30 protein-coding genes are annotated in these 45,429 nt (G+C 71.8%); 12 read left to right on the forward strand and 18 right to left on the reverse strand.

Annotated elements, in window-relative coordinates:
- The 6 genes from ABD371_RS34205 to ABD371_RS34230 form a co-directional block, all read right to left on the reverse strand.
- A partial coding sequence (locus ABD371_RS34205) for a type I polyketide synthase (protein WP_344486113.1) occupies positions 1 to 1,594 on the reverse strand: 1,594 nt, incomplete at its 3' end.
- 201 nt (positions 1,595 to 1,795) lie between these two features.
- Positions 1,796 to 2,902 carry an NAD(P)-dependent alcohol dehydrogenase gene (locus ABD371_RS34210; protein ID WP_344486116.1) on the reverse strand — a complete coding sequence of 369 codons (1,107 nt, stop codon included), beginning with the start codon at positions 2,900 to 2,902 and terminating at the stop codon, positions 1,796 to 1,798.
- A gap of 99 nt (positions 2,903 to 3,001) precedes the next feature.
- Positions 3,002 to 3,805, reverse strand: a complete 804-nt coding sequence (locus ABD371_RS34215; protein WP_344486119.1) for an SDR family NAD(P)-dependent oxidoreductase — start codon at positions 3,803 to 3,805, stop codon at positions 3,002 to 3,004.
- Positions 3,802 to 5,382: an FAD-binding oxidoreductase gene (locus ABD371_RS34220; protein WP_344486123.1), complete on the reverse strand. Its 1,581-nt coding sequence runs from the start codon at positions 5,380 to 5,382 to the stop codon at positions 3,802 to 3,804. Before ABD371_RS34220 ends, ABD371_RS34215 begins: the two co-directional genes overlap by 4 nt.
- Positions 5,383 to 5,549: 167 nt before the next feature.
- The gene (locus ABD371_RS34225) at positions 5,550 to 7,031 is read right to left on the reverse strand and encodes an MFS transporter (protein ID WP_344486126.1); all 1,482 of its coding nucleotides are present in this window, start codon (positions 7,029 to 7,031) and stop codon (positions 5,550 to 5,552) included.
- Between the two features lie 77 nt (positions 7,032 to 7,108).
- Positions 7,109 to 9,460: a LuxR C-terminal-related transcriptional regulator gene (locus ABD371_RS34230; protein WP_344486129.1), complete on the reverse strand. Its 2,352-nt coding sequence runs from the start codon at positions 9,458 to 9,460 to the stop codon at positions 7,109 to 7,111.
- A 388-nt stretch (positions 9,461 to 9,848) separates the two neighbouring features.
- On the opposite strand from ABD371_RS34230, the gene ABD371_RS34235 reads away from it, so the two are divergent.
- The 3 genes from ABD371_RS34235 to ABD371_RS34245 all read left to right on the forward strand — a co-directional run bounded on the left by ABD371_RS34235 (position 9,849) and on the right by ABD371_RS34245 (position 12,514).
- Entirely contained in the window at positions 9,849 to 10,946 is a 1,098-nt protein-coding gene (locus tag ABD371_RS34235) for a LuxR C-terminal-related transcriptional regulator (RefSeq protein WP_344486131.1), read from the forward strand.
- Between the two features lie 124 nt (positions 10,947 to 11,070).
- A complete protein-coding gene (locus ABD371_RS34240) occupies positions 11,071 to 11,718 on the forward strand; it encodes an NAD(P)-dependent oxidoreductase (RefSeq protein ID WP_344486133.1) in 648 nt (215 codons plus the stop codon).
- A 73-nt stretch (positions 11,719 to 11,791) separates the two neighbouring features.
- The gene (locus ABD371_RS34245; protein ID WP_344486136.1) at positions 11,792 to 12,514 is read left to right on the forward strand and encodes a hypothetical protein; all 723 of its coding nucleotides are present in this window, start codon (positions 11,792 to 11,794) and stop codon (positions 12,512 to 12,514) included.
- Positions 12,515 to 12,530: 16 nt separating this feature from the next.
- Here ABD371_RS34245 and ABD371_RS34250 read toward each other — a convergent pair whose 3' ends face one another.
- The 7 genes from ABD371_RS34250 to ABD371_RS34280 are packed head-to-tail and all read right to left on the reverse strand — an operon-like array spanning position 12,531 to position 19,739.
- Positions 12,531 to 13,634 (reverse strand): DUF4037 domain-containing protein, encoded by a 1,104-nt coding sequence (locus ABD371_RS34250; RefSeq protein ID WP_344486139.1) that lies wholly within the window; start codon positions 13,632 to 13,634, stop codon positions 12,531 to 12,533.
- On the reverse strand, positions 13,631 to 14,602 hold the full coding sequence (locus ABD371_RS34255) for an NAD-dependent epimerase/dehydratase family protein (protein ID WP_344486141.1): 972 nt from the start codon (positions 14,600 to 14,602) through the stop codon (positions 13,631 to 13,633). Before ABD371_RS34255 ends, ABD371_RS34250 begins: the two co-directional genes overlap by 4 nt.
- The gene (locus ABD371_RS34260) at positions 14,599 to 15,723 is read right to left on the reverse strand and encodes a cytochrome P450 family protein (RefSeq protein ID WP_344486143.1); all 1,125 of its coding nucleotides are present in this window, start codon (positions 15,721 to 15,723) and stop codon (positions 14,599 to 14,601) included. Before ABD371_RS34260 ends, ABD371_RS34255 begins: the two co-directional genes overlap by 4 nt.
- Positions 15,720 to 16,475 carry a glycosyltransferase gene (locus ABD371_RS34265; protein WP_344486144.1) on the reverse strand — a complete coding sequence of 252 codons (756 nt, stop codon included), beginning with the start codon at positions 16,473 to 16,475 and terminating at the stop codon, positions 15,720 to 15,722. Before ABD371_RS34265 ends, ABD371_RS34260 begins: the two co-directional genes overlap by 4 nt.
- Complete coding sequence (locus ABD371_RS34270; RefSeq protein ID WP_344486146.1) at positions 16,472 to 17,947, reverse strand: class I adenylate-forming enzyme family protein; 1,476 nt, start codon at positions 17,945 to 17,947, stop codon at positions 16,472 to 16,474. The genes ABD371_RS34265 and ABD371_RS34270 overlap by 4 nt, the downstream gene beginning before the upstream one ends.
- Complete coding sequence (locus ABD371_RS34275; RefSeq protein WP_344486149.1) at positions 17,947 to 18,687, reverse strand: glycosyltransferase family A protein; 741 nt, start codon at positions 18,685 to 18,687, stop codon at positions 17,947 to 17,949. The genes ABD371_RS34270 and ABD371_RS34275 overlap by 1 nt, the downstream gene beginning before the upstream one ends.
- Positions 18,684 to 19,739 carry a 3-oxoacyl-ACP synthase III family protein gene (locus ABD371_RS34280; RefSeq protein WP_344486152.1) on the reverse strand — a complete coding sequence of 352 codons (1,056 nt, stop codon included), beginning with the start codon at positions 19,737 to 19,739 and terminating at the stop codon, positions 18,684 to 18,686. Before ABD371_RS34280 ends, ABD371_RS34275 begins: the two co-directional genes overlap by 4 nt.
- 228 nt (positions 19,740 to 19,967) lie before the next feature.
- Here ABD371_RS34280 and ABD371_RS34285 point away from each other — a divergent pair, with 228 nt between their 5' ends.
- The 5 genes from ABD371_RS34285 to ABD371_RS34305 are packed head-to-tail and all read left to right on the forward strand — an operon-like array spanning position 19,968 to position 27,340.
- Positions 19,968 to 20,483, forward strand: coding sequence for a hypothetical protein (locus ABD371_RS34285; protein ID WP_344486155.1), 516 nt, complete (start codon positions 19,968 to 19,970; stop codon positions 20,481 to 20,483).
- Entirely contained in the window at positions 20,483 to 21,868 is a 1,386-nt protein-coding gene (locus tag ABD371_RS34290) for a hypothetical protein (RefSeq protein WP_344486158.1), read from the forward strand. The genes ABD371_RS34285 and ABD371_RS34290 overlap by 1 nt, the downstream gene beginning before the upstream one ends.
- Complete coding sequence (locus ABD371_RS34295; protein ID WP_381735497.1) at positions 21,865 to 23,379, forward strand: vWA domain-containing protein; 1,515 nt, start codon at positions 21,865 to 21,867, stop codon at positions 23,377 to 23,379. The genes ABD371_RS34290 and ABD371_RS34295 overlap by 4 nt, the downstream gene beginning before the upstream one ends.
- Before the next feature lie 14 nt (positions 23,380 to 23,393).
- Positions 23,394 to 24,506 (forward strand): ATP-binding protein, encoded by a 1,113-nt coding sequence (locus ABD371_RS34300; RefSeq protein WP_344486164.1) that lies wholly within the window; start codon positions 23,394 to 23,396, stop codon positions 24,504 to 24,506.
- Positions 24,503 to 27,340: a hypothetical protein gene (locus ABD371_RS34305; RefSeq protein ID WP_344486167.1), complete on the forward strand. Its 2,838-nt coding sequence runs from the start codon at positions 24,503 to 24,505 to the stop codon at positions 27,338 to 27,340. The genes ABD371_RS34300 and ABD371_RS34305 overlap by 4 nt, the downstream gene beginning before the upstream one ends.
- A 50-nt stretch (positions 27,341 to 27,390) precedes the next feature.
- On the opposite strand, the gene ABD371_RS34310 is transcribed toward ABD371_RS34305, so the two are convergent.
- Entirely contained in the window at positions 27,391 to 31,116 is a 3,726-nt protein-coding gene (locus ABD371_RS34310; protein WP_344486170.1) for a phage tail protein, read from the reverse strand.
- A 241-nt stretch (positions 31,117 to 31,357) separates the two neighbouring features.
- Here ABD371_RS34310 and ABD371_RS34315 point away from each other — a divergent pair, with 241 nt between their 5' ends.
- From ABD371_RS34315 to dpgD, 4 genes are all read left to right on the forward strand, one after another.
- Positions 31,358 to 31,768 (forward strand): hypothetical protein, encoded by a 411-nt coding sequence (locus ABD371_RS34315; RefSeq protein WP_344486173.1) that lies wholly within the window; start codon positions 31,358 to 31,360, stop codon positions 31,766 to 31,768.
- 435 nt (positions 31,769 to 32,203) lie between these two features.
- Complete coding sequence (locus tag ABD371_RS34320) at positions 32,204 to 34,414, forward strand: hypothetical protein (RefSeq protein WP_344486176.1); 2,211 nt, start codon at positions 32,204 to 32,206, stop codon at positions 34,412 to 34,414.
- A gap of 102 nt (positions 34,415 to 34,516) precedes the next feature.
- Positions 34,517 to 40,366 (forward strand): hypothetical protein, encoded by a 5,850-nt coding sequence (locus ABD371_RS34325; protein ID WP_344486179.1) that lies wholly within the window; start codon positions 34,517 to 34,519, stop codon positions 40,364 to 40,366.
- Positions 40,367 to 40,390: 24 nt separating this feature from the next.
- On the forward strand, positions 40,391 to 41,194 hold the full coding sequence (dpgD, locus tag ABD371_RS34330; protein ID WP_344486182.1) for an enoyl-CoA-hydratase DpgD: 804 nt from the start codon (positions 40,391 to 40,393) through the stop codon (positions 41,192 to 41,194).
- A 58-nt stretch (positions 41,195 to 41,252) separates the two neighbouring features.
- Here the strand turns inward: dpgD and dpgC are convergent, their stop codons facing one another.
- The 4 genes from dpgC to ABD371_RS34350 all read right to left on the reverse strand — a co-directional run.
- Positions 41,253 to 42,590 (reverse strand): (3,5-dihydroxyphenyl)acetyl-CoA 1,2-dioxygenase DpgC, encoded by a 1,338-nt coding sequence (gene dpgC, locus ABD371_RS34335; protein ID WP_344486185.1) that lies wholly within the window; start codon positions 42,588 to 42,590, stop codon positions 41,253 to 41,255.
- Positions 42,574 to 43,275: an enoyl-CoA-hydratase DpgB gene (gene dpgB / locus ABD371_RS34340; RefSeq protein WP_344486188.1), complete on the reverse strand. Its 702-nt coding sequence runs from the start codon at positions 43,273 to 43,275 to the stop codon at positions 42,574 to 42,576. The genes dpgC and dpgB overlap by 17 nt, the downstream gene beginning before the upstream one ends.
- A gap of 28 nt (positions 43,276 to 43,303) precedes the next feature.
- Positions 43,304 to 44,425, reverse strand: a complete 1,122-nt coding sequence (gene dpgA, locus ABD371_RS34345; protein WP_344486191.1) for a 3,5-dihydroxyphenylacetyl-CoA synthase DpgA — start codon at positions 44,423 to 44,425, stop codon at positions 43,304 to 43,306.
- Between the two features lie 54 nt (positions 44,426 to 44,479).
- On the reverse strand, positions 44,480 to 45,429 hold a 950-nt coding region (locus tag ABD371_RS34350; protein ID WP_344486194.1), incomplete at its 5' end, for an alpha/beta fold hydrolase.

Here is a 45,429-nt window from a genome sequence, read left to right on the forward strand (position 1 = left end):
AGAGTTCCTGGCCCATGCCGGCTCGTTGTGAGCCCTGGCCGGTGAACATGACGGCGACCCGTCCGGCTCCTGCCGTGCCTTCGACGGTCTGGTCGCCGATGATCACGGCCCGGTGTTCGAACAGCGACCGCGTGGAGACGAGGGACGCGCCGATGTCGACCGGGCGTGCGTCGGAGTCGTCGGCGAAGGTGCGCAGGCGCTCGATCTGGTCCCGGAGGGCTTCGGGTGTACGGCCGGACACGATCCACGGCACCACCGCCGGAACCACACCCTCGACGGAGACTTCCTCCACCTCCGGTGCCTGCTCCAGCACCACATGCGCATTCGTCCCGCCCATGCCGAAGGAGCTGACGCCCGCGAGGAGCGGTCGGTCGGCGCGCGGCCAGGGCGTGAGTTCCTGCTGCACCCGGAGGTTCAGCAGGTCGAGGGGGATCTCGGGGTTCGGGGTCTCGAAGTTCAGGCTCGCGGGGATCTCGCGGCGCTTGATGGCGAGGGCGGCCTTGATGAACCCGGCGATGCCCGCAGCGCCCTCCAGATGGCCGATGTTGGTCTTGACCGAGCCGACCAGCAGGGGGTCTTCGGCCGCACGTCGCTCGCCGCCCAGCACCGCGCCCAGCGCGGCGGCCTCGATGGGGTCGCCGATCTTGGTGCCGGTGCCGTGGAGTTCCACGTACTGCACATCGCCGGGGGAGACGCCGGCGCGCTCGTAGGCACGGCGCAGCACATCCTCCTGGGCGGACCGGCTCGGGGTGGTCAGCGTGCTGTCGCTGCCGTTGTTGACCGCGCTGCCGCGGATTACGCAGTAGATGTCGTCGCCGTCGGCGAGGGCGCGCGCCAGGGGCTTGAGGAGTACGGCTCCGCCGCCCTCGCCGCGTACGTACCCGTTGGCCCGGCTGTCGAAGGCGTAGCAGCGGCCGTCGGGCGACAGACCGCCCCAGCGGGCGGAGAGTTCGGTGGTCTCGGCGAGGATGCTGAGGTTGACGCCGCCGGCGATCGCGGTGTCGGCCTCGCCGGAGCGCAGGCTCTCGCAGGCGAGGTGGATGGCGACGAGTGAGGAGGACTGGCCGGAGTCGACGATCAGGCTGGGGCCGCTGGTACCCAGGAAGTACGAGATCCGGTTGGCGATGATGCTGCGGTGGATGCCCGTCGTGGTGTGCTGGGTGGTGCTGTCGACGCCGTCACGGTAGATCAGCTTGGCGTAGTCGTCCCAGATGGTGCCGATGAAGACGCCGAGGCGGCTGCCCCTGAGATCGGCAGGTACCGTGCCGGCGTTCTCCAGGGCCTCCCAGGCGAGTTCGAGCATCAGTCGCTGCTGAGGGTCCATGAAGGCGGCCTCGCGCGGGGAGATGTCGAAGAAACCGGGGTCGAACTGGTCGATCCGGTCCAGGAACGCGCCCTGGCTGTCGCCGGTCCAGCGATCCTCGGGAACCGTGGTGATCGCGTGTGAACCGCTGCTCAGAAGTTCCCAGAGTGATCCCGGCGTCGGGGCCTGTGGGAAGCGGCAGGCGATCCCGACCACCGCAATCGCGTCATTCTGATCGACGTCGCCCGAGTCGCCCGAGTCGTCATTCACGACGGATGCGGCGTCACTCATCACTAAACCTCATTACTAAGTAGTAAACGGCAATCGGAATGTGTGCCCATTACTGCTTCCCTGCGTTCACCGTAACCCGCCATCACTTTCCTGTGAGCCCCTAAGAATCCCCTAATGCATGCTCTGTGCAACGGGTATGAGAAAGGCGCGGCACCGTCAACGGTGCCGCGCCGGATGTGAAATTTTTTTGATGCGAAATATTCAGTACAGCAGGACCGGTTTGACGGTGCGTCCGCTCTTGCAGTCCTCTGCCGCCTTGTTGATGTCTTCGAAGGGGTAGGTTCGGATCAGCCGGTCGAAGGGGAAAAGGCCGGCCCGATGGAAGTCGATCAGCTGGGGGATGAACAGTGCCGGTACGGTGTCGCCCTCGACGACGCCCTTTATGGTGCGGCCGAAGAGCAGGGAAATGCCGACGGACATGTTCTGTCCGGCCCCGCCCGAGCCCACGATCGCCGCGGTGCCGCCGGTGTTGAGGACTTCGACGGCGGTGTGCACGGTCTGTGGGACCCCGACAGCGTCCACGGAGAAGTCGGCGCCCGTGCCGGTGAGGTTGACGATGTCGCGGACCAGGGTGTCCGATCCGGCGTGCAGTGCGTGGGTCGCGCCCAGGTCTTGCGCGAGTTCCAGCCGGTGGCGGTGGAGATCGGTCACCACGATCCGGTCGCATCCCGCGATCCGGGCGGCCATGACGGCGGCGAGCCCCACCGCCCCCGCGCCGATGACGACGATGCTGCTGCCGGGGGGTGCCTTGAGCGAGTTGAGCACGGTGCCCGCGCCGGTCTGGAGTCCGCAGCCCATGGGGCCGAGGAGTTCCCGGGGCACGTCGTCGAGATCGCTGTCGACCTTGACGACACCGCGTTCGTTGACCACGACCTCGTTGCTGAAGGAGGACTGGCCGAAGAAGTGTCCGGACAGTTCGGCACCGTCGGTGCCGCGATAGGCGGTGGAGCCGTCCGGCCGCCGGCCCTTCAGGTTCATGGCGAGGAACTTGGCGCAGTGCATGGGGTGGCCGGTGCGGCAGTTGCGGCACCGGCCGCAGCTCATGGGGGCGAGGACGACCCAGTCGCCCACGGCGACCGATCCGACGCCCGCCCCGACAGCGGTCACCACTCCGCAGCCCTCGTGGCCGAGGACGGCCGGCACACCGGGCGGCATGATCTGGTCCCGGGTCAGCAGGTCGGTGTGGCAGAGCCCGGTGGCGGCGACGCGTACCGCGACTTCGTCGACGCGGGGTTCCTCCACCCGCACGTCCTCGACCCGGAACGGCCCCCCTTTCTCCCTGACGATCGCCGCCTTGGTGACAGACATCGGAGTTCCTTCCTCGTGGTTGCCGTGTGGTGCTGTGTGGTGCTGTGTGGTGCCTGGTGAGGGCTGACCGGGCACCCCGCCCGGTCAGCCGGTGGGCCGTCAGTCGACCCGGTGCACCGCTCTGACCCCTCCGTTCTCGAAGGCGAGGTTCTTCTCGTGCGGCACGGGTAGATCCGCGAAGGCGAACGGGGCGAGCTCGCGGTCCGCCATCACCAGCCACGCCTGGCCGGTGCGCGGGTCGGCGAGCACGGTCTCCAGGGCGTCGACGACCTCGGCGGAGGTGGAGATGGGCAGGCCTGCCCGGACGAGCTCGCCCATCCGCTCGGCGATGAGCGGGGTGTCGACGAGCCCGGGGCACAGGGCGTTGATCGATATGCCGTCCGCCTCGAGTACCGGGCCCAGCGACCGCACGAGTCCGACGACCGCGTGCTTGCTGGCCGCGTAGAAGACCTCGTACGAGGGGCGCATGCCGGTGGCGCTGGCGGTGACGACGATGGAACCGCCGCCGGCCGCCTTGAGCGGCTCGTACGCCGCCTGGACGCCGAAGACCACCGAGTCCAGGTTGACGCCCATCAGCCGGCGGTAGCGCTCGGGCGCGAACGACGCGCCGATCGTTGTGCCGCTGATGGTCCCCGCGTTGAGGTGGACGATGTCCAGCCGGCCGTGGGCCGCCACGGCGGCCGCGACCGCCGCCTCGTTGTCGGCCTGCTCCCGGACGTCGGCACGGACGAAGAGCGAGCCCGTCTCCGAGGCCAGGGCCTCTCCTCGCGGTACGTCCACGTCGGCGATGACGACCTTGCCGCCATGGCCGGCGAACCGGCGGACGGCGGCGGCCCCGATGCCGCTCGCGCCGCCGGTCACCAGGATGACCGCGTTCTTGAAGCGGTGCGTCTCCCCGCTCACGGCAGCTGCACCGAGAGCTTGTGGCGGAAGATGTTGCGCGGGTCCCACACGGCCTTCGCCTGCCGCAACCGGGTGTAATTGCCCTTGTGGTAGAGGGCCGGCCACTGTACGGGGGAGGTGTTCCAGGTCGGGTCGAGCACATCGGTGTCGGGCCAGTTCAGGAACAGCCCGTCGTAGCGGGCGTTCGGGGTGGGATAGCCGCCGGTGTCGGCGTGCAGAGCCTGGTAGAACTCCCGGTTCCAGGTGAGATGGCGGGAGTCGTCCGCCGCCACGTCCCAGCAGCTGAAGACCGAGGCCAGCATGACCGCGCTGCGGTGCGCCGCGGCGATGGCCGAACCCGAGGCGGCGTTGATCTGGCCGCCGTAGGAGCTGATGCTGAAGCTGGAGGCGGAGTGGCTGTACGTCGTCGACGTCAGGTACTGGTGGATCGTGGCCGCCTGGTCGTCCGTGTACCGCTTGATCAGCAGAGCGCCCTTGGTGCGGGACCTCGGCGGACCCTGGACGCCCATCGCGACGGCCGTGTCGGTGGCGTTGACCGTGGTGTACTGCCAGGGCTGCCTGCCGGTGTTGATCAGGTTGGCATGCGGGGTGACATTGGTGGTGAGGGTGGTGAGGAAGTTGTTGAGCAGCTGTTCATTGCCCTGGACGGTCGGGTCGACCTGGGCGGAGACGATGACACGCCCGGCTTCCTTGCGGGGGGCGATGAGCGAGGCGTACAGCTGGTTCCCGGCCTGGCCGGGGGCGCTGTTCGCCTCGTGCCAGACGCCGTAGTTCTTCAGCAGCTGGATGAAGGAGACCTGGTCCATCGCGGACCAGTTCCAGATGGCACGGCCGGTCATGAGCGCGCCGGGGCGCTTGGGCAGCGCGGTGGCCGCGCTGGTGGGGACGGGGCCGGGCGAGCGCATCCAGAAGCGGGTGACGACGCCGAAGTTGCCACCGCCCCCGCCGGCGTGGGCCCACCACAGCTCGCGGTTGGGGTCGTTGGTCTCGCGGGTGGCGATGGTGGTGACCACGGCGCCGGCGGCGTTGACGGTGACCACCTCCACCGCGTAGAGGTGGTCGGAGACCAGGCCGTGCTGGCGGGAGAGCGCCCCCGCGCCGCCGCCGATGATGTGGCCGCCCGCGCCCACGGCGGGGCAGAGGCCGGCCGGAAGCGTGACCTCCCAGCCCAGGTCGAGGGAGCGGTAGATCTGCCCCAGCGTGGCGCCGGGCTCGATGCAGAACGCGTTGCGGGCCGTGTCGTACGTAATGGCCCGCATCTCGGAGAAGTCGATGATGATCTGCATGGCCGTGTCTTCGACGAGGCCGTCCAGTCCATGGCCTCCGGAACGGATCGCGATGCGCTTGTTGGCGCTGACCGCGTCGGCGACCGCCTGTGCCACCTGGGCGGCGTTCCGGACGATACGGAACGACTCGGGAGTCGCCTTGTAGAGCTTGTTCCAGTTCCTGAGCTGAAGATCGGCGTAACGCGGATCGGTGGGACCGATGGTGACGGCCGGCGGGACGGTTGTCGTGGAGTTCGCGGGCGTCCCGCCCGTGGCGAACGCCGGATTGGCGACGGCGAGACCGGAGGCCACCGCACCGGCCCCCACTATTACTTTTCGTCTGGAGTAAGCAGACATGGAAAAGCCCCCCTGTGTATGGACGAGAAAAGCGTGGATGGTTTCAAGGGGGAGATTAATCGGCCCCTGGCTGAAACTCATCCCCTAAAAAACCCCAGTGAATTGGCCCGCGCGGCGGTTCGCTACTTCTGTTCCGCGCCCGCCCCGGCCGTCTTCCCGGGCCGGATGTTGATCAGCAGGCCGGTGGCAACGGCTCCGGCCAGTGCCACGACGGCGGCGACACCGCACGCCACCGCGAGGCCGTGGACCGAGGCCTCCTGGGTCGCCTCGGCGGAGACGGCGCTGGAGCCGAGGTGGGCCGCCGCCGCGCTGGTCGAGATCGTGTTGAGCAGAGCGGCGCCGATCGAACCGCCCACCTGCTGTGAGGTGTTGACGACCGCCGAGACGATGCCCGCGTCGCGCGCCTCGGTCGCGGACATGGCCGTCTGGAAGATGGGCACGGCCAGATTGCCGACGCCGATGCCGAAGAGGAACAGGGCCGGGAACACACCGGTCAGATAGTCGCTCTCCGGAGTGAGGCGGGTCAGCAACAGCAGCCCGAGCGCCGAGACGACCAGCCCTGCCGTGATCATCACATGGGGCCGCATGCGCAGCAGCAGCCTGCTGGCGACCTGTGTCGAGTAGACGGCGGCGGTGACGATGTAGGCGAGGAAGGCCAGACCGGTCTTCAAGGGCGAGTAGTTCATGACGGTCTGGAGCTGATAGGTCATGCCCAGGAACATGCCGAGCATGCAGAACGCGGAGATCGCCATGGCGAGGAACGCGCCGCCGCTGTTGCGGTTGGTGATGACCCGTAGCGGCAGCAGCGGCCGTTCCGCCTTCGTCTGGACGACGACGAACGCGGTGAGCAGGACCACCGCGGCGATCAACGAGCCGACGATCGAGGGCGACCCCCAGCCCAGGATGCCGCCCTCACCCAGCCCGTAGATGAGACCGAGGATGCCGCCGGTGGCGAGAACGGCGCCCGGAATGTCGAGCTTGGCGTCCGTGCCGCTGGTCGGGGCGGGCAGCGCCAGCAGGCCGCCGATGACGATGACCGCCGCGAACAGGATGTTGATGTAGAAGCACCAGCGCCAGTCGAGATAGTCGGTGAGCACGCCGCCGAGGATCAGCCCCACGGCACCGCCGGACATCGATATCGCGGCGAAGACGCCGAACGCCTTGGTGCGTTCGGCCGCGTCGGTGAAGGTGCTGCTGATCAGCGACAGCGTCGAGGGGGCGATGAGCGCGGCGAAGACGCCCTGTCCGGCTCGGGAGCCGATGAGCATCCCGGGCGTGGTCGCGGCACCGCCGACGGCGGAGGCGATGGCGAAGCCGATGACACCGATCATCAGGGCGCGCTTGACGCCGATGATGTCACCGATGCGCCCCCCGAGCAGCAGCAGTCCGCCGAAGGTGATGGCGTAGGCGCTGACGGTCCACTGGCGGGACACGTCGGTGAGGCCGACGGCCTCCTGCGCGGAGGGCAGGGCCACGGCGACGATGGTGGCGTCGAGGAACACCATGAGCTGGGCGAGTGAGACGACGACCAGGCCCCACCAGCGGTTTCCCCGTTTCGTGGTGCCGGTGGCACCCACACTGCCGCTTGTGGTCTTCGTCGTCATGTCTGTCTCGCTCGTCTCGATGTAGGCGGTGATGGTGCGGCAGGGGTGCGGGCAGGAGGCCTCGTGCCCGCACCGGATCAGCCGAGCCGGGAGCGGAGCTCTCGGCGGTCGGTCAGCTGCAACTTGCGGTAGGTACGGGTCAGATGCTGCTCCACGGTGCTCACGGTCACCGACAGCTCGCGCGCGATCATCTGGTTGGAGATGCCCTTCGCGGCGAGCACGGCGACGCGCCGCTCCGAGGGGCTCAGCTGCTGGAGGCAGATGGCGTTGCGGTCGTAGATCTTGTACCGGGGAACATCGGTGTGCTCCCGGTTCTGAAGCGGTTCGCCGTTGCGCAGTCCGGCGACGACCGTGGGCAGTTCCGGGGCGCCGATGGCCTCCCGCAGCCGCTCGAAGATCTCCTCGCGCAGGTCGAAGCGGCTCTCGTCCCCACCGGTTTCGCGGGCGGGAGGCCGGGGCCGGTCCAGCGCCTGGACGATGTACTCGACGGATTTGCTGTAGTCGCCCATGGCCATGTGGGTCGCGGCGGCGGACAGCCGCCACGGAATCCGCCAGCCGTGGTCCAGGCCCCAGTTGTCGAGGACGCGCCCGCAGCGCAGGAAGTCGGCGAGTGCCGGGAGGTGTTCACCGGAGGCCAGATGGTGGTGGCCGCGGGCGTAGAGGTAGCAGAGACCGTAGCGGGTCTCGTACAGGGAGGCGGGCACACGGCGGCGCAGCAGGGCGGTCGCGTCCGCCGGGGTGCCGGCCAGGGTGTGGGCGAGCAGGAGTGTGGCGAGGGGACCCCCGACGCGTACACCCCACTGGTGCGGGGGCAGTTGGCTGAGCGCTTGTTCCGCGTCGGCGACGGCCGCCGCGTGGTCGCCGACGGCGAGGGCCGTCTCGGCGCGCACCGCGGTGAGCTGGGCCCGCCAGGGGGTGGTGTCGCGGTTCTGGTCGTCGGCGAGGAACCGGTCGCACCAGCCGCGGGCCTGCTGGGGCGAGCCGCTGTGGATCTGGGCCCGGAGCGCGGCGAGCACGGCCGGCGCGGCCTCGTCGGTGAAGATGCCGCGCTCCAGCGCCTGGTTGGCGAGGCTCATGGTCCGCCGGGCGTCGGTGCGGCCGGTGAGGGTGCCTGCGAGGGCCCAGGCGGCGGCGTAGCGGGCGCCCCGCACGGAGGCGGTATCGATTCTGGCGAGGGGGTCCCGGTCGCCGACGGCCTGCCGCAGCAGGCCCGGGAAGTCGGCGGCGACCAGAAGTTTTCCGGCCTCCAGCTCCATCACCCGCTGGTTCTCGCGGGAGGCGAGGTCGCGGATGCCCTGCTCGATGGTGCCGACGATGTCGCGGGCCTCCAGCAGGGTTTCCAGTCTGCGGCCGGAGAGGTGGAACTCCTCGCCGGAGTGACACTCGGTCAGCGGCGCGGGCACGAGGCCGTTCTCGAAGGAGTCCAGCCACCGGGCGGCGTCCTCGGCGGACGCGCCGTCGGCGTTGAGTGCCTCGGCGGCCTGGCGGCCGAGGAGGGCCCGCCGCTTGCGCGGGATGTAACGGAGGATCGCCTCGCGGGCGGCGGGATGGCGGAATCCGCCGTCGGAGAGCAGTCCGGCGGCGACCATCGCACGCGTGGCCTCCTCCACGGCCTCGGGTTCGCTGTCGGCGAGTTCGGCGATCAGCCGTGGTGAGCTGCTGCCGCCCGCCACCGCGATCGCCTCGGCGGTCTCCCGCGTCTCGGGGTCGAGCCGGTGGAGACAGTCCAGGACCGCCTGGGCGTAGGAGGGGCCTACCACGACGTGGTCACCGGCGGCATCGCGCAGCAGCGCGGTGGTGATGAGCAGATTGCCGTTGGAGATCCTGAGTATGTGCGAGGCGGCATCGAGGGTGAGCGGAAGGCCGAAGTCCGCGGCGGCCAGGCTCTGTACCTGCTCGGCGGTGAGCGAGGCGAGCGAGATCCTGCGGAAGGCGGACCGGCCGGCGAGCTCGGCCGACAACCAGTGGGTGGCGTGCGGGGTGTTCGTCCGCACGGCGGCGGCGAGGAGTACGGGCCGGTCGGCGATCTCGCCCGACAGCCGGGTAAGCAGCCGTCCTGTGGCCCGATCCGCGTGCTGGAGGTCGTCGACGAGGACGAGGACGGTGGTGGATCGGGCCAGGCGGGTGATGCCAAGGACCGTCGCGGATCCGTCCGGATCCACCGCCGGGGCGTGCTCGCCGAGCAACTGCCGACTGATGCCGGGTGCCCCTGTGTTTCCAAAAGGTGAACAGTTCGCCTTGAGAACCCGGATCCCTTGTCGGGTCGCGTACTCTGCGAAATCATTGAGCAGAGCTGTCTTTCCGGCCGCCATCGGGCCGGTCACCAGCGCGGTCCTTCCGTAACCCGCACCGGCGTCGGCCAGTACGTCGTGGAGGACTTTCCACCCGAATGTGGATTGCGTTGAAGCCATCGTGGCCGCATCTCCCATATCGCAATTACCGGGTGTGAGCCCGGCGCGGCGATGCGTAATGGCTTCGCGTTGCCGGGCGGGTGATTATCCCCAGCCCTGGTCGTCGTCGACGCTGGAATCGACCGTCACGGCGGGGAGTGGGCCGATGCCGTCAGAAGCCTCATAGGCGGAAGAAAATACCATGAGTGAGACACCCGCCAGGAGAAGGACATAAGCGGCGCGTCTGGCATGGCTGAAAAGGTTCATTCTGTACCCCCGTGTGGCTGAAAACGAGTGCTAAAGCGCAGCAACTGCCGGATTGACCGGCAGTGATCTCGCTCCGCAATCATCGCAAGAAAGCCGATCGTTTTTGCGGGAGGATAAGGATCCATTTGCCGACTGACTGAAAGCTGAGGGGATACGAATAGTGTCGTACAGTGACATACCGGACGCGTCTGGTATTCCGCAGACTGGCACCGTCGCCCACCAGGTCTATGAGTACGCCGTTCAGTGCGTGTGCATCGAAGCCGTCACCTGCGCCAGGGACCTCGGTCTCGCTCTCTCCCTGGTGGAGGGGGCCGTGCGGGATCTGGTGGAGGTCAGGCTGCTCCTCCCCGCGCAGGGAGTCGAGGGCGAGTACGTCGCGGTGAACCCCATGTCCGCCTCGATGCAGCTGCTCGCTCCGTACGACGAGGAACTGCGCGTCCGGCAGTACGCCCTTGAGCAGGTTCGACAGCAGATGCACGGACTCATGCCGCTGTACCGGACCAGTACGCCCGAGGCCCGGCGCGACGTTTCGATCGAGCGGATCGACAACCTGGACGCGGTGCGCGGAATCCTGGGCCGGCTGGCGGAGGAATGCCAGCACGAGGTCATCACTTCCCAGCCGGGCGGCGGGCGGGACGCGGGAATTCTCCAGGAGGCGGCGCGCCGCGACAGCGTGGTGCTCGCCCGCGGCGTCCGGATGCGCACCTTGTACCAGCACACCGCACGCTTTGACCAGCCGACACGCGAGTACGTCGACAGTATTTCCCGTCAGGGTGCCGAAGTGCGCACCACGGGCAACGGTTTCATGCGCGCCATCATCTACGACGCGAAGACGGCGGTCATTTCACTTCCGGACAATCCGCAAGGGGCCACTCTCGTAAGGAATCCGGACGTCACCCACTTCATCGTGCAGGCGTTTGAATGGGCGTGGGTGACCGCCCAGCCGTTTAATCCCCAATTCGATCGGAGTGAACTCCGCTCGATATCAGACTCTCTGAACCAGACTCTGATGCGCATGCTGGCGAGCGGCCACGGCGACAAGTCGATCGCCCGTCAGCTCGGGATGTCGCCCCGCACCTGTCAGCGAAGAATCTCCGAGCTGATGCAGGAGATCGGGGCCCGCACCCGACTGCAGGCCGGCTACCTCATCCATCAGCACGGGCTGGTAATGCCCGCTGCCGAGGGTGAGTTAGCCGACGAACCCGATGGTGAACCCGATGGCGGACCAGGTGACGAACGCGATGGCGAAGCGGACTGACGCGAAAACCCCCTAGAAATCTCTGGGGTTGATGTCCATTGCGTCGGGCAGGTGCTGCTGACTACCGTTATTTCGGGCCTCGGGGCGCATTCCCCGTGCTCTTACGGAGAAAGAAGGATTTCCCATGGGCAAGATTGTTGTGTTCGGTGCGGGCGGCAAGGCGGGCCGTGAGATCGTGAAAGAGGCCGTCTCCCGCGGTCACCAGGTCACCGCCGTGGTCCGCGACCCCGCCAAGTACGGCGATCTCGCCACCGACCAGGTCCAGGTGGTGTCCGGCGACATCGCCAATGTGCGCAGCGTCGCCGCCGTGGCCGCCGGCCACGATGTCGCGATCCACGCGGTCTACGACCAGACATCGGCCCCCGAGCCGTTCTTCGTGGGCGCGGCCCACGCCCTGTTGCAGAGCCTGCCCGCGGCCGGTGTGAAGCGTGCGCTGATCATCGGTCTGGCCTCGACGCTGGAGGTCGCCCCGGGCGTCCGTGTGATGGACACCCCGGACTTCCCGGAGGCCTTCCTGGAGTTCTGCAAGGGCCACGCGGCCGGTCTTGAGGTTTTCAGCTCGGCCACCACCGACCTCGACTGGCTGTACGTCACCCCGCCGATGGTTCTCGACCAGGGCCCGCGCACCGGCACTTACCGCGTCGGCGGCAACCAGCTGCTCGCCCAGGAGGACGGCACCAGCCATCTGTCCTACGCGGACCTCGCCGTCGCGCTGCTCGACGAGGTGGACACCCCCAAGCACCACCAGACCCGTATCGCCGTCGCGGACTGAACCCGCCTGCCTCGGGCCGGCCCAGGGCGATGCCGTCGTCCAGGGCCCGGCCGGACAGGGCAGACTGTGTGGAATGGAGAGCTTTCACCTCATACAACCTGCCCCCGAACGGTACGGACGCCTGCGGGTGCGGACCGACGATCTGAGCCCGGCCCGCTGGCTCACCGAGCGCACGCCGGGACACGGGGACTTCGGGACGGTGGCGGGGGTCGCCGCGCCCGGGTTCGAGGCCTACGCCCGGGTGCTGCATCCGGCCTCGCTGGACGAGCGGCCGGTGCGGTGGGACACGGTCGCCGCCGCCCACGGGCGTGAGACGGCACCGCTCATGGAGTGGCACGGCTTGATCGGGGTGGACCGCGATTACCACAACGTCTCCGAGTACGGTCTGCCCGGCGTCTGGGACGAGCACCCGGAGGAGGGCCCCACCCCGCCCGGTGTGGCCGAGGCGCTGATACCGGTCCTGGCCCGGCACACCGGAACCCCCGAGCAGTGCTGGTTCGGCCTGTGGGCCGGCTACGGGGTCCACGACTTCGACGGTACGCCCACCTTCGAGACCCCCGGACGGGACGAGGTGCTGCTCTCCGGAACGCTCGCCGAAGCCGTCTCGCCGTCGGACATGGACCACTGGTCGCAGCTGCCCGACCTGTGGTGGCCGCAGGACCGCGCCTGGTGTCTGGGCGGCGATGCCGACCTGGTGAGCACCTATGTCGGCGGCTCCCGGGAGCTGATCGCCGAACTGCTGGCCGCTTCGGAACTGGAGGCGCACCCGGTGGCGTACGGCGACAGCCCCTACTGACCCGCCCCGGGACCTCTCACCCGAGCGAACGCGCCATCGCCCGAACCGTGTCGGGCCGGCTGAGCAGATCGGTGCTGTCGGCCCACTGGTCCACGCCTCCCACCAGCGGCAGCTCCCGAAGCCCCGGGCTCGTCACCGTCCGGGCCAGCGCCTGGGCGAAGCGCTCGGCGTGCAGGACCAGGAAGGGGCGCGAGTGATAGGGGCGGCGGCCCGGATCCACCGGATCGGTGAGACCCGAAGCGTTCTGGAGCGCGGCGACGGTCTCGTAGGCATCGCACACATGCCCCTCCCGCACCCCGTACTCCGTCGCCGCCAGCGCACCGCGCAGCGACGGGGCGAGCGACTCCGCCACCGCGAGCCGGCCGAACGCGCTGCCGAGCCATTTGCCGTAAGGGGCGTACCGGCGCTCCAGCAGCAGACACAGCCGCATCAGATCCCGCACCAGACGACCGGCCGCGAGCGCGGAGCCGAGGTCGTCGCCGACCTCCGCGCACCGCCCCACGAAAGCCTCCTCCTGCGAGATCCGCTGCCACTGGCACGCCAGGAGGTAGCGCCACACCTGCTCGGGATACCAGGCCAGCGCGGACCGCGCGGCCGTGAGGACACCGAGGTCGTCGCGGAACACCGCACCGCCGGTGACCTCGGCGAGCCGCTGCTGCGGCACCGCCGCCCAGTCACGGTCGGCCGGGACCGCCCCCGCCCACTCCAGCCCCAGCCGCTCGGAGAGCCACGCGTGTGCCTCGTGCACATCCACCCGGTGATTGACCGGGCCCTCGGTCAGCAGCATCCGCCCGGCCGGGTCCAGCGCATCGTCACTCTCCCGGAAATTCGTGGGCCAGCCGCGCACCCGCTTCGGGAGCCGCTCCGCCAGTAGCCGCCGGATGTCCGCGCCGTGCCGGTCGCGGTCCGCCGGGGCGAGGAACAGCTCCAGCCGGGGCCCCCATTCATGGTCCGCCGACCGTGCCGTGTCGAAGCCCAGCACCTCCGAACCGCTGCCGACCCGGGCGGCCGTGTACCGCAGCCCCGGAAACCCGTCCCGCAGAATCGGCCGGACGGCCTCCTCGTACAGCGCTCCGGACAGCTCAAGACCCGGCACGAAATCAGGATCGGAGATCGTCATCCCTCCACTGTGCTCGACGCCCCCGCACCGCGGCCACCGGATATCCCGGAGACCGGTCTCTGTCCCTGTCCCGGGGTGTAGTCGGCGAGCGAGCGCCGCGCCCGCCACCCGCGCTGCTGGGCCTTGGCGGTGTCCAGTACGACGGTGTGCGCCAGCTGGTCGACGGCGTAACGGGTCAGCGGGGGCTCGGCGGCCGGGCGCAGCCGGGAGACGGCCTCGGCCGCCGCGGCGACGCCGTGGGCGAGGGGGAGCGGGAGATGGCCGACGCGGGCGCGGACGCCGTGGGCGCGCAGGACCGCGCGTACCGCTTCGTCGCGGGAGTACGGCGCGGAGTCGGCGATGTTGTACGCGCCGGGCGGCCAGCCGCCGGCGGCGAGGCAGGCGTCGGCGAGGTTCTCGACGGCGGTCAGGCTGAGCGTGACATCGGGCCCCGGCAGCAGCAGAAGCCCGGCGCGGACGCGGGCCAGGAGACGGGGCGTCAGATGCGGGTCGCCCTCCCCGTAGACCGCGCGGGGGCGCAGCGCCACCGCCCCGGCGGCCAGTGCCAGGGCCTCGCCCTCGGCCTTGGTGCGGCCGTAGGCGTTGAGCTGTCCGTGTACGGGGTGGTTCTCGGTGACGCGCTCCCGGCCGGGCCCGGGGGCGTAGACGCTGGCGCTGCTGACCCACACCACCGGGCGGCCCGCCGCCGCCTCCAGCAGCCGGGCCGTGCCGTCGACGTTGACGGCGCGCATCGCGGCCTCGGCCGGTGAGCCGGGCACGGGGTCGCCGACCGAGGCCGCGCAGTGGACGACGAGGTCGGCCCCCGCGAGATCGGGTACGGCGTCGGTGGCGGCGTCCCAGCGGACATGGCGGCCGACGGGCCCCGGCCGACGCCCCACACAGAGGACGTCCGCGCCCCGGGCGGCGGCGAGGGCGGCGATGTGGGAGCCGCAGAAACCGCTCGCCCCGGTGACGGCGATCGTGGTCACCGTGCCTCCACGGAGGTGGTCGCCCGGACGGTCAGCGAGCGCCAGCCGGGCAGCGCCGCGTGCCGGTCGGCGCGGGAGCGCACCACGGCCGGGCGGTACGGCGCGAGCGCGGCGAGGGCGTCGTCGAGCTGGGCGTGGGCGAGCCGCGCGCCCGGACAGGCGTGGGCTCCCGCGCCGAAGACCAGCCGGGCGAGCGCGGGATCGGCCGGGCGGCGGGCGTCGGGCGGGTCGCTGTGCGCGCCCGCGGCGTGCCGCGCGACGAGGATCAGCCGGTCGCCGGTGCGGACGGGACAGCCCTCCACCACTCCGTCGGCGGCGGCCACGCGCGGCAGCAGCGGTGAGGGCGCGGTGACCCGGAGCAACTCGCCCACCAGCGCGGGCCGCAGCTCCTCGTCCGCCGCGTCCGCCCACAGCCCGGCGTCCGCGCACCAGGCGGCGGCGCGGGGCAGCGCCGCGACGGTGGTGTTGACGGCGGCCACGGCGAGCATCGCCCGCAGCCCCGCCTCCTCGTCCCCGCCGCCGTCGGCCAGCAGCGCCTCCAATCGGGCCGCCGCCCCGGCCGCCGCCCGCGCCGCGCCGGGCCGCCGGGGACCCGGCAGATGATCGCGTACGGCCGCCGCGGCCGCGTCGGCGGCGGCCGAGGCGAGGGCGCACGCGTCCGCCTCGGTGCCCAGCAGGGCACGGACGCTCGCCCCGGCCAGCTCCCGGGCCACCGGGACGAGATCGACCTCGCCGCCCGCACCGAGCGGGGCCAGCCGGCGCGCCAGCACCTCCCGCCACACCGGGCGCAGCCGTTCCACCCCGGCCGCGCCCAGACCGCCCGCCAGCCCCCGGCGGGTGTCGCGGTGACCCGCGCCCTCTTGGTCGAAGAGCAGCCCGCCGCCTGAGAGTTCGCGGGCCGCGCCGCCGGTGGTCCCGGCCGCCGTCCGGTCCAGCGGGATCCGGGTGAGCACATGGCGGTACGCACCCGGCCCGTTCACCAGGACCGCCCGGCCGAGCCGGACCGCCGGCCGCCCCCGGACCGCCGCGAGGAGGGCGAAGAGCAGCGGATGGGAACGGGTGTAGACCCGCCGGTCACGGCGGCGCGCCGCACGGAGGGACGGTCTCGGGTCACTGCTCATCGCACATGCGCCTGTCTCTCGTCGGCCGGTCGGTAACGTCGGTCCCAGCACCACAGCAGGGTCCGCCGGGCACCCCACGCGCGCAGCCGCCGCAGACTGGCGCGCACCACCATCCCCTCGGCGCGGACGACCCGCGCGCTGTGCTCCCGCGCCCGGTTGAGCAGCACGACGTCCTCGGGCGGACCCGCGAGCGGAATCCGGGGCGCGCCGCCGCACCGCAGATACAGCTCGGCGGTGAGGGCGATGTTGTGCCCGTGGCACAGGACGTACGGGGCCAGGTAGCGCGGGTCGCGGTGCGCCGCGCGGAAGCGCCCGTACAGCGCGGTCGTCCGTACCACGGCGGGCAGCAGCACCCGTTCGGCGAACGACGGGGACTCGTCGGGGCGCGGCACGCTGCGCCCGCAGGCCATCTCCGTACCGCGCGCGAACTCGGCCCTGGCGGCGGCGATCCAGTCGCGGGCGGGCAGACAGTCGGCGTCGGTGCGCGTCAGCAGGACAGCGCCGTGCCCGATGGCGTAACGGAATCCGGTGTCGGCGGCGGACCCCGCGCCCGGCTGCGGCTCGTGGACGAGATGGACGGGGAAGGGGGCGGTGGCGGCGAAGCGGCGGACCGTTTCGGCGGTCGCGTCGGTGGAGGCGTTGTCGACGACGACCAGGGTGAGATCGGTGTCGCTCTGGGCCGCGAGGGCGGCCAGGGTGCCGCCGATGGAGGCCTCCTCGTTGAAGGCGGGCACCACCGTCCACAGGCTCATGTCCCGGCCCTTGCCATACGCGCGGCGGCGAGCCGGGCGGCAGCCGCGCGGTCGGGCTTGCGGGAGCGGCCGGAGAGCGGGATGTCCGCCAGCACCACGGCGTCCGGACGGGCGGAGCCCATCCGGCCCAGCGGCCCCTCCAGCGCGGCGCGCAGCCGGGCCGGGTCGGCCCCCGGGGCGGGCTGGACGACGGCCGCCAGCCGCTCGTCGCCGTCGCCCGCCGGTACGCCGACCAGCAGGGCCAGCTCCACACCGGGCACATGGAGCGCGGGCTCGTACAGCCCCGGGTAGATGTTCTCCGCGCCGCGCAGCACCATGTCCTTGCACCGGCCCGCCAGCACGATGCGGCCGTCCTCGATCCTGGCCCGGTCGCCGGTGGCGACCCAGGGCCGGGGCAGCTGCCCGAGGTAGCGGTCCCGGGCGGCAGGCCCGGACAGCAGCAGCTCGCTCCCCGCGCCGACCTCGGCGCTCACCCCCGGCAGCGGTACGCCGACCAGATCGCCGTCACCGGTGAACGCCGCCTTCTCCGCCGCCTCCACGGCCGCCGCCGGGAACAGCTCCGTCAGCGCGTACACCCCCCACGCCTCCTCGGCCCCGGCCGCCCTCACCCTCGTCAGCAGATCGGCGCTCGCCGGGGCGGAACCGGTCCACACCCGCCCGGTGAACCGCGCCCCCGCCGCGAGCGCGGCCCGCAGCTGAGGTGGCGTCAGATAGGTGGACCGGGGCCCCAGCCGGCGCAGCTGCCGGGCCAGCACCCCGGGGGAGCGGGCGGGCAGCGCCACCGGCGCGCCGCTCGCCAGGGACGGTACGAGTACGAAGAACGTCCCGCCGAGCACGGGCCCGCCGGGCTCGGGCCGCACCAGCTCGGCCACCGTCGCCATCCCGGCCGCGAGCGAGGAGCGCGTGTGCACCACCGCGCGGGGCCGGGCCGTGGTCCCGGAGGTGAAGACGATGACCGCGTCGCCGTCCCCGTCCACCGGGCGCGGCAGTACGGCCGTACCGCCGCCGGTGTCCAGCGCGGGCGCGCAACCGGGCAGCCGGCGGCCGACCGTGGCCACCGGACCCAGCTCCGCCAGATCGGGCAGCGCGAGCCGGGCCCGGCGGGCCAGCGGCCGGGCCCAGCCCGCGACGGCCTGCGCGGAGGCGTCCGCGAGTACGAGATCGGGCCGGGCCAGCGCGAGCCGGGCGCGCAGCACATCGGGCCCCGCGCCGGGGTCGAGCACCGCCGCGCGCGCCCCCAGCCGGTGCACGGCGAGCAGCACCGCCAGCGCCCGGGGCCCGGGGCGCACCGCGACGCCCACCGTGCCGCGGCGCCCGACGCCCCGCGCGTGCAGGGCCCCGGTGTACCGGTCGGCGAGGTCGGCCAGTTCGCCCCGGCTCGCCCTGACGCGTACCGCCCCGGTACGGGTGGTGCCCAGAACGGCGGGTCCGCCGGGATCGGCCCGCAGGGCGCGGGCGAGGGCGTCGAGCATCAGCGGGGGTCCTGTCCATGACGGCCGGGACCCCGGTCGAGGTACCAGCGGGCGGTTCCGACGAGTCCGTACGCGCGCAGCCGGCGCGTGGAGTTCTCCACGACCATGTCGCGCGCGTGGACGATGGCGGTGGTGTGGCGGCGCACCCGGTTGAGGAACAGCCGGTCGGTGGGGGAGGGGCGGCGCGGCATTCCGCCGACCCGCTCGTACAGCTCGGCCGTGATGGCCATGTTGTTGCCCGCGTGCATCCGGTACGGGGCGAGATAGCCGTGGCGGCGGCGGTGCGCCGGACGTATCCGGCCGAAGAACGCGGCGACGCGCACCAGGAACCGGAACGCCGCCCGGCCGGCCGGGCCGTGCTCGTCGCGGCGCGCGTCGATCCGCCCGCACACCAGGCCCGCGCCACGCTCCAGCGCGGCCCGCGCGGCACCCGTCCAGCCGGGGCGCGGCAGACAGTCCGCGTCGGTGCGGGCGAGCAGCGTGGCCCCGTGCCCGATCGCGTACCGGAATCCGGTGTCCACCGCGCAGCCCACCCCCTTCTCCGGCTCGCTCAGGACATGCACCGGGAAGGGGGCCCGCCGCGCGAAGCGGCGGACCGTTTCGGCGGTCGCGTCGGTGGACGCGTTGTCCACCACCACGAGCGTGAAGTCCCGGTCCGTCTGCGCGGCGAGCACGTCGAGGGTGCCGCCGATGCGCGCGGCCTCCTGGTGGGCGGGGACCACCACCCACAGCGCGCTCACGCCTGCTCCCAGACCATCGTCATGATGCTGACGCCGCCGCCCAGACCGACGAACAGCACCCGGTCGCCGGGACGCAGCCCGCCGTGGACCCGGTCGAGCTGTACGCCGATGCTCGCGCTGGCGACATTGCCCAGCTCGGGGACGGTGACCACGAGACGGTCCCCGGGTACGCCGGTGACCTCCGTGAACCGCTCCAGGTAGGGCACCGTGACCTGGTGCACCAGGATGTGCCGGAAGTCCGTCCACTCCGTCCCGGTCCGGTGCCGCACCCGGTCCAGCACCGAGACGCCCACCTTCTCGAACACCTCGCGCAGCTCGCTCCCGTCACCCCGGAAGTAGGTGTGCTCGTCCCCGCGCGGAAGGCGCGAACCACCGCCGGGTATGCCCCCGGCCCGCCAGTGCTCGGAGAACGTCTCGCCGTCCACGTCGAGGATCCCGCCGCGCTCCACCGGCTCCAGGACGACCGCCGCGCCCGCGTCGCCGAAGGTGTACCCGGCGAAGCCGGCGCGGAAGGCGGCCGGATCGGCGGGTGCGTGGCGCACGGCTCGGCTCGGCGTCTCCCCGGTGACGACCAGGGCGCGCCGGGCACGGCCGGCGAGGATCATCGCCCGTGCGGTGTCGATGCCGTTGACGAAGCTGTTGCAGGCGTTGGTCACATCCAGGGCGTGCGCCCGGGAGCCCAGCTCCGCCTGCACGATGTGCGCGGTCGCGGGCTCCACCATGTCGCGGCTCGCGGAGGCGAACACCAGCAGATCGATGTCCAGCGGGTCCAGCCCGGCCCGCTCCAGCGCGGTACGGGCGGCGGCCACCGCCAGGGTCGAGGCGTACTCGCCCGGCCCCGCCGCGCGGCGGGTGACGATTCCGGTGACCCGCTCGAACAACCCCTCCGGCAGCGGCAGTCCACTGCTCCGGGACACCTGCCGGCGCAGCCCCTCCGACTCCACGACCCGCTCGGGCAGGAAGGCACCCACTCCGGTGATGCCGACACGCGGGGCACGCGGGGCACGCGGGACGCACGGGGAGCCGCTGACGAGGGCGCTCTGACTCTTCATGCCCGGAAGGCTATGAACCGGCCCGGAAGATGCGCATGGGTGTTCGTACTCATCTGCTGCCTGGTGATGTCCGGTGGTGCCTGAGTGTCCGCTGTGGTCCGCCGACCGCCCGTGCCGACCCGTTCGCCGAGCGGCTCCAGGGGCGTTGTCAGTGGTCGCCGTTAAGTTCGTTCGTGTCCCCGCCGACAGGGCGCGGACATCCCCCTGGGCTGCAAAGGAGAAGGTGCGTTGTCTGACTGGGAGAGGTCCAGCACGGCACGGGTGACGGCACCCGCGCGGCCGCGCAAGCTCGCGAAGGTCCCCTTCGTGGAGCTGGCCGACGGACGGTTGCAGGGAGTGGTGTCCAGCGGCTCGGACATCGGGCGGGTCTATGTCTCGTCGGTCGCCGCGGGCAGCCACACCTTCGCGTGCAGCACCAACAACAACCGGCCCTGCGGCGGCGCGCGAGGAGCGTTCTGCAATCACATCCGGACCCTGATCGGCGAAGCGGTCCTCCAGTACGGAGCCGAGCGCGTCGCCCGCTATCTGAAGGCCGAGACCGAGGCCGCCGCACCGGACGGCGGCGAGCCGACCGCGCAGAGCATCACCGCCGTCATGAGTGCCGCCCGCCCGCCGCAGGGGGACACCACGGCAGCCGCACCCGTCTTCAGCAGGTTCCTGCGCCACCTGGCGTATCTGGAACTCGCGCCGAGCACCGAGCCGCTGCCGGAGATGCAGTGGTTCCCGTCGGCCGGAGCGGCCTGATGCGCGCCGATTCCCTCACCGCGACCGTCGACGGGCTCGATGAAGCCCTGGCGGCCGTCGACGCCTTCGATCTGGCCCTCGAAGCGGGACTGCTCCGCCCCCGGCCCGACCGGGCCGAGGGCCTGACCGGGCTCGCCCGCGCCGTCGCGGGCACACCGCTGGCCGCCAGGGTCGCCGAGGCGGCCGACAAAGCGGTCGCCGGAGCCGCGGCGGAGGACCACTTCCTCGCGCTCGCCGCCGCCCGCGCCGCGCTGCTCGGCTCCGCCCACGACGCGCTGATGACCCGCGTCGAGGAGGCCACCGGCCGGCCCCGGGGCGAGGAGAGCGCCCCGGCACACGGCGAGCGGCAGGCGGTCAATCTGCACACCGCCGCCCGCTCCTGGCTCTGCGACCTGGCGCGCCGGGGCTGGCGGGGCATCGACCACGACGTGGTCGCCGGGGCGGCGCAGATCGTCTCCGCGATGCTCGCCGACCCGGCCCTGCGCCGCCCGGCGACACTCCTCGACGGCTTCGCCGCCGAACTCGCCGCGTCCTGCCCCGGCGCGAGCCTGGCCCGGGTCCCGGCCCGCCGCTGGGCCGATCTGTGGACGCGCGCCATGCTGCTGACCCTGCCCGGAGCCTCCGCCGCGCCCACCGCCGGGACGGCCACCGGCCGCCTCCTGCCCCTCGGCGTCGACCTCCAGGAACACGCGACCGCCGTACAGGCACAGGTCCACGCGGTGTTCGAGCCCGCCGACGGCTCGGCGCCGCGCCTGGTGCGCGCCAGTGTGTCGGCCCCCAAGCCCGACACGGTCGTCGGAGCGGGCCTCTGGCAGCTGCTCCGCCCCCACATGTCGCTTCTGACGGCGGCGGGCGAGGGCCGCTCGATGGACCTCACCGATATGCCCGTCGCCGGGGGCGACCTGATCTGGAGCGACGAGCACGCCCGTCCGGGCGAACCCGTCGACCCCTTCGTCACGGCCCGCGTCGCCCTGGCCACCGCCGCCGACCCGGCGACCGCACCGCTGGACCGGCACCCGGCGCGCATCGCCGTACCCGTGTTCCTGGAGGGCTACACCGTCCGGAAGGACGACGACGTGCTGACGTTCACCGTCGCCGGACACCCGCTCGCGGTCGACGCCGACCGGGCCCCGGCCGCCGGACCGCTCACTCCCCAGGCGGTCGCGGGGTCCGCCGCGTGCATCGGGCTGCTCCGCTGGGACGCGGGCGCGTACCGCCTCCAGCCGCTGGCCGTCGAGACGACCGTACGGAAGAAGACCGTCGCCGTCCACGCCGGAGCCTGGGCGGGCGGCACGGCCGACAAGGCGGGCGTCCGCGCCGAGAAGGCCGCCACCGACGCCGTGGCCGCGCTGCGGGAGCGGGCGGGGAGGCTGCTGCGGAAATGACGGACCACCACATGACAGACCGCCCCCTGCCGGACCTTTCGGTGCCGGACAGCCCTGCGCCGGACCGTTCTGTGCCGGACCGTTCTGTGCCGGACCCCCACGACAGCCGCCGACAGGTGCTCTACTGGCGACTCCTCGCCCGGCTCTTCGACCCCGAGGAGCAGGCGACCCTGGAATCGGCGAGCCTCGCCGTCGTCGAGGACATCGGTCTGCCGCCGGCTCTCCTGGACCCCCAGGCGTCCGTGGACTCCATCGTCCAGCGCCACCCCGAGCTGGCACCCGAATTCGACTCCCTGATGCTGCCCGAGCCCGAGCCCGAGTCCGGCCCCGAGGCCTCCGGCGGCGGTCGCGACCGGGCCGCCGAAGTGCGGCGCGCGGCCCTGGTGTCCAAGGTGCTGCTCAATGTGTTCGCCTCCGGCACCGGCACGGTCACCGCCGGACAGCTGGCACGCTGGCAGTCCGACGCGGGCTGGCTGGAGCGCGCGCTCGGCTGCCGGCCCGGCGAGCTGCGCGGCGGCCGGGCCGGACGGGGGACCGCCGGCCACGGCACCACCGGAGCGGGCGTCAGCCCGACCGGCACCGGCGGCCCCGGCACGACCCCCGACCTCAGCCGGCTGATCCCGGCGATCGGCCCCGAACTCGGAGCCATCGAGGCGGAACTCGTCAAGCGCATGCACCTCCGCGAGGTACTGTCCGACCCCCGGCTCGCCGCACAGCTGACCCCGAGCATGTCGCTCATCGAGCAACTGCTCCAGGACAAGGACAACCTCTCGGGCGTGGCCCTGGCCAACGCCAAGAACCTCATCCGCCGCTTCGTCGACGAGGTCGCCGAAGTCCTCCGCACCCAGGTGGAGAAGGCGACGGTGGGCGCCATCGACCGCTCCGTCCCGCCCAAACGGGTGTTCCGCAACCTCGACCTCGACCGCACGATCTGGAAGAACCTCACCAACTGGAGCCCGGAGGAGGAGCGTCTCTACGTCGACCGCCTCTACTACCGGCACACCACCCGCAAGACCACACCCCAGCGGCTGATCGTCGTCGTGGACCAGTCGGGCTCGATGGTCGACTCCATGGTGAACTGCACCATCCTCGCGTCGATCTTCGCCGGACTCCCCAAGGTCGACGTCCATCTCATCGCCTACGACACCCAGGCACTCGACCTCACCCCCTGGGTCCACGACCCCTTTGAGACCCTGCTGCGCACCAAGCTCGGCGGCGGTACCGACGGCACGGTCGCCATGGCACTGGCCCAGCCCAAGATCTCCGAACCCCGCAACACCGTCGTGGTGTGGATATCCGACTTCTACGAATGGCAGACCGAGCCGCTGTTCGAGAGCATGGCCGCCATCCACCGCTCGGGCGCCAAGTTCATCCCCGTCGGCTCGGTGACCAGCTCCGGGCGCGGCAGCGTCAACCCCTGGTTCCGCGAACGCTTCAAGGACCTCGGCACACCGGTGCTCTCCGGGCACATCCACAAGCTCGTCCACGAGCTCAAGACGTTCCTCACCTGAGAAAGGCCCCTCACATGTCCGACCTGCTGCGCGCCCCCGCCGAGATCAAGTACGCCGAGGAGCTCGACTGGCTGGAGTCCGTCGACGACAGCCCCAAGCCCTTCTCCTGGCGGCTGTCCCCCAAGATGGTCCGCCTGTTCATCCTGGGCTCCGAGCGCTCCGACGGCCTGGAGCGGGAGATCCCGCAGAAGTGGTTCGGCGACCGCAGCCTCGTCGAGCGCTCCATCGTCACCCTCGCCTCCGACCGGGGTCTGCTGCTCATCGGCGACCCCGGCACCGGCAAGAGCTGGCTCGCCGAACTGCTGTCCGCCGCGATCTGCCGCAGCTCCACCCTGGTCGTGCAGGGCACCGCCGGCACCACCGAGGACCACATCAAATACTCCTGGAACGTCTCCATGGTCATCGCCAAGGGCCAGTCGCGCGAGTCGATGATCCCCTCACCGATCATGACCGCGATGGAGACCGGCGCGATCGGCCGCTTCGAGGAACTCACCCGCTCCACCAGCGACGTCCAGGACGCGCTGATCTCGATCCTCTCCGAGAAGTACATCTCCGTACCCGAACTCGACAGCGACAGCATCGTCTTCGCCCAGCCCGGCTTCTCCATCATCGCCACCGCCAACAGCCGCGACCGGGGCGTCAACGATCTCTCCTCGGCCCTCAAACGACGGTTCAACTTCGTCCGCATCCCGGTCGTGACGAACAAGAAGAGCGAGGCGGAGATCGTCCGCTTCCGCACCGAGGAACTGCTCCGCCGCCACCAGCTCGAACTCGACGTGCCTCCCACCCTGCTCGACGTGCTGCTCCAGAGCTTCGGCGATCTGCGCGCGGCGGCCGCCGCGGCCGGCAGCGACGACGAGAAACTCGAATCCGCCCTCTCCACCGCCGAGCAGATCGGCGTACTGGAGGACGCCATACTCCACAGCAATTTTTTCGGTGACCGCGCGCTGACCGCCCGCACCCTGGCCTCCTCGCTCGTCGGATCGCTGGCCCGGCGCGAACCCGAAGACCTCGCCATCCTCAACAAGTATCTGCACGGGGTGGTCGAACCGCGCAGCAGGGAAGACGGCGGATCCTGGCCCGAGTTCCTCGAGGGCGGCCGTGACGCGATCGCCACCCTGTCATGAGCGGCACCCCCGAAGGGACCTTCGAAGCGCTGCGCGCACAGCTCCAGGACGCCGCCGCGACCTTCGCCGACGGCCCCGGAGCCCTGGAGGGCATACTCCTCGGCCTCGTCGACGACGTCGACCGCGCCGTGCGCGAACCACTGGAGATCTTCCCCGTCTGCCACCACTCGCCCGCCTCGGCGATCGCGATGACCCGCCGGCTGCGCGAGAAGCAGCCGAAGGTGGTGTACCTGGAACTGTGCGAGGACATGGCCCCGATCCTGACCGAACTGCGCAACTGCCGGCTCCCGGTCGCCCTCCAGGCCTTCGCGACCGAGACCGACGGCTTCCCCGCCGAATGGGCCCCGCTGTCCGTCGTCGCACCCATCACCGAGGCCTCGGCCGAGTACCAGGCGATCGCCTACGCGCTGGACACACCGGGCGTCGAACTCGTCCTGGTCGACCGCTCCTCGGACCATGTCTTCCAGTGGGACCCGCGCGGAAGGCGCTCCGAGGAAACGGCCGGCCGTCCCGACCCGTCCGGTGCGTCCGGTCCATCCGACCCGGACGCGCCGACCCCCGGGGAGGCCGCCGCACCGCACGGCGACGCGGTCGGCCTGGAGATCGGCGACCTGCGGCCCCGCTTCGCCGAACTGGAGGAGCACCTGCTGCGCCACGGCCGGGTCCGGCACTGGTCGGAGTGGTGGCACCAGTACGTCGAACTCCCCCTCGGCGACAGCGACCACGACACCTACCGCCAGGTCATGATCCTCATCGGCAGCCTCTTCCGCCGCCTCGCACCCGGCGACCCCGGCCGGGTCCGGGTGGACGAGGACCGCGAGCGCCACATGTGGACCAGGATGCGCGAGCACCTGGCCACCACCGGCACCGACCCCGAGGACTGCCTCTACGTCTGCGGCGCGTTCCACGCGGCCAGCCGGGTCGAGGAGTTCGGCGTCCACGGGAGCGACACCTTCGAGATCGGCCCGCGCAGCGCCACCCAGTGGCGGCACGGCCTCATCCCCTCCAGCCACGCCGCGATCGAGGCACAGTTCGGCCTCGCCGCCGGATCGGTCTCGATCGCCGCGACGCTCTGGGCGAAGAACCTCCGGCGCACCCGCGTCGAGCCGTACCGACTGACCGGCCAGGCGGGCGGCGGACGAACGAAGGCGAGGAAGAGCGCGCCCCCGGCGATCCCGGCACCGGCCGTACCGCCCTCGGACAAACTGACCGGCTTTCTGCGCCAGGCCCCCGCCCTGGACCGGCTGGACGAGGCCGAACTGCTCGGCTGGTCGGTGGAGATCGTGCGGGCCGCCCGCCGCAACGGCTATCTCGCCTCCACCGCCGACGCCATCGCGGTGTTCGAGACATCCATCCTGCTGGCCGGGATGCGCGACCGCGCCAAGCCCACGCCGTACGACTTCCAGGACGCGGCCGTCACCTGCGTCGAGAAGGACACCGTGCCCGGCCGGCGCGATGTGCGCCGGCTCGTGGAAATCATGATGGGCGGCGACCGGACCGGCCAGGTCGGCTATGAGGCACTGCCTCCCCTGGCCCGCGATGTGCACGACCGGCTCGCCCCCCTGAATCTGAAGCTCCAGCAGCGCGGCGTGCGACGGGCACTGCTCGACATCGCCGGACGGCCGGAGCTGGAGCACTGCTCCGACGTGCTCTGGATACTGCGCCGCCTGCTGCCGCAGGGCGCGGCCCGGCCGATCATGGGCGAACGGAGTCTCGGCGAGCGATCGATCCAGGAGTCCTGGGACCTGGCGCTGGGCACCCATCAGCGCGCGCTCATCGAGCTGGGGTACGAGGGCGTCAGCATCGAACAGGTCCTGGAGCAGCGCCTGCGCCGTACCGCCCACGCCCCGGACGCCACCGCCGCGACCGTTCTTCAGACCGTCGAGGACGCGGTGCTCCACCTGGGCGGCCGACGTCTCGCCGACGAACTGGGCAACCGCGCCCTGGAGGTCCTCTCCACCGAACGCGGCGTCGACGGCGCACCGGAGGTACTGCACCGGATACGGCGGCTGCTCGCGTACTACCGCACCAGTGAACCGGTCCTGCCGCCGTGGATCGAATCCTTCGTCAAGGCCGGCTACGCCCACTACTGCACCCTTCTGCCGACCGCGTTCGCCGACGACGACGCCACCGTCCGCCAAGTGGCCGCGATGCTCGGCTTCCTCTTCAGCATGGAGAGCCTCGCGCTCTCCCTGGGCTGCGACCGGACCCAGCTGGAACTGGCCCTCGCCCAGTCCCACCCCCGGAGCCACACCAAGACGGCGCTGCTGTGGGCGGCCCGGACCCACCTCGGCGGGCTGAGCCGCGAGGACCTCCGGGCCAGGTGCGACGAACTGCTCGACAATCCTCTGACGGTGGCCGCCTACCCCCGCTACCTCAGCGGCTTCCTCCACGCCCTGGAACCGGTCCCCGGCCTCTCCGACTTCGTCGTGGAAGCCGTGTCCAACGCCTTCGCCCGCCTCCCGGACGCGGTGCTCCTGCCCTGGCTCCCCACCCTGATCACCACGCTGCGCTCGGGCGGCGCGGAGCTGGCCCCTCTTCTGATCCGCGAAGCCGCGCGAACCTTCCCCGGCACCCTCGCCGAACTGGACACCTGGACACCGCCCTGGCTGGCCCAGCCCCACCCCGGCCTTCCGGCGCGGACCCTGATCCCCGCCGACGGCCCGGGCCACTCGCTGCTCGCGGCCCATCCCGCGACATGCGACGCGCTCGCGAACCTGCTCGGCTGCGAAGGGACCTGGGCAGCGGCCGCCCCCGCCGCGCCGGGTGCCGCGCTGGTGGCTCGCCATCCGGCGGCGGGGGAGGCGCTGGAGGCGCTGCTGGCCGGAGTGTGACCTCAGACGGAGCCCGACGGCGCGTCGGATCGCGGTCCGGCGCGCGGGTCTCATTCGAGGATGTGGTACTTGTCCGGGTCCTGGCGGATGTCGTTGGCCGCGGAGCCGCTGTCGTTCTTCCCGGACTTGGTGAACGTGCCATTCTCGAAGATGACGGCGTACTCCCAGTCGAAGCTGACGGACACGTGGTTCTCCGCAGTGAGAATTCTCTTCATCGTTCTCAGCTTCTCCTTGTCGATGGTGCTCGGGTCCCTCTCCTTCCATTTTTTGTGGAAAGGCTGCTTGGCGAATGTACGTCCGTAGATCACTCGCACCTTGTAGCGGACACCCTTGCCGCTCTCGACAAGATTTTTGACAGTGTTCTCGGGCGTGGCGAACAGCCCGTTTCCGCTGTACGACTGTGGAGAGAGATTGATCCAGTCGGTTCCGGAGCCACCGAGATCCTTGTTCAGGATGTGGCCCAGGGCGTAGAAGCGCTTTTCGCTGTCCGGCCTTTCGTGCCGAGGCTTCAAACGGTCCCACTGTGTGCCCTGCTGCCCGTCCGAATCCGTCGGCGTTCCTCTGGGCAGGCCCTTCTTCGTGAGCAGGTTCGCCGTCACGGAGGTGCCGAATCCGCCGTTGCTGAGCGGTCCGTGGACCGGCGGGACCGACTCCGGGAGAGGGATCGCCCCCAGCAGGACGAGGGTCGCCTGGGCCAGCTCTGCCAGCAGCGGTTCCAGTGCCCTCTGCTTACTCCAGTTGGTCAGGCCCCCGCTCTTCACCCCTTCGATCTGGGTGAGCAGACCCCTGGCCCGGCTGAGGGCTGTCTTCTTCTCCGGGTCGGTCTGTGCGGGCAGCTGATCCAAGTAGGTCCGGTACTCGGTCTCCTGGCTTCGGATGACCAGGACGGCCGACTTGCCCCTGCCGCGGAAGGCCAGGGTGTGGGCCGGGGCGGCGCGTGGCTTGACGCCCTTCTTCAGCCGCCACCACGGGGAGCTGTCCTGCTCGCGGCCCTTGGCGTCCTCGCGTCGGCCGGTCCGCCTGTCCCGGCGTGCTCCGGGGCGCGGGCGGGACCGTTCGGGCCGGCGGGGGCCGGTGCCTTGGCCGCGTCCGCGTCCGCGTCCGTGTCCCTTGCGGCCGGCCGGGGGCCGGATCCGGGCCCAGAGCCGCCGTACCAGATCGACGATTCTGTCGATGACCCGGTCGACGGCACGGTTCACGGGCCGGGACATGGCCTGGACGATCGATTTGACCCGGTTGGCCATGCCGCCGACGCCGACGAGGGCGGCGAGGAAGCCGAGCAGGACGGGAACGGAGCGGGCGAGAGCGCGTTCCACCAGCCCGGGGACGGCTCCTGACGCGCCCTTGGCGATCGCGATGACGGAGTCGAGCACGGCGTTGACGAAGTCGATGATCTGCCGGGCGCGGGTGACGACGAAGGTGACGACGTCGATGATGAGTTTCACCGCGCGGACGAAGGCCGAAGCGGGGTTGAGCAGGGAGAGGATCCAGGTGATCCCGGCCATGACGATGGTCGGGGTCACATAGGCGATGACCTTGCCCAGGAGGTCCTTGCGGAGATCCCCCACCCGGTTCTTGAGGTCGTCCCACATGCCGTCGACGCCCCGCCTGCGGACCTCGGCGACGATCGGCACGGCCGTCTCGGCGGCGGCGACCGCCTCCTCGGGGACGCGGCGGGTGAGTCTGGCGCGGATATGGGGCCAGGTCAGACCGAGCAGACCGGCGAGCATGGCGAGGATGCCGCGGATGTCGAACTTCGCGGGGATCTGAAGCCCCGCCTCGGAGGCGCGACCCAGCAGCCAGGACATGATGCCCTGCTGGAGATGCCGGCCGATGTTCCGCAGGAACAGCCGCAGTCCCGCGCCCACGGCGGAGACGAGGTTACGGAGGAAGCCGACGGGGTCCTTCAGGATCAGCATCACCGCCGTGGCGGCCCTGGCCAGCACCCCGAGCAGCAGTCGCTTGAGTTCCATGACGGTGTCGATGACGCCCTTGACCGCCTCGGCGGCCTTGTCGACCAGGCCCTTGTTCTTCTCCTTCTCCGCCGCGACCTCCTCGTCCACCGACCGCAGCGCGTCGGTGTACTTGGTCGCGAGGGTGTCGACGAGGCCGGTGCCCTTGTCGTCCACGGTCCGGGTGAGTTCGTCGAACCGGTCCGTGAATTCGGCGGCGGCCTCCCGCCCGATCGCCCGGAGACGGGCGGGCAGCCGCTTCACCTCCGCCCGGATCTCGCCCCGGCCCCGCGCGATGCGCCGCTTGGCCCGGTTCAGCTCCGCGCCGATCAGGGTGGCGACGTCCCCGATCACCCGGCGCATCCGGCGGATGTAGCCGTCCCGGGCCACATCGAAGATCTTGTCGGCCTCGGCGGGCAGCCCCGTGAGCTTGTCGTCGATCCAGCGCAGAGCACCGGCCGGACCCGAGTACCGGCGGTCCTTGTACTCCTCCATCTTCCGCCGGTGCTCGTCGGTGAAGGCCTCGCGGGCCGCTTTCTCGCCCGTGTCGAACTCTGTGCCGACTTTCGCGTCGAGGCCGCTGAGGATGGTCTCCACATCCGTCTTCATCACGTCGAAGACGGTGTGCAGACGGGCCGTGACCTCGGCGCGGTCGGCCTCGTCCCGGCTCTTGGCCCCCGTCTTGCCCGCGCCCACCCGCTGCCCGGTCAGCGCGCGCCGCGTGCCCATCGCCCCCATCGCGGCCGTCCCCAGCTCCCGCGCCCGCTCGGTGGCCTCCCCCAGCTCGGCGGCCTCGCCCGCGCGCATCCGGCCCGGTGCGGTGGCGGAGTGCCGCTCGGCGGTCCTCTTCTGGTTCAGCGCCCGGGTGAAGGACGGTTCGTTCGCGCGGCGCAGCTGGGGCTCGGTGAGCCGGGCGCCCGCCAGGTCCTGGTCGAGGCGGGCCGGTCCGGCGGACAGATCCATGGCCGAAGGCGGCAGCCTGCCGGGGACCGCGCTCCGCGGATCGGGACCCGCCGGGGCCGCCGGGGGACGGTCCGCCGACAGCGCGACGACCTCCTTGGGCACCGCCGCCGAGGTGTCGGGCGGCGCGGCGGTCGTGGTCGCGATCTGCTCGGCCGAGTCCGACTTGCCCTCCCCGACCTTGCCCTGCGCCTCGGCACGGATCTCCTCGGCCTTCCCGGAGTCCGCGAACTTGTCCGCCTGGTCAAGATTCTTGGGCGCTTTGTCCGCGACGGCCTTCTCCACCGCCCGGATGAACGCGTCCCGGTCGAACTCGCCAGGGCGCGCCTCGTCCATCCGGTCCGCGTTCGCCGTCTTCCCCTGCGCCTGGAGATCGTCCTTGGGCGGTACGGCCGCGTCCTGCGCCGCCTCCGCCTCCGCCCGTGCCGGCGGGTGCGAGGCGGCGACCGACCGCTTCTTGCGCTGAACATCCCTCTTCAGCGCCATGAACCGTGAATCGGCGTGCGGACCGGGACGTTTGGCGGTGCCCCCTCCGGCGGCAGCGGCGGCGGGGGGAGCGACAGCCCCTTCGGACGGGACCGGCGCGGTACGGCGGGCCGCCGCCGCGACCGCGCCATTGCCCACCCGTGACTGCGCGGCGGCCGACGAGCCTCCACCCCGCGCCGCCGCCGGGACACCCGCTGGTCCGCCCACCGCCTCCGGTGTACGGGTCAGGGCGGCCGCCACGGCCGAGTTGGACACCGCCGTACGGGAGGACTTCCCCGGATTCCGGCCCGGATTCCGGGTGTCCGCCCGGCTCTGGGGAGCGCGTACGGCGGGGTCCGGCGACTTCGGCCGGGTACCGAGAGCCTTGGGCGACGGCATAGCGGGCCTCCCCACGCCTTCCTGTGCCAGAGTCGGGCCGAGAGAACAGCCGTGTCCCGTGAGAACACGCCCCCCGGGGCAGCGTGACAGCGCGGGCATGACGGGACCGTCGTCCGGACGTCACCCGGATATCACCGGGGTACCGCAGTGATCAGCGAACGCCCCGCGGACGTAGGCTTTCGGTGACGACTCAAGGGGGAAAAGGCTGATGCGGAACAGAAGGCCCGGGATCACGAAGCGCGTGGGTATCGGCATGCTGGTGGCCGGGACGGCCGCGCCGCTCGCCGTGTACATCGGGGTGGACGAGTACCAGGAGCGCGCCGACCGTCGCGCGGTGGAGAGCGCCGCCCGCGCCGTCGTCCAGGAGCGGGTCTCCTACGCGGAGCGCGCCCGGGAGGGGCGGAAGGCGGCGGCCGGGGGCAGAGGCCCGAGTTCCGCGGAGACCCGGCTCTTCGCCGTCGACGTGGACTTCTTCGCGGACGATTTCGCGAGGATCGATTTCTCTCAAGAGACCGACTTCGCACGGGAGGGCAGGGCCGCGGAGAATTCGGAGGAGATTCCTCCCACGGTCTCCTCGCACTCCTTCTCCTTCCGGAAAGTGGATGGCGAATGGCTGCTCTCCCGGGACCACGGCCCGGACGAGTTCGCCTGAACCGAATCCCGCGCGATCCCGCGCGCGCCGCGCACCGTACACCACGCCGGACTGCGGGCACCGCCGCGAACTCGCCAAATCGCACTGGAGTTCGCCATGGTGTCCAAAAGCCCGCCTCCGGGCCCCGCGCGCGGCGGCGATCGGGGAAGGTGACGAAAACCCGCTCGGTGAGCCGAAGACAGGCATAGCCTGCGTGCAGCATTTCGTTCGGGTCGGGACGACCTACGGTGCGGCGGAGGTGTCATGGGCGGAGAACCGCGCGGACCAGCGGCTGTCAGGGAAATCAGGGGACGGGCCGGAGGACGGCCGAGGAATTCCACCGGGCGTCCGGCAGGCGGGGAACGCGCCGTTCGCCCGGCGGCGTGCGGGACGGGCCCCGCCGCCGGGCCGGAGACACCGGATCCCTATGGCGAACAGGCCTTGCTCACTCCCGCCATGGCCGAGGGCCACGAAACCGTGCCGCCCGGTGAGCGGGAGCGGCTGCTGACCTATCTGGAGGCGGTCGTCGCGGCCCGCCGGACGCCGGTGCACGCGGCGGTCGCCTTCAACGCCGTGTACTTCGGATACGACCTCGACGGCGAGGGCTACGGCCGCAGCCCCCTCCGGCTCGACGACTTCCCCGTGGTCGCTCTCGGCGCGGACGTACCCGCCCTCCCCGTCGGGGCCATGATGCGCGTCGCCACCGGATCGGACCCGTTCTACGCCGAGATCGTCTACAAGGAGGGCGCTCACCCGGACGTGACCCCCTTCGGCGATGTGCCCGCCTGGGTGTCCGGAGCGCCCATCGGCGCGGAAGCGGCGGGCAGACCGGGGACGGACCTCTCACCACGACGCCGCGAACTCCTGGTCCCGGATCCGCACGCCTTCGGCCCCGGACTGAGCCTGTCACCGGCCCGACTGCACCGTCTGCGCACCCAGCGGCGCTGGATCAACGAGGACGGCCATGTCCTCGTCGACGCCCGCTACCCGTCGCGGCAGGCCGCCCTCCGCACCGACCTCACCGCCTACGCGGAGCATCTGCTGACCACCGCACGGGCACAGCTCCTCAGCCCCTTCGTCCCCGTCTCCCTCGCCGAACTCGTCGGCAGCACCCAGGAGGACGCGCTCCGCACCGGTCTGCTCCGCCTCCTCGACACGGTGCGGCGCGTCCTGCTCTCCAGCGAACTGCTGCGAACCTGGGGCCTGTACGCCATCACCCGCGACTCGCTCGCGGCCTGCCGGCGCGAGACCGGGCCGCTCGGCGGCGGCGATCTGCGCACTCTCGCGGCGGCCCTGGAACGCGCGGCGACCCCGGCACGGCGCCGATACGGACTGACGTCCCCGGTCACCGCCTACACGGCGGTCGGGCCCCGGCTGCGGGCGTTCCCCGGAGCCGGGGAGCTGCTGAAGGGCGTGGGGTACGCGGCGGCGGTCTGCCGGGCGAATGTGACGCTGGCCGACGCGGTCGGGCGGGACAGCGACCGGGGTCTGTTCGCGAGCGGCGCGAGAGTCACCCTCGACGACGCCTTCGAAGGCGGGGGAGTCTGGCGCTCCCACCACCCCGGCGACGCGGAGCACCCCGGCGAGGACCCCCTGACCCCGGCCGGACGGGGATGGATCTCCACGACAGCGACGGCTACAGCGACGACTACGACTACGGCACCCGAGCCCGCGCCCGAACCGCTTGACGCGCCCCTCCCGGACGATGCCGAACTCGGCCCGCCCCGGCTGCTGCGCGCCGACGCGAACGAGATCGTCTGGCGGCTGCCGCTGCGCCTCACCCACCTCGCCGACGGCTTCCTTCCGCTCCACCCGCCCATGGCCGACGACCTGCGCACCACCTGCGGCCGGCGGCCCGCGGTCCGGCTCGAACTCGGCCACCCGAGCGGCACCCTCGGCGCGGGCGAAGCCGTCCAGAGAACCGTCGCCGAACTCGGAGCCGGAACCGGCCGCCTCACCGGCGTGGCCTGGCCCGCGGGCTTCTTCCCCGGTCTGCTGCTCCAGCTCCACTGGCCCCGTGGCGGCCGGGTGATCCGCGCGGCCACGATCCGGCTCGACCGGCCGGTACGGGTCGGCGACCGGGAGATCGGGCACCGCTACGACCCGTGCGTCCTCACCCGGGAGGACGCCCCGGGCAGCGGCAGGCACGGTGACACGGCGGCCGGCCTCGGACCCAGAGCGCTGGTGCTGCGCACGGTCCGCCGCTGCGGGCTGCTCACCGTCGACGGCCACGCCCTGCTCGACCGGACCGGCCTGCCCCTCGCCGTGTACGGGAGACAGCCCGCCCGCACCCGGTCCACCGCCCTGGAGGCCGCCGTGACGGAACTCCTCGCCGAGCGCCTCCTCGAACCGGCCGTCGGCAGCCGTGACCTCACCGGCCGCCCGCACTTCCCGGCGCGCCCCGGGGAGCGGACGATACCGCTCATCGGCTACCGCCCCGCCCGGATCCGGCTGCCCCGGCCCTGGGGCGGCGCGGGACCGGCCGCCGAACCCCTGCGCGATGTGCGGTACGTACCCGGTCATCTGCGCCGGCTGCTGCCGGGGTGCTCGCCGAGCGACACCCAGCGGACCGCCTTCCGCGAGCACTGCCGAAGACTCGGCAAGGCGGACGGCTGGGAACTGCCCGACGGCTACACCTTCGTCACCCAGCACTCCCGGGGCCACTGAGCCCTCCCGGCGCGTTCCGGCGAGCGGAGAACCGCCCGCCCGGATCGCCGAACCCCGGACCCCGGACCACCGAATCCGGACCACCGAACGGAGCACGCACGTATGCAGGACCGCTACCACGTCATCGCGGGGCCGCCGATGTCTCCGCAGGACGTGTCGGCCGACGGCCTCAAGGCCCTGGCCTCGGCACTCAACGCACTGGAACAGCCGGCCGTCGCCGCCCTGGACGACCTGAAGGCCGGCATGGTGGAACTGGCCTTCAACTCCCTCCCTCCCAAGGACCGGCAGGGACTCCTCGGACTCCTCGCGATACACATGACCGCCCCCCGGCGGGCGGGCGGCGCGCTGTGCCAGGACATCCTGGCCAGGCTGCGCCGCGAAGCACGGCGCGACTTATGCACCTGCGGCCTCAAGGCCCTCACCCAGACCGTGATGAACGATGTCGCCGAGGCCGCCTTCGCCGAGGGCGACGACGCGGTCCCCGACCCCGTCTCCCGCTGGGGTGCGCCGCTGGTCAGGGCCGTCGTGTTCGCGTGGTGCAACGCGTCGGTCGCCGACGCGTACGTCCTCGTCTGGGCGGCGGAGCGGGACTGGTTCGGGGCCGCCGCGGCGGCGGACGAGACGGAGGCTCTGCGGCTCGACGCCGTGCACGCGGCCGCGCGCTCCGTGACGGAGGCCCATCCGGACTTCGCCGTCGGCGACGAGGGCAAGGAGCCGCCGCCCGCCACCGTCGCCCCCGTACCGGACGAGCCCGCTCCGCGCGCTGCGGAGCCGTACGCGTCCGAGCCGGAGGAGGTCTGCCGGAGGCTGGAGCCCGCCCTGGCCGACGCGGTGCGCGCCGCCCGCCGGGTCACCGAGGCGGTCGAGGACGGACGGCCTCCCGCCGAGGACGATCTGACGCCGCTGACCGGGCTGAGAGCGGCCTTCGACAGCGCCCGGACCGTGTTCGCCGAGGCGGGCATCGATACGGAGCCGCTTCGCCTGGAGGACATGGCGCGGGCCGCGCGGTCGTACCGGGAGGCCCGCGACCGCGACCGCGCCGCCCGGGAGACCCTGCGGGAGCTGCCGTCCATCGGCTGCCGGGCGGACAGCCCCGTCGCCCCCGCCGCCGAGGCCGTACGCGCCGTCGCCCGGCGACTCCTGGACGCGTCGGAGTGGACCGGGGAGGAGCGGCGGGAGGCCGCCGCGCTCACCGCGCTCGCCGACCTCGTCCGGCTGCGCCGGCGGACGAAGGAGGCGGCCGAGATCCTGACCCTTCAGGAACAGGTCGTACGGGTGCTCCCCGCCTGCGCCATGGCCGCGGTGCTGGCCCATGAACTGACCCTCCCCGAGCCCGAGGAGCCCACCGACTCCCCGGCGGCCACCCCCGAGCCCGAGCCCACCCCCGAGCCCCGGCCTGTCCCGGCCCCCGCCCCGGAACCCGCGCCGACGCCCGCCCAGCCCTCCGCAACCGGCGGCGAGGCCACGCCCGCGCCCCCGATCGCGCCCACCGCGGAGCACCCGGACCGGGACGACGGCGACGACGGCGAGGCCTCGGCCGAACGCGTCCTGGCACGGCTGATCACGGAGCGGCGCTTCGGACTCGCCCACCATGTGGCGCGAGCCTCCGGCAGCCCCGAGCCCCAGGTGACGGCGCTCCGGCTGGCCGCAGCGGCAGCGCTGCTCACCTCCGGCACCAGCCACGGCGCCCGGCTGGTCGCGGATCTGCTCCAGCGGCAGAGCGGCCCGTTCGGCCGCGACGCCGAGGGCGGCGAACTCATCCTGTTCCCCGCCCTGCTGCGCGCCGCCCTGGTCACCGGCGACCATGTGGCGGGGGCACAGCTCAAGGCGATGGCCCCCCGGCTGCCGGACGCGCTCGGGGAGGTGGCGACCACGGTCGCCGACCGTGCGCTCAGCGGGGCCCTGATGATCGCCTCCCCGCTGGTCGTCATCGCCGACGTCTCCGAGACCGAGGCCCGGCTGCGCGAGCTGCGCGAGCAGTGCGCCGCCCTCGCCGCTCCCCAGCGGCTCCGGTTCGCCAGGGCGACGGGCATCGCCAAACGGTGGCTCGCCCCCGACGGCGGACTCCTCGGGTCCATGCTCACGGCCGTGATCGACGACGACCGGGACGCCCTGACGGCCGTCCAGGAGAGGGCGGAACGCCTGTCGAAGCTGTCCGAGATCAACGCCGAGATCGACCGCATGGACCGCGCCCACCGCTCCTCCAGCGGCAAACCGCTCCAGGGCTCCGGACGGCAGGACCTGGTGCATGTCGTCGAACGAGCCGTGGGACTGGCCAAGGAGTGGCGTCTCGCGGTCGACGGGGCCGGCAAGGGCGACCGCTCGGACGGCAACAGGTCCGCCAAGGAGGTCTCGGCCCTGCGCCAGTCGATGCTGGCGCGCCGCGAGGCCGTGCTCACCGAACTCGAACAACTGGCCAGGCGTGACGGCAGCGTCGCCGCCGCGTCCGCGTGGGCCGCGCGCAGCTCCATGGAGGAGATCTTCGCCCTGCTGTCCGGCGCCGCCGGGACCGCGCGCCCCGGCGGCGGACCTGGCGGCGGCACCGACCCGGAACACGTCCTGGACGCGGAGCTGCTGAAGGTCTGCGACACGGTCACCGAACGGCCCCCGCTCGAACTGCTTCTGACGGCGGTCGACCGGGGCTGGGAGGAGGCCCTGCGCGAACGCCTCGACAGCGGCGCGTTCACGGCCGCCCGCACCATCGTGGAGCTGGCCGCGCGGGGAGCGCTGCCGTGCCCGGACGGCGTGGCGTTCGCACCGGGCACGGCAGCCCGGATCGAGGAACTGGAGAGCGCGCGGCGCGCCGCTCTGCGCACGGAACACGACGACCTCGTCGCCGAGCTGCACCGGGCCCAGGTCGACGGCGCGGTCACGGACGACCAGGACCTGCGGCTCCAGGAGCTGCTGGCCGACGCCCGTACCCGCCTCGACGACACGGACCAGCGCGATCTGGCACCCGTACGGCGGGGACTGGCCGCCGTACGGGAGCATCTGCCCGCCTACCGGCAGCAGGCGACCGACCGCATCCGGGCCCGGCTCGACGCCCTGGACCTCACCGAGGACGAGCGGACGCAGGTGCTGCGGCACCTGGACACCGGCGGCGGCCTGGCGACCTCGGCCAACCTCGTCTACTTCCTGGAGATCGGCGAACCCGTCCCGGAGATCGAGGCGGGGGAGTCCCATCTGACGGAGTTCTTCCCCGTCGTCCCCGACGGGCTGCCCAAGGGCATCGACCACCGACTCGTCGAAACGGTCCGCTCCGGCGGAAAGCACCCGGCCGTCTCCGTCCTCGACTACGGAAACCTCTCCAGCGACGAGGCCGCACTCGCGGCCGACGCCCTCAACGACTGGCGCGAGCTGGGCGCCACCGACTCCAAGGACCGGCCCAACATCCCCGCCCGGCGCAAGCTGCTCCCGGCCCTGAAACTCCTCGGCTACGACGCGAAGAGCGTCCGCTCGCTGGACGAGCTGTCGCCGCACCGCCGCGAGTACCGCTTCTTCGAAGCGATCGGCGTGGAGGTCAGCGGCCGGGCCAAGGTGCCCGCGTTCGGCTCGCAGATCAAGGAGCAGGGCGGCAGCCTCCGCGTGCTGATGGTCTGGGGACGCCCGCCCGCCGAGGTCGTCATGAGCCTGGCGACCCGCGACCCCAGCGAGACCAGTCTGCTCGTCGTCTACTTCGGCACGCTCGGCCGGGAGGCCCGCGCGGAGCTGGCCGGCGGGTCCGACCGGCTCCAGCCGCTGCTGGTGGTCGACGACGCGGCCCTCGCCTATCTCGCCGCCCGGGGCAACCGGCAGGTCAGCACGGCCACCCAGACCCTGCTGCCGTTCTCCGGCGTCAACCCGTACATCAGGGAGAAGCGCGGCCGGATCGGCGGGGAGATGTTCTACGGCCGGGACGCGGAACGCAAGAGCATCCTCGACCCCCGGGGCACCCAGGTCATCTTCGGCGGACGCGGCCTCGGCAAGTCGGCGCTGCTCAGCGACGCCGGGGAGCGCTTCATGGACCAGCGCCCCGGTTTCCACCAGTCGGTGTACGTGAACCTCGACCAGGAGAACATCGGCAAGGGAAGCTCCCTCGGCCCCGAGTCGCTGTGGAGCGTCCTGGACCGGGAGCTGACCGAGGCCCAGGTGCTGGGCCGGCCCCAGGGCCGCAAGTCGCAGAAGGACCGCTCCGAACGGGTCCGCGAAGGGATCCGGAGCTGGCTCGACGGGGACTCGCGGCGTCGTCTGCTGATCCTGCTCGACGAGTGCGACCAGTTCTTCGAGGCGGACGCCCCCCGGTTCGACCAGACCAAGAAGCTGAAGGGGCTCGGCTCCGACACCAAGGACCGCGCCAAGGTCGTCTTCGCCGGACTCCACTCCGTACAGCGCTTCGCCAAACTCGCCAGCAACGGACCGTTCGGACATCTCGCGCAGACCCCGAAGGTGATCGGCCCGCTCGCCCCGCAGTTCGCCGCCGATCTGCTGGTCGAGCCGATGCGGGCGCTCGGCTTCGAGTTCGACGACGTCGATCTCGTGAACAGGGTGCTCGGCTACTGCTCCTACCAGCCGTTCCTGTTGCAGATGTTCGGACACCGGCTGGTCGAGCTGATGCACCGCAAACGGAACCGGCGCGGCGTCGAGGGACCCCCGTACACGGTAAGGGTCGCCGACATCGAGGCCGTGGAGTCCGACACCGCCCTCAGGACGGGCATCTCGGCGGCCTTCAAGGACACCCTCAGCCTCGACCACCGCTACGACGTGATCGCCAACGTACTCGCCTACCAGGCCCGCCACCACGGACTGGAGGCACGGCTGAGCGACGCCGAGCTGCGCGAGGAGTGCGAGACCTGGTGGCGGGAGGGGTTCGAGCGGCTCGACACCGAGGGATTCCGGGCCTACCTCTCCGAGATGGTGGGCCTCGGCGTCCTCGCGCCCAACCACGACGGCCAGGGCTGGCATCTGCGCGGCCCGAACGCGCTGCGCATGATCGGCACGTCCCACGAGGTCGAGGCCCGGCTGCTCCGCGCCGAACAGGACTGCAAACTGGAGGAGAGCATCGTGCTGGAGGGCCGGCCCGAGCTGCCCGACGGCCGGCCCGCGCCGCTCACCATCACCCAGCTGGACGACCTCCTCGGCGAGCGCGCCAACCAGACGAGGGTCGTCCTCGGCACACCGGCCACCGGAGTCACCGACGTCGGCGACACCCTGCGCGCGGTCGCCGGACGCATCGCCGACTGGAAACTGCCGCCCATCGGCAAGCCCAGCGTCTACAAACAGGAGCTGACGGGCGGACGACCCCGCGAACGACGCGTCGTCATCAGCGACTTCGCCCGCTACCCGGCGAAGTCCGAGACCTGCCGCGAAGCCGTCGACCTCGCCGACACACTGCTCCCCACCACCTCGGGCGTCACCCGCGCGGTCGTCCTCGTGACCGACACCGGCCAGCTCGACCTGTGGCGCGCCCTGCTCACGGGCGAGGCACTGACCTCGGCCGTTCCCGTGGTACTGCGCCGCCACGACCGCCGGGGACTGCGGGGCTGGGCACAGCGCGCAGAGATGTTCAACACGGACGAACGCCTGGACCGGCTCTACGCGCTGACCGGCGGCTGGCCCCTCCTCGTGGACCGCGCCCACCGGCTCCACGGCGAACTCGGCGACCCCGACGAGGTCCTGCGACACCTCGCGGAGCTGCTCACGGACCGCTCGGCGGCCCGCGCCTTCCTCGACGCGACCGGTGTCCACGCGGACCCGGAACTCGCGGCGGGATACCGCGCCATCGCCGCCGAGTTCGGCGGAGACCTCGTCGACACGGAGGCGGTCGTGACCGCCATCGCCTACCGGACCGGGGACGAGGAGGAGGCCCGCTGGGTCTTCGCCTGCCTCGACGCCCTCCAGGTGTTCGAGCGCGAGGATTCGCAACTGCGCCTGGAGCCCGTACTCATGAGGTGCGCGGAACCGGACTTCGACTGAGAGAGGAGTCGTACGATCATCCCCATGAAGCCGAGATCGAGAGTGCTTTACGAGAAGAACGGCCATCTTGCCCGCATCACACTCGACAGGCCCGAGGTTCTCAACGCGATGGACTTGCGTATGCACGAGGAACTCGCCGAGATATGGGACGACTTCGAATCCGACGACGAAATGTGGGCTGCGGTGCTCTCCGGCTCGGGAACCCGCGCGTTCTCCGTCGGCCAGGACCTGAAGGAAGCGGCCGGCCGCATCCGCGAGGGAACCGCGCCCCCGGCCACCTTCGGCAGCCGGGGAAAGCCGGGCTGGCCACGGCTGACCGAGCGATTCGACCTCGCCAAACCGGTCGTCGCCAAAGTCCGGGGATACGCCATGGGCGGCGGCTTCGAACTCGCTCTCGCGTGCGACATCGTCATCGCCTCCGAGGACGCGACCTTCGCACTGCCCGAGGCCAGGCTCGGGCTCATGGCCGGGGCCGGCGGAGTCTTCCGGCTGACCCGGCAGCTGCCCTGGAAGACGGCCATGGGACACCTGCTGACCGGCCGCTCCATGGACGCCCGGCGCGCCTTCGAACTCGGCCTCGTCAACGAGGTGGTCCCCGCCGAGGACCTCGACGAATGCGTCGACGGCTGGGTGGCCGACATCCTGCGCTGCGCGCCGCTCTCCGTCCGCGCGATCAAGGAAGCGGCCACCAGGTCCTCGACCATGCCGCTGGAGTCGGCGTTCGCGACCCGCTACCCCTGGGAGGAGCGGCGCATGCACAGCGAGGACGCGCGCGAGGGCCCACTCGCCTTCGCCGAGAAGCGCGAGCCCCGCTGGAAGGCCCGCTGACCACCGGGCGGTGCGCGTCACTCCGACGCGCACCGCCCCATGCGGGATCGTACGAGGGTCACTTCGACGCGGCACCGGCCGCGAACCTGCCCACCTTTCCGAGTACATCCTCGCTGTAAATGCGCAGCGCCTGCTGAAGCGCGAATTCCGCCATATAGGCCCGGAAGGAGTCCGGCGGCTCCTCCGCCAGATTCAGCATTCGGCGATTGGTCACGACCGCCGTATTGTCCAGCCGGTCCATCCCCTTCAGCATCGCCGCATCCAACTCCGCGGGATCGACCACCTCGTCGAACAGCAGCCCGCCGTCCGGCTCACTGGCCCACACCTTCCGCCCCCACAGCACGATCTGACGGGACCGCCGGCTCCCGATCGCCCTGCCCAGCCGGAAGTTCGAGGCACCGGGCACGATCCCCTCCTGGGCAGCCGGCAGACTGAAGAACGCGTCCGCGCCCGCGATCACCCGGTCGAACACCAGCAGCAGCTGGGCCCCGCCCCCGATCGCGAAGGTGTCGACCCCGGCCAGCCACGGCTTCTCGATGGTCGGACTGCGCCACGACGCGTCGTGGGGAACCGCGATCCCGCGCACCAGCTTGTTGATGTAGCCCATCTCCCGCCGCATCAAGAAGTCGACGAACGAGATCTCCCCCGCGTGCAGCCGCTTCAGATTGATGCCCGCGCTGAACACCCGGCGACCCGCGTACCGGGGGTGCGACATCGGCCCGCCCCGGAACGCGCCCACCCGCACCGCCGGATCCAGAAGCGCCAGATCGACCGCGGTCTCCACATCGTCGACCTGCTGATCGTCCTCGGCGTTGAGACAGTCGTCGCGGCACAGGGTCAGTTCAGCCGCCGCACCCGTCCGCTCCAGCCGCACGGAAGGCAGCACGATCGACCCGGTGCGCCGGAACTCCGGCAGCAGCCGCAGCGCGCGCTCGGTCGGCCGGAGCATCGACTCCATCAGATGGGTGCCGGCGGACACCGACCCCAGCACCTCCCGCAGAAAGAGACCCTGATCGATCTCCAGCCCCTCCTTGTGGGCCTGGATACGCTTCGACTCCGCCGCCATCGGCTCCGCCCCCGGCAGCAGCCCGGGAAACCTCGCCCCGGCCGCGTCCACCAGCTCACGCAGCCGCAGCCGTACCGCGCCGCCCTCGGTGAGATCGTCGTACACGGCGTCGACATGCTCACGGAGGAAGGCGTGCCGGGCCTGCCGTACGGCGAGCTTGGCGCGCGCGGCCGTCTCCCGCTGCCCGGGGTCCCGCTCCACGGGCTCCGGGAGCGACGCGAGCCGCTCGTCGCCGCGCGCCGCGACCGAGGCGAGCGCGTCGACCGCCGCGTCCAGGCCGCCCGGTCCGGCCCGGCCGGCCAAGCCGCCCCGGTCAGCTCTCGGAGGCATGGGCACCCCGGCGCAGTACACGGTCACAGGCGGCGAGATGCCGGCCGAGTGCCTCTTCGAACGTCGTCGTGGTCGCCTCCAGGAGCAGCTGCCGCCGGACGGCCACATCCGCGCCCCGGCCCGGTGTCACCGCGAGCGCGACGGCGACGGCGGTGTCCAGATCGTCGGCGATCTCGTCGAGCAGCCCCAGCTCCAGCGCGTCGACGGCCCCCACCGGAGTGTCGAAGAGGGCCGCCCGTCTCACCCGGGCCACCCCGACCTGGTTCGCCAGCCGATAGAGGGCCATCCCCGGCCACGCCGAGCCCGGGCCCGCCCCCGACGGCAGCCGCAGCCATACATCGGGCGTGCCCAGCCTGAGATCCGTGGTCAGCAGAGTCTCCAGCGCCGTGCCGCCGCACTCCCCGTCCACGACGGCGACGGTCGTCGCGGACAGCCGCTCGATCCGCCGCAGCGCGCGTTCCCATTTGTTGACGAGGGCGATGCTCACCCCGTCGGCGGGCACACCGACCGGTGCGTCGGCCGGTGCGTCACCGGTCAGACGCAGTACGGCGACGCTGTCGGGACCGGCCTCCTCGGCCTGGTCCGCGAAGGCCTGCACCCGGGCGATCAGCTCACGCGACAAGGGCTCAGCCCCGTCGATCCTCAGCTGCGGCCGGACGGCGGTGAAGTCATCAGTGGTGGTCATGGTGGTGCGCTCCTTCTGATCGGCGGAACTACCAGCGGATGAGGGCCGTCTCGATGGTGGAGCCGGGGCCCATCGTCATGAGGACTCCGTACTCACCGCGACGTGCCAGCCCCTCGTCGCGCAACCGGTCGTAGGAGAACAGGAAGGAACCGCTCGACAGATTCCCGTAGTCGCGCAGCACCCCGGTGGTGTGCCGCACATCGTGCTGGGTCAGCCCGAGGTTGATCCGCACGGAGTCGATGACCTTCTTGCCCCCGGAGTGCACCGTCCAGTGCGCGATGTCGTCGCGCCTCAGACCGGTGCCGGACAGCAGCCGGCCGATGGCGAGTTCGGCGTGCGCGCCCACCACATAGGGGACGTCCGGATCGAGGAAGAAGCTGAAACGCCCCTGGTCGTCGTCCCAGTCGTAGCGCATCGCGTCGAGCGCCTCGGTGATGATGTGACTGGTGAACTTCAAGACCTCCGGTCCCGGCCGCTCCTTCGGGTCGTCGGCGATGACCGCGACCGCGCCCGCGCCGTCCCCGAACAGGCTGTTCACCACCGAGCTGCGCATCGTCCCGTCGAACACATAGGCGGCGGAGCAGGATTCCACGCACACCATCAGCGCGAGCCTCCCCGGGTGCGCCTGCGCCCAGCCGGTCACGGCGTTGAGCCCGTTGAGCCCGGCGTTGCACCCCATGCCCACCACATCGAGCCGCCCGCAGCTCGGGTCGATGCCCAGCTCGCGGATGAGCAGCGCGCTGAACCCCGGGGTGAGGAACCCGGTGGAGGTCACACAGCACAGATAGCCGATGTCGGAGAGATCGGCGTTCATGTCCTTGAGGCAGTCCTCGACGGCGCGCGCCCCCACCTCGATTCCCTGCCTCCTGTGCTTGGCCAGCAGGGCCCCCTGCTCCTCGGGGAGCCGTCCGCCGGCCGGGTCCTCGGGCGGCAGGGTGAGGAACCGGCGCTCGATGGCGCTGTTCAGGAAGACCGACCGGACCCGGGGGTCGTCGATCCCGAAGATGTCCAGCAGTTCACGCTGGGAGTACGAGGTCGGCGGGACGGCGGTGCCGATGCCCGCCAGCCGTGCGCGCGACCGCTCGGGAAGCGTGGCGTCCGGTGCGGGGCGCAGGGCCCCGGGGTGGGGCAGCTGGGCGAGCGGAGTCATCGGTACATCCACCCCCAGGTGCGGAGCTTGCTTCTGGTCCGTCTGATGAAGCGGCTATGGGGCGACATCGTTGACCTTCCTGGAAATGAGGGACCCGATCTCCGGGCTCGCCTCCGGCTGCATGAGCTGGTGGTGGTTGAAGCGCGTCCGATGGCTCTCGATGTCCGTCATGAAGCGGTCACGCCACAGGTGCGACGCGGGTACGGAGCCGTGGTTCTCGGCATCGACGAACAGCACCGGGACCCGGGACGGCCTCGGCGTGTGCTCGGCCATCGAGCGATGGTTCGCCCTGGTGATCAGCACCAGGTTCTGGATGGTGCGCTCCGGCAGCGTCGAGAGCGGACTCTCGGCCTCCGCCAGAGCCCGCCGCAGCTCATGGCCCTCGGGAACCGGGTCCGGGCTTGCCGGCGGCAGCAGGGTCAGGCCGTCCAGCGCGGTACGGATCAGCTCCGCCGCCGTCGGCTCGCCCGCCGGGTCACTGCCGTGGTACGAGTCGAGCAGCACGAGCAGCGAGGGATCCTCGCCCGCCGCCTCCAGCTCGACCGCGACCTCCTGGGCGACGGTCCCTCCGAACGACCAGCCCACCAGCACACAGGGGCGGCCATTGCCCCGGCTCTCCCTGATCTCCCGGATCCGCGCGAGATGGACGGCCGCGAGTTCCTTCACCGCCAGGGCCCCGACCTCGCGGTCCGACAGCCTCGGGTCCTGGAGGCCGTACACCGGGTGCCCGGCCGGGAGATGGCGTATCAATCCGGACCAGGCCCAGCTCAGCCCGTTCGCCGCGGGCAGCAGGAAGATCGGCGGCAGCTCGCCGTCGGCGCGGTACGCGATCACGTCGTCCACTTCGCCGTCGGACTCCTTGAACAGGGCGTCGTGAAGTTCGGCGGGGGTGGGGTGTTGGAAGAGGGTGTGGATGGTGGTGTGGGTGTTGAGGGTGGTGTTGATGCGGTTGGTGAGGCGCATGGCGAGGAGGGAGTGGCCGCCGTGGGTGAAGAAGTTGTCGT

This window comes from Streptomyces amakusaensis, assembly GCF_039532665.1.
In the GTDB taxonomy this organism is placed as follows: Bacteria; Actinomycetota; Actinomycetes; order Streptomycetales; family Streptomycetaceae; genus Streptomyces; species Streptomyces amakusaensis.

Excerpts from the sequence above, each read along its gene's own strand:
- ABD371_RS34210 (WP_344486116.1), bottom strand. The coding sequence starts at position 2,902 with ATGTCTGTCACCAAGGCGGCGATCGTCAGGGAGAAAGGGGGGCCGTTC.
- ABD371_RS34225 (WP_344486126.1), bottom strand. The coding sequence starts at position 7,031 with ATGACGACGAAGACCACAAGCGGCAGTGTGGGTGCCACCGGCACCACG.
- ABD371_RS34230 (WP_344486129.1), bottom strand. The coding sequence starts at position 9,460 with ATGGGAGATGCGGCCACGATGGCTTCAACGCAATCCACATTCGGGTGG.
- ABD371_RS34240 (WP_344486133.1), top strand. The coding sequence starts at position 11,071 with ATGGGCAAGATTGTTGTGTTCGGTGCGGGCGGCAAGGCGGGCCGTGAG.
- ABD371_RS34245 (WP_344486136.1), top strand. The coding sequence starts at position 11,792 with ATGGAGAGCTTTCACCTCATACAACCTGCCCCCGAACGGTACGGACGC.
- ABD371_RS34250 (WP_344486139.1), bottom strand. The coding sequence starts at position 13,634 with ATGACGATCTCCGATCCTGATTTCGTGCCGGGTCTTGAGCTGTCCGGA.
- ABD371_RS34260 (WP_344486143.1), bottom strand. The coding sequence starts at position 15,723 with ATGAGCAGTGACCCGAGACCGTCCCTCCGTGCGGCGCGCCGCCGTGAC.
- ABD371_RS34265 (WP_344486144.1), bottom strand. The coding sequence starts at position 16,475 with ATGAGCCTGTGGACGGTGGTGCCCGCCTTCAACGAGGAGGCCTCCATC.
- ABD371_RS34270 (WP_344486146.1), bottom strand. The coding sequence starts at position 17,947 with ATGCTCGACGCCCTCGCCCGCGCCCTGCGGGCCGATCCCGGCGGACCC.
- ABD371_RS34280 (WP_344486152.1), bottom strand. The coding sequence starts at position 19,739 with ATGAAGAGTCAGAGCGCCCTCGTCAGCGGCTCCCCGTGCGTCCCGCGT.
- ABD371_RS34290 (WP_344486158.1), top strand. The coding sequence starts at position 20,483 with ATGCGCGCCGATTCCCTCACCGCGACCGTCGACGGGCTCGATGAAGCC.
- ABD371_RS34295 (WP_381735497.1), top strand. The coding sequence starts at position 21,865 with ATGACGGACCACCACATGACAGACCGCCCCCTGCCGGACCTTTCGGTG.
- ABD371_RS34300 (WP_344486164.1), top strand. The coding sequence starts at position 23,394 with ATGTCCGACCTGCTGCGCGCCCCCGCCGAGATCAAGTACGCCGAGGAG.
- ABD371_RS34305 (WP_344486167.1), top strand. The coding sequence starts at position 24,503 with ATGAGCGGCACCCCCGAAGGGACCTTCGAAGCGCTGCGCGCACAGCTC.
- ABD371_RS34310 (WP_344486170.1), bottom strand. The coding sequence starts at position 31,116 with ATGCCGTCGCCCAAGGCTCTCGGTACCCGGCCGAAGTCGCCGGACCCC.
- ABD371_RS34320 (WP_344486176.1), top strand. The coding sequence starts at position 32,204 with ATGGCCGAGGGCCACGAAACCGTGCCGCCCGGTGAGCGGGAGCGGCTG.
- ABD371_RS34325 (WP_344486179.1), top strand. The coding sequence starts at position 34,517 with ATGCAGGACCGCTACCACGTCATCGCGGGGCCGCCGATGTCTCCGCAG.
- dpgD (WP_344486182.1), top strand. The coding sequence starts at position 40,391 with ATGAAGCCGAGATCGAGAGTGCTTTACGAGAAGAACGGCCATCTTGCC.
- dpgC (WP_344486185.1), bottom strand. The coding sequence starts at position 42,590 with ATGCCTCCGAGAGCTGACCGGGGCGGCTTGGCCGGCCGGGCCGGACCG.
- dpgB (WP_344486188.1), bottom strand. The coding sequence starts at position 43,275 with ATGACCACCACTGATGACTTCACCGCCGTCCGGCCGCAGCTGAGGATC.
- dpgA (WP_344486191.1), bottom strand. The coding sequence starts at position 44,425 with ATGACTCCGCTCGCCCAGCTGCCCCACCCCGGGGCCCTGCGCCCCGCA.